40 protein-coding genes, 2 tRNA genes and 1 rRNA gene (1 of these 43 running past the window's edge) are annotated in these 57,671 nt (G+C 71.0%); 36 read left to right on the forward strand and 7 right to left on the reverse strand.

What is annotated here, in order from left to right; translation table 11 throughout:
• The 8 genes from rrf to FREUN1FDRAFT_RS15270 form a co-directional block, all read left to right on the forward strand.
• A 5S ribosomal RNA gene (gene rrf / locus FREUN1FDRAFT_RS39835) occupies positions 1 to 85 on the forward strand; the annotation flags it as partial.
• Positions 86 to 591: 506 nt separating this feature from the next.
• A complete protein-coding gene (gene icmF / locus FREUN1FDRAFT_RS15240) occupies positions 592 to 3,951 on the forward strand; it encodes a fused isobutyryl-CoA mutase/GTPase IcmF (protein WP_006540992.1) in 3,360 nt (1,119 codons plus the stop codon).
• A 280-nt stretch (positions 3,952 to 4,231) separates the two neighbouring features.
• Positions 4,232 to 4,738, forward strand: coding sequence for a MarR family winged helix-turn-helix transcriptional regulator (locus FREUN1FDRAFT_RS15245; RefSeq protein WP_035951728.1), 507 nt, complete (start codon positions 4,232 to 4,234; stop codon positions 4,736 to 4,738).
• 99 nt (positions 4,739 to 4,837) lie between these two features.
• Positions 4,838 to 6,028 (forward strand): cysteine desulfurase family protein, encoded by a 1,191-nt coding sequence (locus FREUN1FDRAFT_RS15250; RefSeq protein ID WP_006540994.1) that lies wholly within the window; start codon positions 4,838 to 4,840, stop codon positions 6,026 to 6,028.
• Positions 6,029 to 6,150: 122 nt separating this feature from the next.
• Positions 6,151 to 7,209 carry a tRNA 2-thiouridine(34) synthase MnmA gene (mnmA, locus tag FREUN1FDRAFT_RS15255; RefSeq protein ID WP_083828700.1) on the forward strand — a complete coding sequence of 353 codons (1,059 nt, stop codon included), beginning with the start codon at positions 6,151 to 6,153 and terminating at the stop codon, positions 7,207 to 7,209.
• Positions 7,210 to 7,421: 212 nt separating this feature from the next.
• Entirely contained in the window at positions 7,422 to 8,531 is a 1,110-nt protein-coding gene (locus FREUN1FDRAFT_RS15260) for a methionine synthase (protein ID WP_035951729.1), read from the forward strand.
• 134 nt (positions 8,532 to 8,665) lie between these two features.
• Entirely contained in the window at positions 8,666 to 10,813 is a 2,148-nt protein-coding gene (ligA, locus tag FREUN1FDRAFT_RS15265; protein WP_006540997.1) for an NAD-dependent DNA ligase LigA, read from the forward strand.
• 481 nt (positions 10,814 to 11,294) lie between these two features.
• Positions 11,295 to 13,373, forward strand: a complete 2,079-nt coding sequence (locus FREUN1FDRAFT_RS15270; RefSeq protein WP_157474803.1) for a bifunctional diguanylate cyclase/phosphodiesterase — start codon at positions 11,295 to 11,297, stop codon at positions 13,371 to 13,373.
• A gap of 47 nt (positions 13,374 to 13,420) precedes the next feature.
• Here the strand turns inward: FREUN1FDRAFT_RS15270 and FREUN1FDRAFT_RS15275 are convergent, their stop codons facing one another.
• Positions 13,421 to 14,137, reverse strand: coding sequence for an ACT domain-containing protein (locus FREUN1FDRAFT_RS15275; protein WP_006540999.1), 717 nt, complete (start codon positions 14,135 to 14,137; stop codon positions 13,421 to 13,423).
• A gap of 242 nt (positions 14,138 to 14,379) precedes the next feature.
• Between FREUN1FDRAFT_RS15275 and gatC the strand changes: the two genes are divergently transcribed.
• From gatC to leuA, 12 genes are all read left to right on the forward strand, one after another.
• The gene (gene gatC / locus FREUN1FDRAFT_RS15280) at positions 14,380 to 14,676 is read left to right on the forward strand and encodes an Asp-tRNA(Asn)/Glu-tRNA(Gln) amidotransferase subunit GatC (RefSeq protein WP_006541000.1); all 297 of its coding nucleotides are present in this window, start codon (positions 14,380 to 14,382) and stop codon (positions 14,674 to 14,676) included.
• A gap of 17 nt (positions 14,677 to 14,693) precedes the next feature.
• Entirely contained in the window at positions 14,694 to 16,226 is a 1,533-nt protein-coding gene (gene gatA, locus FREUN1FDRAFT_RS15285; protein ID WP_050795879.1) for an Asp-tRNA(Asn)/Glu-tRNA(Gln) amidotransferase subunit GatA, read from the forward strand.
• Positions 16,227 to 16,284: 58 nt separating this feature from the next.
• Positions 16,285 to 16,572: a hypothetical protein gene (locus tag FREUN1FDRAFT_RS15290; protein WP_006541002.1), complete on the forward strand. Its 288-nt coding sequence runs from the start codon at positions 16,285 to 16,287 to the stop codon at positions 16,570 to 16,572.
• Positions 16,569 to 18,086 (forward strand): Asp-tRNA(Asn)/Glu-tRNA(Gln) amidotransferase subunit GatB, encoded by a 1,518-nt coding sequence (gatB, locus tag FREUN1FDRAFT_RS15295; RefSeq protein ID WP_006541003.1) that lies wholly within the window; start codon positions 16,569 to 16,571, stop codon positions 18,084 to 18,086. The genes FREUN1FDRAFT_RS15290 and gatB overlap by 4 nt, the downstream gene beginning before the upstream one ends.
• A 37-nt stretch (positions 18,087 to 18,123) precedes the next feature.
• Positions 18,124 to 19,035: a metallophosphoesterase gene (locus FREUN1FDRAFT_RS15300; RefSeq protein WP_006541004.1), complete on the forward strand. Its 912-nt coding sequence runs from the start codon at positions 18,124 to 18,126 to the stop codon at positions 19,033 to 19,035.
• 196 nt (positions 19,036 to 19,231) lie between these two features.
• The gene (locus FREUN1FDRAFT_RS15305) at positions 19,232 to 21,094 is read left to right on the forward strand and encodes a penicillin-binding transpeptidase domain-containing protein (protein ID WP_006541005.1); all 1,863 of its coding nucleotides are present in this window, start codon (positions 19,232 to 19,234) and stop codon (positions 21,092 to 21,094) included.
• Positions 21,095 to 21,321: 227 nt separating this feature from the next.
• Positions 21,322 to 23,268, forward strand: a complete 1,947-nt coding sequence (locus FREUN1FDRAFT_RS15310; protein WP_369809798.1) for an acetolactate synthase large subunit — start codon at positions 21,322 to 21,324, stop codon at positions 23,266 to 23,268.
• A complete protein-coding gene (gene ilvN / locus FREUN1FDRAFT_RS15315) occupies positions 23,265 to 23,789 on the forward strand; it encodes an acetolactate synthase small subunit (protein WP_006541007.1) in 525 nt (174 codons plus the stop codon). Before FREUN1FDRAFT_RS15310 ends, ilvN begins: the two co-directional genes overlap by 4 nt.
• A gap of 96 nt (positions 23,790 to 23,885) precedes the next feature.
• On the forward strand, positions 23,886 to 24,881 hold the full coding sequence (gene ilvC / locus FREUN1FDRAFT_RS15320; RefSeq protein ID WP_006541008.1) for a ketol-acid reductoisomerase: 996 nt from the start codon (positions 23,886 to 23,888) through the stop codon (positions 24,879 to 24,881).
• 278 nt (positions 24,882 to 25,159) lie between these two features.
• Entirely contained in the window at positions 25,160 to 26,749 is a 1,590-nt protein-coding gene (gene serA / locus FREUN1FDRAFT_RS15325) for a phosphoglycerate dehydrogenase (RefSeq protein WP_006541009.1), read from the forward strand.
• Positions 26,750 to 26,859: 110 nt separating this feature from the next.
• Positions 26,860 to 27,729: a septum formation family protein gene (locus tag FREUN1FDRAFT_RS15330; RefSeq protein ID WP_035951733.1), complete on the forward strand. Its 870-nt coding sequence runs from the start codon at positions 26,860 to 26,862 to the stop codon at positions 27,727 to 27,729.
• A 368-nt stretch (positions 27,730 to 28,097) separates the two neighbouring features.
• Positions 28,098 to 29,795 (forward strand): 2-isopropylmalate synthase, encoded by a 1,698-nt coding sequence (gene leuA, locus FREUN1FDRAFT_RS15335; RefSeq protein WP_050795880.1) that lies wholly within the window; start codon positions 28,098 to 28,100, stop codon positions 29,793 to 29,795.
• Positions 29,796 to 29,868: 73 nt separating this feature from the next.
• On the opposite strand, the gene FREUN1FDRAFT_RS15340 is transcribed toward leuA, so the two are convergent.
• Together FREUN1FDRAFT_RS15340 and FREUN1FDRAFT_RS15345 are read right to left on the reverse strand one after the other, a co-directional pair.
• On the reverse strand, positions 29,869 to 30,177 hold the full coding sequence (locus FREUN1FDRAFT_RS15340) for a DUF1059 domain-containing protein (RefSeq protein ID WP_006541012.1): 309 nt from the start codon (positions 30,175 to 30,177) through the stop codon (positions 29,869 to 29,871).
• Positions 30,174 to 31,583 carry an EAL domain-containing protein gene (locus FREUN1FDRAFT_RS15345; RefSeq protein WP_035951723.1) on the reverse strand — a complete coding sequence of 470 codons (1,410 nt, stop codon included), beginning with the start codon at positions 31,581 to 31,583 and terminating at the stop codon, positions 30,174 to 30,176. The genes FREUN1FDRAFT_RS15340 and FREUN1FDRAFT_RS15345 overlap by 4 nt, the downstream gene beginning before the upstream one ends.
• A 412-nt stretch (positions 31,584 to 31,995) precedes the next feature.
• Here FREUN1FDRAFT_RS15345 and FREUN1FDRAFT_RS15350 point away from each other — a divergent pair, with 412 nt between their 5' ends.
• The 7 genes from FREUN1FDRAFT_RS15350 to FREUN1FDRAFT_RS15380 all read left to right on the forward strand — a co-directional run bounded on the left by FREUN1FDRAFT_RS15350 (position 31,996) and on the right by FREUN1FDRAFT_RS15380 (position 40,964).
• The gene (locus FREUN1FDRAFT_RS15350) at positions 31,996 to 33,024 is read left to right on the forward strand and encodes a 3-isopropylmalate dehydrogenase (protein WP_006541014.1); all 1,029 of its coding nucleotides are present in this window, start codon (positions 31,996 to 31,998) and stop codon (positions 33,022 to 33,024) included.
• A 242-nt stretch (positions 33,025 to 33,266) separates the two neighbouring features.
• Positions 33,267 to 34,190 carry a branched-chain amino acid transaminase gene (locus FREUN1FDRAFT_RS15355; RefSeq protein WP_006541015.1) on the forward strand — a complete coding sequence of 308 codons (924 nt, stop codon included), beginning with the start codon at positions 33,267 to 33,269 and terminating at the stop codon, positions 34,188 to 34,190.
• Between the two features lie 239 nt (positions 34,191 to 34,429).
• Complete coding sequence (locus FREUN1FDRAFT_RS15360) at positions 34,430 to 34,816, forward strand: cyclic nucleotide-binding/CBS domain-containing protein (RefSeq protein ID WP_006541016.1); 387 nt, start codon at positions 34,430 to 34,432, stop codon at positions 34,814 to 34,816.
• Between the two features lie 108 nt (positions 34,817 to 34,924).
• The gene (locus FREUN1FDRAFT_RS15365; RefSeq protein WP_006541017.1) at positions 34,925 to 35,602 is read left to right on the forward strand and encodes a Crp/Fnr family transcriptional regulator; all 678 of its coding nucleotides are present in this window, start codon (positions 34,925 to 34,927) and stop codon (positions 35,600 to 35,602) included.
• 465 nt (positions 35,603 to 36,067) lie between these two features.
• Complete coding sequence (cimA, locus tag FREUN1FDRAFT_RS15370) at positions 36,068 to 37,666, forward strand: citramalate synthase (RefSeq protein ID WP_157474807.1); 1,599 nt, start codon at positions 36,068 to 36,070, stop codon at positions 37,664 to 37,666.
• A gap of 497 nt (positions 37,667 to 38,163) precedes the next feature.
• Positions 38,164 to 40,026: a lytic transglycosylase domain-containing protein gene (locus FREUN1FDRAFT_RS15375; RefSeq protein WP_006541019.1), complete on the forward strand. Its 1,863-nt coding sequence runs from the start codon at positions 38,164 to 38,166 to the stop codon at positions 40,024 to 40,026.
• Between the two features lie 89 nt (positions 40,027 to 40,115).
• A complete protein-coding gene (locus FREUN1FDRAFT_RS15380) occupies positions 40,116 to 40,964 on the forward strand; it encodes a hypothetical protein (protein ID WP_006541020.1) in 849 nt (282 codons plus the stop codon).
• Here the strand turns inward: FREUN1FDRAFT_RS15380 and FREUN1FDRAFT_RS15385 are convergent.
• Complete coding sequence (locus FREUN1FDRAFT_RS15385; RefSeq protein WP_006541021.1) at positions 40,876 to 41,142, reverse strand: hypothetical protein; 267 nt, start codon at positions 41,140 to 41,142, stop codon at positions 40,876 to 40,878. The genes FREUN1FDRAFT_RS15380 and FREUN1FDRAFT_RS15385 overlap by 89 nt on opposite strands.
• Before the next feature lie 308 nt (positions 41,143 to 41,450).
• Between FREUN1FDRAFT_RS15385 and FREUN1FDRAFT_RS15390 the strand changes: the two genes are divergently transcribed.
• From FREUN1FDRAFT_RS15390 to FREUN1FDRAFT_RS15405, 4 genes are all read left to right on the forward strand, one after another.
• Positions 41,451 to 42,227: a fumarylacetoacetate hydrolase family protein gene (locus FREUN1FDRAFT_RS15390; RefSeq protein ID WP_006541022.1), complete on the forward strand. Its 777-nt coding sequence runs from the start codon at positions 41,451 to 41,453 to the stop codon at positions 42,225 to 42,227.
• Positions 42,228 to 42,371: 144 nt separating this feature from the next.
• Positions 42,372 to 42,443 (forward strand) — tRNA-Gln (locus FREUN1FDRAFT_RS15395).
• Between the two features lie 45 nt (positions 42,444 to 42,488).
• Positions 42,489 to 42,561 (forward strand) — tRNA-Glu (locus FREUN1FDRAFT_RS15400).
• Between the two features lie 906 nt (positions 42,562 to 43,467).
• Positions 43,468 to 45,201, forward strand: a complete 1,734-nt coding sequence (locus FREUN1FDRAFT_RS15405) for a sensor histidine kinase KdpD (protein WP_006541024.1) — start codon at positions 43,468 to 43,470, stop codon at positions 45,199 to 45,201.
• A gap of 314 nt (positions 45,202 to 45,515) precedes the next feature.
• On the opposite strand, the gene FREUN1FDRAFT_RS15410 is transcribed toward FREUN1FDRAFT_RS15405, so the two are convergent.
• Positions 45,516 to 47,843, reverse strand: coding sequence for a serine/threonine-protein kinase (locus FREUN1FDRAFT_RS15410; protein WP_006541025.1), 2,328 nt, complete (start codon positions 47,841 to 47,843; stop codon positions 45,516 to 45,518).
• 439 nt (positions 47,844 to 48,282) lie between these two features.
• Entirely contained in the window at positions 48,283 to 49,059 is a 777-nt protein-coding gene (locus FREUN1FDRAFT_RS15415; protein WP_006541026.1) for an IclR family transcriptional regulator, read from the reverse strand.
• Between the two features lie 220 nt (positions 49,060 to 49,279).
• Here FREUN1FDRAFT_RS15415 and leuC point away from each other — a divergent pair, with 220 nt between their 5' ends.
• The 3 genes from leuC (at position 49,280) to FREUN1FDRAFT_RS15430 (ending at position 52,204) form a co-directional block, all read left to right on the forward strand.
• Entirely contained in the window at positions 49,280 to 50,677 is a 1,398-nt protein-coding gene (leuC, locus tag FREUN1FDRAFT_RS15420; RefSeq protein WP_006541027.1) for a 3-isopropylmalate dehydratase large subunit, read from the forward strand.
• A gap of 84 nt (positions 50,678 to 50,761) precedes the next feature.
• Positions 50,762 to 51,349 carry a 3-isopropylmalate dehydratase small subunit gene (gene leuD, locus FREUN1FDRAFT_RS15425; protein WP_006541028.1) on the forward strand — a complete coding sequence of 196 codons (588 nt, stop codon included), beginning with the start codon at positions 50,762 to 50,764 and terminating at the stop codon, positions 51,347 to 51,349.
• A gap of 570 nt (positions 51,350 to 51,919) precedes the next feature.
• Entirely contained in the window at positions 51,920 to 52,204 is a 285-nt protein-coding gene (locus FREUN1FDRAFT_RS15430) for an HU family DNA-binding protein (protein ID WP_006541029.1), read from the forward strand.
• Between the two features lie 167 nt (positions 52,205 to 52,371).
• On the opposite strand, the gene FREUN1FDRAFT_RS15435 is transcribed toward FREUN1FDRAFT_RS15430, so the two are convergent.
• Complete coding sequence (locus tag FREUN1FDRAFT_RS15435; protein ID WP_006541030.1) at positions 52,372 to 54,567, reverse strand: RNA degradosome polyphosphate kinase; 2,196 nt, start codon at positions 54,565 to 54,567, stop codon at positions 52,372 to 52,374.
• Between the two features lie 249 nt (positions 54,568 to 54,816).
• On the opposite strand from FREUN1FDRAFT_RS15435, the gene FREUN1FDRAFT_RS15440 reads away from it, so the two are divergent.
• Both FREUN1FDRAFT_RS15440 and FREUN1FDRAFT_RS15445 read left to right on the forward strand, forming a co-directional pair.
• On the forward strand, positions 54,817 to 55,800 hold the full coding sequence (locus FREUN1FDRAFT_RS15440; RefSeq protein ID WP_006541031.1) for a transglutaminase family protein: 984 nt from the start codon (positions 54,817 to 54,819) through the stop codon (positions 55,798 to 55,800).
• Between the two features lie 426 nt (positions 55,801 to 56,226).
• On the forward strand, positions 56,227 to 57,671 hold the 5' portion of the coding sequence (locus tag FREUN1FDRAFT_RS15445; RefSeq protein ID WP_006541032.1) for a bifunctional diguanylate cyclase/phosphodiesterase. The gene runs 1,054 nt beyond the window's last position; 1,445 of the gene's 2,499 nt are visible here — the first part of the coding sequence; the start codon lies at positions 56,227 to 56,229; its stop codon lies beyond the right edge, outside the window.

Below are 57,671 nucleotides of genomic sequence, written 5' to 3' on the forward strand. Positions count from 1 at the left end.
TTCCATTCCGAACCCGGTAGCTAAGCCCTTCAGCGCCGATGGTACTGCGCGGGGGACCGCGTGGGAGAGTAGGACGCCGCCGGACTTCTTTCCGATGGGGTTGTTTCTGGCTTTAGGGCCGGGGGCAGCCCCATCGGTATTTCTGCGTTCACCACAGGACCCGCTCGCTCGGTGCTCGACGGGTCCGCCGGGGATGCTGCGGCGCCGCCCGGCACCGGCGATCCATGCCTATAGGTGTATATGGGACAGGGTGCCACTTGGTGATCCGCAAGATCTGAGGATTTCGGCTGTTGCAGCAGCCGAAGTTTTCTGTTCTTGCTCGGAAGCGGCGGCGGCGGCGTCGGAAGCGGCGGCATCGCCGGATCTGCCGTCGCCCTGGGTCTCGCTGCCGACTCCCTGGTAGCCGCGATCATCGGATCCTCGCCCTGCGGCAACGGGATGCCGGCACATCGTGCGGTCGGCTACTCCTGAGATGCGGCCCCTGAGACGCGGTCGTCAGTCGCACAGTTGGCCCCAACTTCATGGACGTCCTACTATCGGACGTGCCAGCGAGATTCGGTGGCAGCCGAGCGTCGTCCAGGGAGCGTGGCCATGAGCGCAGTTACCGCGGCGGAGCAGGAGATCCCCACGTTGCACGTGCCCACCCGGCCGGTGCGGGTTGTCACCGCGGCAGCTCTCTTCGATGGTCATGACGCCGCGATCAACATCATGCGGCGCATCCTCCAGGCACAGGGTGCGGAGGTGATCCACCTCGGGCACGACCGTGGGGTCGATGAGGTCGTGACGGCCGCCATCCAGGAGGACGCGCAGGCGGTCGCGATCTCCTCATACCAGGGCGGCCACGTCGAGTACTTCACCTATCTCGTCGAGCGGCTGCGTGAGCGCGGCGCTGGGCACGTGCGGGTCTACGGCGGCGGTGGCGGTGTCATCGTCCCGGAGGAGATCGATCTGCTGCACTCGCGCGGCGTGGCACGGATCTTCTCTCCGGAGGACGGCCGGCGACTCGGGCTGGCTCTCATGGTCAACAGGATCGTCCGGGAAAGCGATGTGGACCTGGCCGCGGTCGCGCCGGCGCTGGGGGATCTGCGTGCCGGTGGCGATGCCGCGCTGGCCCGGGCGATCACCGTGCTCGAGGATTCTCGGGATGCCGCCTTTGCCGCTGCCGTCCGGGAAGCGGCGGCGGCCGCAGACCGGCCGCCGGTGCCGGTCCTCGGCATCACAGGCACGGGCGGATCAGGCAAGTCCTCGCTCACCGACGAGGTGCTGCGACGCTTTCGGCTTGATCAGAGCGATTCGCTGCGCATCGCGGTGTTGGCCGTCGACCCGACACGGCGGCGCGGCGGCGGAGCGCTGCTCGGCGACCGGATCAGGATGAACGCGCTGGCGATGCGGCCGGATGCCGGCCTCGAGCCAGCGGGGCCGAGGTCGGGCGGCGACGTGGCGTTGACCTTCTTCCGGTCGCTGGCAACGCGAAGGGCCGGGCGGGAGCTGCCCGAGCAGTTCGCCGACATCGTGGCGGCCTGCAAGGTAGCGGGTTATGACCTGGTGATTGTCGAGACCCCCGGAATCGGCCAGGGCGACGCCGCCATTGTGCCTTTCTGTGACGTCTCCCTGTATGTCATGACGCCCGAGTACGGGGCGTCGTCCCAGCTCGAAAAGATCGACATGCTCGACTTCGCGGACGCGGTGGCCGTCAACAAGTTCGAGCGCCGTGGTGCCGAGGACGCGCGGCGCGATGTCGCGCGTCAGATGGTCCGCAATCGGGAGGAGTTCGGCGCAGAGTGGGAGGAGATGCCGGTCTTCGGCACGTCCGCGGCCCGCTTCAACGACGACGGCGTCACGGCGCTGTACTTCTGCCTGCGCGATCTCCTCGGTGAGCGTGGCCTGGAGCTGAAGCAGGGCGCGCTCGAACCCGTGGAGGTGCGGGTATCCAGTGGTCTGACCACGGTCGTTCCGCCGGCCCGGATCCGCTATCTCGCGGAGATCGCGGATGCTGTCCGGGGCTACCACGCCCACACGGAGGCACAGGCGGTGCTGGCACGTCGTCGCGAGCACCTGGCCACCGCCATCGCCGAGCTCGAAGCGCATCAGCAGGGCACGGGGCAGGAGCAGGCCGGGCAGGCCGAGCAGTCGGACCTGCGGTTGCTGCGAAGCCTGCGGGATGCCGCCGAGTCGCGCCTTGATGCCGAGACGCGTGACCTGATCGAGTCCTGGCCCGCGGTGCGCGCGGAGCGTTCCGGCGACGAGATGGTCTACACCGTGCGCGGCCGGGAGATCCGCACTCCGCTGGTACGCACCACCCTCTCCGGAACCTCGCTGCCCCGGGTGGCGGTTCCGGAGATAGACGACGATGCCCGGCTTGTCCGGTTCCGCCGGCGGGAGAACCTGCCGGGGCTGTTTCCGTTCACCGCCGGGGTCTTTCCCTTCAAGCGGGCTGGTGAGGCCCCGGCGCGCATGTTCGCCGGGGAAGGCGATCCGTTCCGGACCAATCGGCGCTTCCATCTCCTCTCGGCGGATTCACCGGCGACTCGGCTCAGCACGGCCTTTGATTCGGTCACCCTTTATGGACGTGACCCGGGTGCCCGGCCCGACGTCTATGGGAAGATCGGTACCTCAGGTGTGTCCGTCGCCACGCTGGATGACATGAAGGCGCTGTTCGCCGGCTTCGATCTGTGCGCGCCGACGACCAGTGTCTCGATGACGATCAACGGGCCGGCGCCGGCCGTTCTGGCGATGTTCCTGACCACGGCGGTCGACCAGAGGCTCGACCTCTTCCGGGTGGAGCATGGCCGTGAGCCCCGGGCGGCCGAGGCCGCCGAGGTCGCCGCGTGGGCGTTGGCGAACGTGCGTGGCACGGTCCAGGCGGACATCCTCAAGGAGGACCAGGGCCAGAACACCTGCATCTTCTCGACCGAGTTCGCGCTGCGGTGCATGGCCGACATGCAGGAATGGTTCATCGCCAACCAGGTGCGCAACTTCTACTCGGTGTCGATCTCCGGCTACCACATCGCGGAGGCCGGGGCGAACCCGATCAGCCAACTGGCGTTCACGCTCGCGAACGGTTTCACCTACGTCGAGGCGTACCTGGCGCGCGGCATGAACATCGACGACTTCGCCCCGAATCTTTCCTTCTTCTTCTCCAACGGCATGGACGCCGAGTACAGCGTGATCGGCCGGGTCGCCAGGCGCATCTGGGCGGTGGCCATGCGCGAGCGCTACGGTGCGTCGGAGCGCTCGCAGAAGCTCAAGTACCACGTGCAGACCTCGGGCCGTTCGCTGCACGCGCGCGAGATGAACTTCAACGACATCCGGACGACCCTGCAGGCCCTGTGTGCGATCTATGACAACTGCAACAGTCTGCACACCAATGCCTATGACGAGGCGGTCACCACGCCCACCGAGCAGTCGGTCCGGCGCGCACTGGCGATCCAGATGATCATTGACCGGGAATGGGGGCTCGCCGGGAACGAGAACCCCCTGCAGGGCTCGTTCGTGATCGATGAGCTCACCGATCTCGTCGAGGAGGCCGTCCTCGCCGAGTTCGAGCGGATCTCGGAGCGTGGTGGCGTTCTCGGGGCGATGGAGACCGGATACCAGCGTGGTCGCATCCAGGACGAGTCGATGCTCTACGAACGGCGCAAGCACGACGGTTCGCTGCCGATCATCGGTGTCAACACCTTCCTCGGCCCGGACGACGACGAGGAGGACGCACACCACCTCGAGCTGGCCCGGGCCACCGAGGAGGAGAAGCAGTCGCAGCTGCGCCGGCTCGAGGAGTTCACCTCAGGCAACGCGGCCGAGGCCGCCCTGGCGCTCGACCATCTGCGGAAGGTCGCGACAGCGGGCGGCAATACCTTTGCCGCCTTGATGGACGCGGTGCGGGTGTGTTCGCTCGGTCAGATCAGTGCGGCGTTCTTCGAAGTCGGCGGGCAGTATCGCCGAAACATCTAGCCACGTCGGTGGCGTTGACGTGCTGCGGCAGCGCGGTCGCGCAGCCGTGACCGTCATCCGCCACATCGGTCATCGGCTACATCGGTCATCGTCGCGTGAAGATGTTGTACGCCCGGCGGCGGCGGCTCGGCACGTCGTTGTGGACGAGCCGAGCCGCCGGCACACTGCGCCGGCGGGCCTCGCCTGTTGCCAAGGTCCGCGAATGGCACGTGGGAATGGCATAGTGGACAGCGCCATTCATCCGCCCATCCGTCCCGCGATCTTTTGGAGTACCGCCGTCGTGTCGCCGCCGAAGCCGCTTCCGACCGACCCGATCGCGGAGGCACACCGGCAGTGGACGGCGCACGGGTGGGGCGGCGTGGCGGACGGGATGGCCGCGGTCACCTCGTTGATGCGTGCACAGCAGATCCTGCTCGCCCGCGTCGACGAGATCCTGCGTCCGCTTGATCTGACGTTCGCCCGTTACGAGCTGTTGATGCTGCTGCTGTTCAGCCGCCGGGGCTCTTTGCCGCTCAGCCGCATCGGCAGCCTGCTCCAGGTCCACCCGACCAGCGTCACCAGTGCCGTCGACCGACTGGAGGCCCGGGGCCAGGTTCGCCGCCAGCCACACCCGACCGACCGGCGGGCCATCCTCGCCGAAATCACCGACGACGGTCGCGCGACGGCGCTCGCGGCCACCGAGAAGCTCAACGAGAGCGTGTTCGCCGATCCCGGTCTGCCCGAGAACGGGGTCCGCGAGCTCGTGGACCTGCTCACCGACCTTCGCAGCCGGGCCGGCGACTTCTGAGGGCCACGCTGTGCCGATCCTCCCGGTCTTCCCTGGTGGGACCGCTCGGCCCCGGCGAGCCCAGCTGAGGCGTCCAGGCTGCGGCTACCCTCTACAGACGTGACCTACCTCGACCACGCGGCGACCACGCCTATGCGTCCCGAGGCCGTCGAGGCGTTCACCGCAGCCCTGACCGGCGCGCGCAACGCCTCATCACTGCATGCCGGCGGTCGGCGCGCACGCCGGCTCGTCGAGGAGTCGCGGGAGTCGCTGGCCGAGGTGCTGGGCGCGCGGCCGTCCGACGTCATCTTCACGGGTGGCGGCACGGAAAGTGACAATCTCGCGGTGAAGGGCCTGTTCTGGTCCCGCCGGGCGGCCGACCCGCAGCGGCGGCGTGTGCTGGTCAGCGCGGTCGAGCATCCCGCCGTGCTGGACACGGCGTCGTGGCTGGCCGGGCAGCAGGGCGCGGTGCTGGAGAAGATTCCGGTGGATGGCACCGGTCTGGTGCACCCGGAGGCACTGCGTGCGGCCGTGCAGGCCGATCCGTCGTCCGTCGCGCTGATCTCGGTCATGTGGGCGAACAGCGAGGTGGGCACGATCCAGCCGGTCGCGGAGCTGGCGAGTATCGCGCACAACTACGGCATTCCATTCCATACCGACGCGGTGCAGGCATTCGGCCAGGTGGAGACGTCCTTCGCCGCAAGCGCGGCGGACGCACTCACGATCAGCGCACACAAGATCGGTGGTCCGGTCGGAGTCGGGGCGCTGCTCCTGCGGCGCGGCCTCGAGCTTGAGCCGCACCTGCACGGCGGTGGCCAGGAGCGCGACGTCCGTTCCGGCACCCTCAACACGCCCGGTGTCGCCGCCTTCGCGGCGGCCGCGCGCGTCGCCACGGCGGAGCTGCCCGCGGAGCGGCTCCGGCTTACCGACCTGCGTGATGACCTGGTGCGTCGGGTGCTCGCGGAGGTTCCCGGGGCCGTCCTCAACGGCGCGCCCTCCGGCGCCGGCCGGCTGCCCGGCAACGCCCATCTGACCTTTCCCGGCTGTGAGGGCGACTCGCTGCTCATGCTGCTCGACGCGCACGGAGTGGAATGCTCGACCGGTTCCGCCTGCTCCGCGGGAATCGCGCGGCCCTCTCATGTGCTGTTGGCTATGGGAGTCGAGGAGGCGCACGCTCGGGGTTCGCTGCGTTTCTCGCTCGGGCACGGTTCGGTCGCCGCGGACGTCGACGCGCTGGTGGCGGTGATCGGGCAGGTGGTCGAACGGGCGGGCCGGGCTGGTGAGCTCGCGGGCCTGACCTCGCGGATCTGATCTCGCGCGGGTCTGGTCGTGCGGGTCTGCCTCGCGGATCCTGGCAGCTGGTCGGAGGGCCGTCTGGCCGGACGGGAGTAGCGGGAGAGCGGGAGTAGCGGGAGATGGGGATCGTGAGCGGGATGAAGGTGCTCGCGGCAATGTCGGGCGGCGTCGATTCGGCGGTCGCCGCGGCCAGGGCCGTGGACGCCGGTCATGACGTGACCGGCGTCCATCTCGCCCTGTCCCGGTCGCCGGCCTCCGACCGGGGCGGTTCTCGAGGCTGCTGCACTCTGGAGGACGCGCGGGACGCCCGTCGTGCCGCCGACGTGCTCGGTATCCCCTTCTACGTGTGGGATCTCGCGGACCGCTTCGAGGCGGAGGTCATCGACCAGTTCGTCGCCGACTACGCTGCCGGACGAACCCCTAACCCGTGTGTTCAGTGCAATGAGCGCATCAAGTTCTCCGCCGTCCTGGACAAAGCGCTCGCGCTCGGCTTCGACGCTGTGGTCACCGGGCATCACGCGAGACTCGACCCGGACGGCACCCTGCGCCGCTCGGTGGACCTGGCCAAGGACCAGTCCTACGTGCTCGGCACGCTGCGCCCCGACCAGCTCGCCGCGGCTCGATTCCCGCTCGGCGACTCGACGAAGGCCCAGGTCCGTGAGGAGGCGGCGCGCCGTGGGCTGGGCGTCGCCGACAAGCCGGACAGCCACGACATCTGCTTCGTCGCCGCCGGGGACACCGGGGCCTGGCTCCGAGACCGGCTGGGTCCGCGGCCCGGTCCCATCGTCGACTCCGAGACCGGCGAGACCCTTGGCGAGCACGACGGCGCCTACGCCTTCACGGTGGGGCAGCGCCGGGGCCTGCGGCTGGGCCACCCCGCGCCGGACGGCCGTCCCCGCTACGTGCTCGAGGTGTCCCCGGTGACGTCCACGGTGACCGTCGGGCCGGCGCGGGCGCTGGACATGCGCAGCCTGGTCGCGGAGCGGATCGTCTGGCCGCACGAGGGCCCGGTGTCGTGTGTGGCGCAGGTGCGGGCACACGGTGGTGTGGTCCCCGCGGTGGTCCGTGCCCGTGGCGAGGAGCTCGACGTGCAGCTGGTCGAGCCTGTGCGCGGGACGGCGGCCGGTCAGGCCGTGGTGTTCTACGACGGCGACCGTGTGCTCGGCGGCGGCCGCATTCGCTCGCTGGCCGCCTGACATCCTTTTCCGGATCCGGTCCCTGACGGCGGAAGCCACGTTGGGGCCCGCGGCGTGGGCCAGCCCCGGGACCGGCCCGATGGCATCGGCACGACGGCACCTGGCACGAGGGCACCTGGCGACGGCACCTGGCCGGCCGCGGGCGTGGGATGCGTCCGGAGATCCGGGATGCGTCCGGAGACTGTTCCGGAGATTGAGGAGTCGATGTGGCGATGATGTGGTCCGCGACGGAGCGCGAGCCGGGGCCGCCGGAGGAGGGGGACAGCGCGTCACCGGCTGGCCGGACCCCTGCCGCGTCCGAAGGCCTGCCGTGGTCGGCGGGGTGCGCGTCGGGTGTCGGGTCACTGCCCGACCTCGACCCGGTCGAAGCGGCGCGCTACGTGCTGGGGGAGGTCCCGGACCTGCCCTTCCTGCCGGAGCTGCCCGCCCGCGGGGTGGGTGCGGACATGATCGGTCGGACCTGCGCGATGCTGGCGGACCTGCCGGTTGATCTGCAGCCATCCGGTTGGCGGCTGGTGCCGCGTCCGGGGCTCGACCTCCGCCGGGCCCGCGACCTGCTTGAACGGGACCTCGACGCGTTCACCGAAGCGGCCGCCGGCTACACCGGCCCGCTCAAGGTGGCCGTCGGTGGTCCCTGGACGCTGGCGAGCACGGTTGAGCTGCCACGCGGGCACAAGGCGCTCGCGGACGCCGGGGCCACCCGTGATCTCGCGGAGGGGCTCGCGGAGGGGCTCAGCGGCCACCTGACCGACCTCGCTCGCCGGATGCCGGGAGCCCGCCTGGTGGTTCAGCTGGACGAGCCGGTGCTGCCGGCGGTGCTCGCCGGACGCATCCGCACCCCCAGTGGCTTCTCGGTGTTGCGTGCGGTCGAGGAAGGGTCGGCGACGGAGCGGCTGGCCACCGTCCTCACCACGGCGACCGCGGTCGGGGCGGTGATCGCGGCCGGCGTGCACTGCTGTGCGCGAGACGTCCCGATCGGGCTGCTGCGCCGGGCCGGGGCCCGTTTCGTCGGTCTGGACGCGACACTGCTCACCCGGGACCAGGACGACGCCGTCGGCGAGGCGGTCGAGGCGGGGATGGGGCTGATGCTCGGCCTGGTGCCGACCTCCGCCGGCGCCGGCCAGGAACTGTCGGACCCTCGTCGTACCGTCGCGGTGGCGGTCGACCTGTGGCGTCGGCTGGGTTTCCGTCCGGAGCTGCTGGGAGAGGTGGTCGCGGTGACACCAACGTGTGGTCTGGCTCATGCCACGGTGGCCGATGCGCGTGCCGTGCTGCGGCATTGCCGCCTGGCGGCGCGTGTCCTGGTGGAATCACCGCAGTGATTTCCACACAGTGAGCCTTTCCATCTCACGCTCGTCGGGCGTGTCGCGGCAGGTCGGAGCCGACGATGGAAAAGGCTCAGTGACATCCGGCCGGTGAGTTCCGCTGTAGCTGTGGCGTGGGGAGTTCGGTGAGCATGGCGGAGGAAGGCGTCGAGCCGATGGCCGACAACCAGGCGGCGACGGTGCCCGCGGCGGTGGCGGTGCCCGACGCGGGGGTGCCCGAGGCCGAGGCGCCTGACGCGGCTGTGCGCGCGCGTGCCGCGGAGCTGGCACGTGATCTGGAGGAACATGCCCACCGCTACTACGTGCTCGACGCGCCGACCATCGCCGACGCCGAGTACGACGCGCTGCTGCGTGAGCTCGACCAGATCGAGCAGCAGTACCCGGAGCTGCGAACCGCGGACTCGCCGACCCAGAAGGTAGCCGGCTCCTACTCGACGCTGTTCACGCCGGTCACCCACCTGGAACGGCTGCTGTCGCTGGACAACGTCTTCGACGAGGACGGGTTCCACGCCTGGGCCGCGCGTGCCGCGCGGGAGCAGCCGGTGGAGGCCTGGCTGTGCGAGCTGAAGATCGACGGGCTCGCGGTCGACCTCGTCTACGAGGCCGGCGCTCTCGTGAGCGCGGCCACCCGTGGCGACGGCCGTACCGGTGAGGACATCACGCTGAACGTGCGCACCCTGCGCAGCGTGCCGGCGCGGCTGCGTGGCCCGGGCGTGCCGGAGTTGCTGGAGGTCCGTGGGGAGGTGTACTTCCCGACCGCGGGGTTCGCCGAGCTCAACGCGTCACTGGTCGAGGCGGGAAAGGCGCCGTTCGCCAACCCGCGTAACGCGGCTGCCGGGTCGCTGCGGCAGAAAGACCCACGGGTCACGGCCGGCCGCCCGCTGGCCATGATCGTGCACGGGCTCGGCGCGAACCGGGGGTTCGAGGTGGAGTCACAGTCGGCTGCTTACGAGCGGCTGGCTGAGCTGGGCCTGCCGGTCTCCACGCGCTATCAGGTGTGCGCGGGGGTCGATGAGGTACTCGCCTTCGTGCGGGCGTGGGGTGAGCAGCGGCACGATGTCGAGCACGAGATCGACGGCGTCGTCATCAAGGTCGACGGTTTCGCCCAGCAGCGCCGGCTTGGCGCCACCTCGAAGGCACCCCGCTGGGCGGTCGCGTTCAAGTACCCGCCCGAGGAGGTCACCACCCGGCTGCGGGATATCCAGGTCAACGTCGGCCGAACGGGGCGGGTGACACCGTTCGGGGTTCTCGAGCCGGTGAAGGTGGCGGGGTCGACGGTCGGTATGGCCACCCTGCACAACATCGACGAGGTGGGCCGCAAGGGAGTGCTCATCGGGGACGTGGTCGTGCTCCGCAAGGCCGGCGACGTCATTCCGGAGATCGTCAGCCCGGTCGTCGACCTGCGGGATGGTTCGGAGCGTGCGTTCGTCATGCCCACGCACTGCCCGGAGTGCGGTACCGAGCTGGTCCGTCCCGAAGGCGAGGTGGACATCCGCTGCCCGAACACGGTGTCGTGTCCGGCGCAGCTGCGGGAGTCGGTGTTCCACCTGGCGTCGCGCGGTGCGCTCGATATCGACGGGCTGGGCTATGAGACCGCGACGGTGCTACTCGCCGAGGGCCGCATCCGTGACATAGGCGACATTTTTCATCTCGCGCCGGAGTCCTTCGAAGGCCTGCGTGGCTTTGCGAGCAAGAAGGTCGACCAGATTCTGCGCGGGATCGAGGCGGCTCGGGACCGGCCGCTGTGGCGGTTGCTCGTCGGGTTGTCGATCCGGCATGTGGGGCCGACCGCCGCCCGCGCGTTGGCCCGGGAGCTGCGCTCCCTCGACGCGATCGCCGCCGCGCCGGCCGAGCGGCTCGCCGCCGTCGACGGGGTCGGGCCGAAGATCGCCGAAGCGGTGGTCGACTGGTTCGCCGATCCCCGGCATCGCGATGTCGTGGCCCGTATCGCAGCCGGTGGGGCCCGTCTGGCGGATGAGGGCGCGGGAGAGGGCCCCGGGCTGCTGGACGGTGTCGTCGTCGTCATCACCGGAACACTGCAGGGGTGGAGCCGGGACACCGCTACCGAGGCGGTGCAGGCGCGTGGCGGAAAGGTCACCGGCTCGGTGAGCAAGAAGACCACTTTCGTGGTCGCCGGAGTGGATCCAGGCGCCTCGAAGTACCAGAAGGCGCTGAGTCTTCGGATTCCGTTGCTCGACGAGACGGGCTTCGCGGCGCTGCTCGGTGACGGAGCGGATGCGGCCAGGGTGCTTGCCGTGCGCGAAGAGGGGGAGGGGTAGCCTTCGAATCCTGGCAGCGAAAGGTTCATCACGGTGAGCACTCATATGTTCTGTCATGTACCTGGCCGCGTGACGGGCCGCGCTTACGAGCATCTGAAACACGTCGACGGATGGGCTCCGGGCGGACCTGGACTTTGCTGATGGGGGGCCCTCGGCCGAGCGGCGGGCCGTCGGGGCTGTCCGAGGCGTCTGGGCTGTCCAGATCGCCCGCATCGTTGTCCGCCGTCTGGGCGATTGTGGGCGGGGCGCTGGGATGCCTGTCCGCACTCGCGATCATTGCGGTCGCGGCCAGCCATGGCGGGTTCGACGATCTCGGGGTGGCATTCGCGCTTCTCGCCGGGCTCACCGTCGTCGTCGGCCCGCAGCCGCATCCGTCGCTGATGCCGTCCGCATCGGCGCAGATCACCGGGCCACTGCCAGGGTCTGGGGCGGGGTCTGGGCTGCTGTCGGGGCCGGGGCCGGGTCCGCGGCGACCCAGGTGGTGGGTGGCGGCACGGACCTCACGGGCACCTTCCTGTTCGCGATTCTGCTCGGCTGGGGTGCGGCGCCGGCGCTGGCGGTCCACCTCGTCGTGGGTGTTCTGCTGGAGCTGCCGCGACGGAGTTCGCTGGGGCGTGTGGTGGCCCGGGTGGGGCGTCGCGCGCTTGGGCTCGCCGCGGCCGGGGCCGTCGTCGCGGCGTTCGGTCTCGACCACACCCTCGGTACCGCCGAGCTGCCCGCTGTCGCCCTCGCCGCGCTGGTGCTGTTCGTTGTCGATGACCTGGCCGGCGCCCCAATCGGGCCGCTTCGGTCGCGCGGGCCGGTTCGGCCTGCTCGGCCGAACCGGCTGGGCCGTCCGGGCGCGCGTGTCGGCGGAGCTGCCCGTGGCCGGCGGAACGACATCCGCGGGGGCGGTAACGGTGGGAGCGGTAGCCGTGGCGATGCATCGTTCCGTCTGCTGTACAACGAGCTGCATCGGCGGCTGGCGGTCGCCGCGGCCCTGCTGTCCCTGGCGCCGTTGATCGTGATCGCCGCCGGGCGTGGTCCTTGGCTGGCGCTGCTGCTCCTGCCCGCGCTGCGGGTGGTGACGAGGGTCGGTGAGGGTGCGCGGCAGAAGGAGCATGAGGCCCGTCACGACGGGCTGACCGGCCTGCCGAACCGGACCGCGCTCGCCGAGCGTGCGGCGCTCAGCATCGCGGCGGCGGAACGGACCGGTACTCGTGTCGGGTTGTTGTTGCTCGATCTCGACCGGTTCAAGGAGGTCAACGACCGGCTCGGGCACGATGTCGGCGACCGTCTGCTGGTTGTCGCCGCGGCTCGTCTCGCCGCTGCCCTGCGCCCCGGGGACGTTGTCGCGAGGCTCGGTGGTGACGAGTTCGCGGTGCTGCTTCCGTGGCTTCCACCCGGCGCCGACGGCCGTGCTGTCGCCACCGAGGTCGCCGGGCGGGTGCGCGGTGTCGTGCGCGCGCCGTACGAGATCGACGGTCAGTTCTGCGACATCGATGTGAGTGTCGGCGTGGCGCTCTACCCCGATCACGGCGCCGATCTGCCAGCGCTGTCGCAGTCCGCCGACATCGCGATGTACGCGGCGAAGGAGCATGGGCTCGGGGTCCAGGCCTACGGCCCCCGTGACGCCCGCCGGGCCCGGCTGCGTACGCGGACCACGGCGGAGCTGGGCTACGCCCTCGACCACGGGCAGCTCGAACTGCACTACCAGCCTCAGGCGGAGATCGTCGACGGAAGGGTGCGCCGAACCGAGGCGCTGCTGCGTTGGCGGCACCCGAGCCGCGGTCTGCTGCTGCCGGGAGTCTTCGTTCCGCTCGCCGAGTCCGCCGGTCTGATCCGTCCAATCACCTCCTGGGCGATGGACACGGCGCTGACCCAGACCGCCCGGTGGCACGCGGCCGGGATCCCTGCCGCCGTCGCGCTGAACGTTTCCCCGCGTGATCTGCGCGACCCCGGATTCGTCGGGTCCGTCGCGAGCGCGCTTGCCGCCAACAACCTGCCACCGGGCGCACTCACCTTCGAGGTGACCGAACGGGCGCTGACCGCTGACGGCGACGGGGCCGCCCGCGCGCTACGGGATCTGGTCGACCTCGGCGTGACCGTGAGCCTGGATGACTTCGGTACCGGACTGATCTCCCTGGACGCCCTGCGTCGCCTGCCGATCGGCGAGATCAAGATCGATCGGACGGTGATCGGCCGGCTGGGCGCCGATCCCCGAGACGCCGTCACGATGGGCCTGGCCGATGGGGAAACCGTGGCCTGGGAGGCGGCTACCCGGGAGGTCGCCTTCATTCGTGCCGTGGTGCGGATGGCGTCCGACCTCGGGATGCGCGTCGTGGCGGAAGGCGTCGAGACACCGACGGAGTGGTGCCAACTCGCCGGGTTCGGCGCGGACGCCGCGCAGGGCTGGCATGTGGCGCCGGCACTGCCCGCGGCGTTGGTCACCCGGTGGCTGGTCGAGCCCGGCCAGGCCCGCGAGCGTCTCACCGGACATCGTCCCGGTGATGCCCGCCGGGTGGACTCCCGGCACGGCGTGTCACAGAACGCAGTGGTGAGCCTGAGCCGCGACGGCTGACGGGACTGCACCGGGTCCCGGTCAGGTCGGGCTGTCCGCCGAAGGCGCTAGCGCCGGGGGCCGTTGGTACGCGCGAGGCTCGCAGCGATGCCGGCCAGATGCGCCAGACGGGCGATCTCGGAGCCGCGAAACGCTGGGCCGCCTGGTCTGCCGACGAGCAGGACCAGTTGGTCGTGGCCGACAGGCGCGGCGGCGAGCTCCATGCTGACCGCCTCCCAGCGGGCCGGGAACTCGCCGTCGTTGGGCGCGATTCGCCTGGCCTTCTCCAACGGCAGCCACGGCAGGGAGATGCGGACCCGTTCCGGCACGCCCAGGTCGTCCCCGCCGAGGTTGGGAGCGCCCACCGACGCCTCGCGGACGCGGACGTCACCCGGAGCCAGGTGTTCGAGCAACAGGGCCCAGTCGGCGTTGAAGACTCCCGAGACCAGCTCGGTCAACACGGCCGCGGCTTCGGAGGGACGTTCGGTCAGCGCGTCCACGAGCTCCAGGTCGTCGCCGATGCCGGCACCGTCGGCGAGGAAGGGGCGCAGGGCCTCGACGGTCACCCCGGGAACGGACTGGGCGGCCGTGAACACGCGGTCGGCCAGACCGCCGGGCGGCAGCAGCACGATCATGTCGTCGACCGCGCCGGCGGGTGTGTGTTCAACGACCGAGAGGCTCACGATGTCGATCCCCGCCGCGCCGAGGGCCGTCGCCACCGCGCCCAGCGCGCCAGGATGGTCGGGCAGAAGAAGCCGGAGCAGGTACGACATGCGGCTGAGCATGCGCAAGATGTGTGACGCTGTCATGGCGATCACGTCACGGGCAGATGTCGATGCAGGTCACCCGCCTGTAGGTAAACGGTTTTCGGGAACGGGTGCGCGGCGCGCCGGCTCCGCGACGCGGACCCGTACGATGAGTACACGCTGACGCCGCGCTTCGCCAGGTACGCCGCTGCCCGCGCGGCGCGCGCCACGACCTAGCCGATGTAGGGCCTGTGCCCACCGCCCACGAGGGGTCCACCGGAATGGCGATCACCCGGGACGAGGTCGCGAACCTTGCCCGCCTGTCGCGGATGTCCCTGTCCTCCGCTGAGCTCGACGCGCTGGCACCGCAGCTGGAGGCGATTCTCGGCGCCGTGGCCAGGGTCGCAGAGGTGGCGGCGGCGGACATTCCGCCGACCTCGCACGCCGTACCGCTCACCAATGTCTTCCGCGCGGACGTGACTCGCCCGTCACTGCCGGTCGCCGACGTCCTCGCCGGCGCGCCCGCTGCCGAGGAGGGCCGGTTCCGGGTGCCGCGCATTCTCGATCCGGAAGAGTGAAGGGCACCAGGCTGCACATGACCGACGTTTCAGGCATCTCGACGCCCGTGGAGTCCGCCCGGACGGACGACGTCGTCCGGCTGACGGCTGCCGCGACGGCTGCCGCGATCGCCGCAGGTGAGCTTTCCGCAGAGGAGGCCACTCTCGCCGCCCTGGACCGCATCGCGAAGGTCGACGACGCGGTGCACGCGTTCCTACACGTCGACGCGGAAGGCGCGCTTGCCACCGCCCGCGCGGTGGACGCCCGGCGTGCCGCGGGGGAGCGGCTGGGTCCACTGGCCGGTGTGCCGCTCGCGCTCAAGGACGTGTTCACCGCTCGCGGCATGCCGACCACCTGCGGCAGCAGGATTCTCGAAGGCTGGCGGCCGCCCTACGACGCGACTGTGGTCTCCCGGTTGCGTGCTGCCGACGTCGTCATTCTCGGCAAGGTCAACATGGACGAGTTCGCGATGGGCTCCTCCACCGAGAACTCGGCGTACGGCCCGACCCGTAACCCATGGGATCTCACCCGGATTCCGGGTGGCAGCAGCGGTGGCAGCGCGGCCGCGGTGGCCGCTTTCGAAGCGCCGCTGTCCATCGGCACCGACACCGGTGGCTCGATCCGTCAGCCGGCCGCCGTCTGCGGTCTGGTCGGGGTCAAGCCGACCTATGGCGGGGTCAGCCGGTACGGCCTCGTCGCCTTCTCCAGCTCCCTGGACCAGGCGGGCCCGATCACCCGCACCGTCGCCGACGCCGCCCTGCTGCACGCGGCCATCGCCGGGCACGACCCGCTGGACAGCACCAGCGTCGAGCTGCCGGTACCTCCGGTGGTGGAGGCCGCGGCCCGTCGGGACATCCGCGGGATGCGGGTGGGCGTGGTGCGCGAACTCGCCGGTGAGGGCTACGACCCGGGCGTGCAGGCCGCGTTCGACGCCGCCGTCGCGGAGCTGGCCGGGCTCGGCGCCGAGGTGGTCGAGGTGAGCTGCCCGCACTTCACCTATGCGATGGCGGCGTACTACCTGATCGCACCGAGCGAGTGCTCGTCCAACCTGGCCCGCTTCGACGCGATGCGCTTCGGCCTGCGGGCCGGGGACGACGGTCGCGCCGGCGCGGAGGAGGTCATGAGCCGTACCCGGGACGTCGGGTTCGGTGCCGAGGTGAAGCGGCGGGTCATGCTCGGCACGTACGCGCTGTCCTCGGGGTACTACGACGCCTACTACGGGCAGGCACAGAAGGTCCGGACGCTGATCAGCCGGGACTTCGCCGCCGCGTACGAACAGGCTGACGTGCTGGTCTCACCGACCACGCCGACGCCGGCCTTCCCGATCGGGGACAAGGTCGACGACCCGGTGGCGATGTACCTGTCGGACCTGTGCACGATTCCGTCCAACCTCGCCGGTGGGCCGGCGATGAGCCTGCCGTCCGGGCTCGTGGCCGGGCTGCCCGTGGGCATCCAGATCATGGCGCCGGCGTTCGCCGATGACCGGCTCTACCTGGTCGGCGGGGCGCTGGAGGCCGCGCTGGACGCCCGGCGCGGGCACGCCCTGCTCGACGAAGCACCGACGCTGTAGACAAACCGACGCTGTAGACAACAGGCCAGCGCACCAGGAGAGGAGGGACGAGAAAGAGATGGTCGAGCTGCGCAGCGGTCGTCAGGACCGCGCACTTCTGCTGATTGTCTGGGGACTCACGCTCGTGGTGCTCGTCCTCGGCGTCCTGACGTTGAGCCCGATCCTGCTCGTCTGGGGGATCATCGGCCTGCCCGCGGCGGTCGCGCTGGGCTACGTCCATATCCGTGACACGCGGCGTCGGGCCGGCAGCCCGGGGACGACACCTGGGCGTCCGGCGGCCGGCGGTCACGAAGACGGCCTTGAAGACGGCCTAGAAGACGGCATCGAAGAGGAGTCATCCCGGTGAGCACATCGGCTCCCGTCATCGCCACTCCCTCCTATGAGGACGCCACCGCGCGCTACGAGGCGGTGATCGGGCTGGAGACCCACGTCGAGCTCGGCACCGCCTCCAAGATGTTCTGCGGGTGCGCGACGGTGTTCGGCGCGGAGCCGAACACCCAGGTATGCCCGGTCTGCCTGGGCCTGCCCGGGGCGCTGCCGGTGGTGAACGAGGCCGCGGTGCGGTTCGCGACGCTCATCGGGCTCGCGCTGAACTGCACGATCGCCTCCTGGTGCCGGTTCGCCCGGAAGAACTACTTCTATCCGGACATGCCGAAGAACTTCCAGATCAGTCAGTACGACGAGCCGCTGTGCTCGAACGGCTGGCTTGACGTCGAGGTCGAGGGGGAGATCCACCGAGTCGGGATCACCCGGGTCCACCTGGAGGAGGACACCGGCAAGTCGCTGCACGTCGGCGGGGCGACCGGGCGGATCCACGGAGCCACCCACTCCCTGGTCGACTACAACCGGGCCGGCATCCCCTTGGTGGAGATCGTCACCGAGCCCGACATCCGGCATCCCGAGGTCGCTCGGGCCTACGTTGACGAGCTGCGGGAGCTGTGCCGGGCGCTGGCGGTCTCGGACGTGCGGATGGACCAGGGCTCGCTGCGCTGTGACGCGAACGTGTCGCTGCGGCCCCGGCCCGCGGCAGGGCAGCCGGACGCGCCGTTCGGCACCCGTTCGGAGACGAAGAACCTCAACTCGCTGCGTTCGGTCGAGCGGGCTGTCCGCTTCGAGATCGTGCGCCAGGCGGCGCTGCTGGACGCCGGCGAGCGGGTCATCCAGGAGACCCGGCACTTCGACGAGGCGTCGGGCCGCACCTCCTCTGGCCGGTCGAAGGAGGAGGCGACCGACTACCGCTACTTCCCGGAGCCGGACCTGACGCCGCTCGCGCTCACCTCGGAGTACGTCGAGGCGCTGCGCGCAGTCCTGCCGGAGCTGCCGGCGCAGCGGCGGGCCCGGCTCGTCGCGGAGCTCGGCTACACCGCCCGTGAGCTGCAGGAGATGCGCAACGCCGGGGTGCTGGAGCTGGTCGAGGCGACGGTGGCCGCAGGCGCGAGCCCGGCCGGGGCGCGCAAGTGGTGGCTCAACGAGCTGGCGAGGCGCGCCTCGGATGCCGGTGTCGAGCCGCGTGAACTGGCGATCAGCCCGGCCCAGGTGGCCCGGATCTGCGAGCTCGTCGCTGAGGGGAAGCTGACCGACGCGCTCGGGCGCAAGGTCGTCGACGGCGTGCTCGCGGGTGACGGCTCGCCCGACGAGGTCGTCGCCGCGCGGGGGCTGGCCGTGGTCTCCGACGACTCGGCGCTGCGCGACGCGGTTGACGCCGCGATCGCGGGCGCGCCCGACATCGCGGACAAGGTCCGGGGCGGCAAGCTGAACGCGGTGGGGCCGCTCGTCGGCACGGTGATGAAGACGATGCGTGGCCAGGCGGACGCCGCGGCCGTCCGCAGGTTGCTGCTGGAGCGGCTGGAAGTCTCCTGACCCCTGCGGATCCGGCAGTGTGCGACGATCGTCGGTGATGTCTGGAACCACGCGGGGGCGCCTGCTCGCCACCAGCGATATCCATGTTCGCCATCCGGAGAACCGGGCGATCGTCGAGGCGATGCGGCCGGGCCATGACGATGACTGGTTGCTCGTGGTCGGCGACGTCGGCGAGCGTCTCGACGACGTCGAATGGGCGCTGCGGTTGCTCGCGGGCCGGTTCGCCCAGGTCGTGTGGGTGCCCGGCAATCATGAGCTGTGGACGTTGAGCCGGGACACCCTGCTCCTGCGCGGTGAGGCCCGTTACCGCCATCTGGTCGACCTGTGCGCGGGCCTGGGAGTTCTCACCCCCGAGGACCCCTACCCGATCTGGACGGGGCTGGGTGGTCCCGTGCGCATCGTGCCGATGTTCCTGCTCTACGACTACACGTTCCGTCCCGAGGGCACCTCGAACAAGGAGGAGGCGCTCGCCGCGGCGTACGCGGCGGGCGTGGTGTGCTCCGACGAGTCGGTGCTGCACTCCGACCCCTATCCGACCAGGGACGACTGGTGCCGGGCTCGGGTCGCGCAGACGCGCGTCCGGCTGGACGAATGCCCCCGGGACGTCCCCCTCGTACTCGTGAACCATTTCCCGCTGGTGCGTGAGCCCACCAGGATCCTGCGCTACCCGGTGTTCGCGCAGTGGTGCGGAACCGAGCTCACCGCGGACTGGCACACCCGCTACAACGTCGCCGCCGTGGTCTACGGTCACCTGCACATTCCTCGGACGACCTGGTATGACGGCGTCCGGTTCGAGGAGGTCTCGGTGGGCTACCCGCGTGAGTGGCGCAGCTGGCGGACCCGACGACCGGTGTTGCGCCAGATCCTGCCCGCGCCGATCGGTGAGCGCGTCCCGCCCTGGGGCGCGACCCGGGACGAGTCGGAGTCCGCGGTGGTCCCGCCGGGCTGACCGGCTGGCCGGTTGCCCGGCTGCTCCGACAAAGGTGTGGTCCTCCGTGTTGCCACCATCGGTGCATCCGCGTGTCGGCTTGCCGACGTCGCGCGGCGCGTCGGATGCGGAGTCGCGAAGCCGTTCGTAGTGTGTGGACGGGCCTTGCGGGCCCCACCGGATGGTTCTGCGAGGCAATGGGGGGAGGCGAGTCGTCGTGCCCCTCACACCTACGGGGTTCGGTCCGTCCCGGTCGCGACGCAGGGGGCGGGGGCGCCGGGGCCTGCTGGCCGCTGGTCTGGTGCTCGTGCTGGTGGCGGTTGGTGGCGGTCTCACCTACTGGCTGAAGGAACGGTCGGACGCACGCGCGGCTGACCGCGCGGTGGTCTCGGTGGCCGCGGCCTATCTGGAGGCCTGGAAGGCGCTGACGATCGCGCCGTCCGCGGCCGAGGAGTCCGACACGGCTGCCGGCGGGACCGGAGCCGCTGCCGGCGGGACCGCAGCCGGCGGGACCGCAGCCGGCGGGACCGCAGCCGCTGCCGGCGGAACCGCTGCCGGCGGAACCGCTGCCGCTGCCGGTGGGACCGGCGGTGGCGATGCCGCGGCCGGTCAGGCCCGCGCTCGGGCCGGTGCCGCGGTCAGCGCGGTCAGCGTCGACGGCGACGTCCCGGTCGCGACACTGGTCGGGCTGATGTCCGACGTTCACGATCGGCTCTCGGTCACCAGGGCGGAGTTCGTCGCGGGGAAGGCGGCTCGCTCGGGGGCGAGCGCCACCGTCCCCTACACCGCGACCCTGACGCTCGCCGGATTCACCGAGCCACTGACGTACTCCGGTTCGCTAGGCCTGACCCGGGCCGGCGGCGACACCTGGAAGGTGCGGGCGGCGCCGTCCTCGGTGCACCCCGACCTCAAGCCGGGCCTGCACCTGGACCGCACCGACTCCACCGGTAAGCGGGGGGCGCTGCTGGACGTGAACGGGCGTCCCATGGACACCAACCCCGAGCTCGCCGGGAACCTCATCGGCCGGATCGATCCGGCGTCCGGCCTGCAGCGGGTCTACGACTCGCGGCTGCGGCCCCAGGGCGGCTCGGTGGTGGTCCGCACCGATGGCAACGAGACGGTCAAGACCCTCAAGGCCTACCCGAGCAGCGACGGCGAGGCGATCCGCACCACCATCAACCTGGACGTCCAGCGTGCGGCCGAGGCGGCCCTCGGCACCGCCGCCCAGCCGAACGGGGCGCTGGTCGCCATCGACACCCGGACCGGCGGGGTGCTCGCGGTCGTGAACCGCCCGATCAACGGATACGGGCGGGCGGTTCGCGGGTCCTATCCGCCCGGTTCGACGTTCAAGATCGTGACGGCGACGGCAGCGCTGATGAACGGCAAGACGGCGGACACCCCGCTCGACTGCACCGAGAAGGTGAGCATCGGCGGGCGGGAGTTCCAGAACGCCGAGGCGGAGCAGTTCGGGATGATCCCGTTCCGCACGGCCTTCGCCAAGAGCTGCAACACCGCGTTCATCCGGCTGGAGCAGTCGCTGCCCGACGGCGCGCTTGAGCAGGCCGCCAAGCTGTACGGCTTCGACGATGTCGAGCCGCTGCCCATCGCCAGCGTCGGCGGCTCCTTCCCGACCCCGCGCGACGACGTCGAGGCTGCGGCCGCGTCGATCGGGCAGGGCCGGGTCGCCGCGTCGCCGTTGCAGATGGCGAGCGTCGCCGCCGCCGTGGCCAGCGGTACCTGGCGCCAGCCGTTCGTCGTGGGGGAGGCGCCGCGCAGCAACGCTCTGCCGGCGCAGGCCCTGGGGCCGCTGCGCGACTTCATGCGGGCCGTGGTCACCGAGGGGACGGCGGCGGGGGTCCCGATGCCGGGTGAGGTCGGCGGCAAGACCGGTACGGCCGAGTACGGGAACGGGAACCCCCCGCCGACGCACGGCTGGTTCGTCGGATACCGCGGTGACATCGCGGTCGCGACGGTCATCGAGGACGGTGGTTTCGGTGCCGAGTCCGCCGCGCCTGTGGTCTCCAAGTTCTTCACCGCTCTCGACGGTGGCCAGATCACGGCGCCCGCCGCGGCGGGCTGAGACCGGGCTGGATGCCCCGCGCCGGCCGCCGGGCCTGGGTCGACGCGGGGTCTCGCCGGCGCCGGGATCCGGCCGGCGCGGTGTGGTCTGGCTCTCCGGTCACCACCCCCCGCTTGACGTGGTGGCCGATGTCGGGGATGGTTTAGCGCGTGCTGCTTGGCATCCTCGTACGCTCGGAGCGCGTGTAGTCGGACCGACTGGTCACCGACCACCCGCGCCGCCCCTCAGTGCCTCCGGCACGAGGGGCTTTTTCATGTCCGGCCCGGCGCGTGCACCACCACGTTCCGACCAGCTCTGCCGTTCCGACCAGCTCTGCCGTTTCGACCAGCTCTGCCGTTTCGACCAGCTCTGCCGGCCCCGTCAAGGAAGACGACCAGATGACCAGAGAGACTCCACAGATCACCGGCGCGCAATCGCTCGTCCACTCGCTTGAGGCGGTCGGTGCCGAGGTGGTCTTCGGTATTCCGGGCGGGGCGATCCTGCCCGCCTATGACCCGCTGTTCGACTCCACCCGGGTCCGTCACGTGCTGGTCCGGCACGAGCAGGGTGCCGGGCACGCCGCCGAGGGCTACGCGCAGGCCACGGGGCGTGTCGGGGTCTGCATGGCGACGTCCGGGCCGGGCGCGACGAACCTGGTGACCCCCATCGCGGACGCCTACATGGACTCGGTGCCCATCGTCGCGATCACCGGCCAGGTGCCCAGCGCGGCGATCGGCACCGACGCCTTCCAGGAAGCCGACATCTGCGGCATCACGCTGCCGGTCACCAAGCACAACTTCCTGGTCCACTCGGCGGACGACATTCCGCGCACGATCGCCGAGGCGTTCCACATCGCCTCGACCGGCCGGCCGGGCCCGGTGCTCGTCGACCTGCCGAAGGACATCCTGCAGGGGCTCACCTCGGTGCTGCCGCACGAGGTCTGGCCGCCGGCGCTGGAGCTGCCCGGATACCGTCCGGTCACCCGGCCGCATGCCAAGCAGGTCCGTGAGGCGGCGAAGATGATCAGCGCCGCCCGCCGCCCGGTGCTCTATGTCGGCGGTGGAGTGCTCAAGGCCCGGGCGGCCGCCGAGCTGCGGGTCCTCGCCGAGCTCACCGGCATCCCGGTGGTCACCACGCTGATGGCTCGTGGCGCGTTCCCCGACTCGCACCCGCAGCATCTGGGCATGCCCGGCATGCACGGGTCGGTCGCGGCGGTCACGGCGATGCAGAAGTCGGACCTGTTGATCACCCTCGGGGCCCGCTTCGATGACCGGGTGACCGGGCGGCTGGCGTCGTTCGCGCCGGGGGCCGCGATCATCCACGCCGACATCGACCCGGCCGAGATCGGCAAGAACCGGGTCGCCGACGTGCCGATCGTGGGCGACTGCCGGGAGGTGATCGCCGACCTCACCGTCGCTCTGCAGGCCGAGCCGCGCCCCGACCTGGAAGCGTGGTGGCACGCGCTGAACCGCTGGCGGGAGACCTACCCGGTTGGTTACGACCTGCCGGCGGACGGCTCCGTCGCCCCGCAGCAGGTCATCGAGCGGATCGGTCAGATCGCCGGCCCGCAGACGGTCTTCGCGGCCGGCGTCGGGCAGCACCAGATGTGGGCGGCCCAGTTCATCTCCTACGAGCACCCGTACACCTGGCTCAACTCCGGCGGCGCCGGGACGATGGGGTACGCGGTGCCGGCGGCGATGGGCGCGAAGGTCGGCCGGCCGGACGCGACCGTGTGGGCGATCGACGGTGACGGCTGCTTCCAGATGACCAACCAGGAGCTGGCGACCTGCGCCCTGGAAGGCATCCCGATCAAGGTCGCCGTCATCAACAACGGCTCGCTGGGCATGGTGCGCCAGTGGCAGACGCTGTTCTACGACCAGCGGTACTCCAACACCGACCTGGGCACCCACCCGGCCTCGGCGCGGACCGGGGTGACCCGCGTTCCGGACTTCGTGCGCCTGGCGGAGGCGCTCGGCTGCGTCGGCCTGCGCTGCGAGTCCCCGGAGGACATCGACGCGACCATCGAGAAGGCGATGAGCATCAACGATGCTCCCGTTGTGGTCGACTTCGTGGTCCATCCGGACGCCATGGTGTGGCCGATGGTGGCCGCGGGCGCCAGCAACGACGAGATCCAGGTCGCCCGCGACCTGGCTCCCGACTTCGACTACTCCGGCGACGCGGAGGTCAACCTGTGACCCGGCACACCCTTTCGGTTCTCGTCGAGAACAAGCCTGGCGTCCTCGCCCGGGTGTCGGGCCTGTTCTCCCGGCGGGGCTTCAACATCGAGTCGCTCGCCGTCGGGCCCACCGAGCACCCGGACGTCTCCCGGATGACGATCGTCGTCGCGGTCGAGGACCTGCCGCTGGAGCAGGTGACCAAGCAGCTCAACAAGCTGGTCAACGTGCTGAAGATCGTCGAGATGGACACGAGCGTCTCGGTCCAGCGCGAGCTGATGCTGGTCAAGGTGCGGGCCGACCTCACGGTCCGTTCCCAGGTGCTGGAGACCGTCCAGCTCTTCCGGGCGAAGGTCGTGGACGTCGCCCAGGACGCGGTGACGATCGAGGCCACCGGCACCCGTGACAAGCTGGACGCGCTCATCCGCATGCTCGAACCCTTCGGGATCCGCGAGCTGGTCCAGTCCGGCATGGTCGCTCTCGGCCGCGGCTCACGGTCGATCACCGACCGCAGCCTGCGTGCGGTCGAGCGCTCGGCCTGACGAGCATCCCCTTTGTTTCCACCAGCAGTGCCAGCAGTGCCAGCAGTGCCCACCAGCAGTGCCCACCAGTAATTCCCACTAGGAGATTCACCAACGATGGTCGAGATCTACTACGACGACGACGCGAACCTCGCGAACCTGGCTGACCGCAAGGTCGCCGTGATCGGTTACGGCAGCCAGGGGCACGCGCACGCGCTGAACCTGCGCGACAGCGGGGTCGACGTCCGCGTCGGCCTGCCGGAGACGAGCACCAGCCGGGCCAAGGCCGAGGAGCAGGGCCTGCGGGTGGTGACCCCGGCGGAGGCCTCCGCCGAGGCCGACATCATCATGATCCTGACGCCCGACACGACGCACCGCAAGATCTACGCCGAGTCGATCGCGCCGAATCTGACGCCGGGCAAGGCGCTCGCCTTCGGGCACGGCTTCAACATCCGCTACGGCCTCATCGAGCCGCCGGCCGGCGTGGACGTCTTCATGGTGGCGCCCAAGGGCCCGGGCCACCTGGTCCGTCGGGTGTTCACCGAGGGCAAGGGCGTGCCGTGCCTCGTCGCCGTCGAGTCGGACGCCTCCGGCAAGGCGCTCGACATCGCGCTCGCCTACGCCAAGGGCATCGGTGGCACCCGGGCCGGCGCGCTGCGCACGACGTTCACCGAGGAGACCGAGACCGACCTGTTCGGCGAGCAGGCGGTGCTGTGCGGCGGTGCCAGCGCGCTGGTGCAGGCCGGCTTCGAGACGCTGGTCGAGGCCGGGTACACCCCCGAGGTCGCCTACTTCGAGTGCCTGCACGAGCTCAAGCTGATCGTCGACCTCATGTACGAGGGCGGCATCACCCAGATGCGCTACTCGATCTCCGACACCGCCGAGTACGGCGACGTCACCCGTGGCCCGCGTGTGGTCACTCCGGCGGTCAAGGCGGAGATGCGCAAGATCCTCGGCGAGATCCAGGACGGGACGTTCGCCCGCGAGTGGGTCGCGGAGGACGACGCGGGTCGCCCGACCTTCACCAAACTGGTCGAGGAGGGCAAGCAGCACCCGATCGAGCAGGTCGGCGGCAAGCTGCGGCCGATGATGTCCTGGATCGCGAAGGACTGACGCGGTGGGCCGGGCCGGGTGGCACTGCCGCCCGGCCGTGCCCGGCGTGTCAGGTCGTGCCCGGCTGTGCCCGGCTGTGATCCCTCGGTGGTGAGAGCGGGCACACCGCCGTGGGCAACCGATCGCGCTGAGCGTCCTCTGTAGGCTGTAGGCGCACCGTAAAGCCCACCTGATTCGACACCGTCGTCGTCCGCCCGGGCAGCGGCGCAGCACGGCCTGGTGCCGCTGCGTCCTTCTCACTGGTGGCCGGCGACGAGCTGCGCTACTAGGAGCAGACCGTGCCCGTCGTACTCGTCGCCGAGGAGCTCTCACCGGCCGGGCTGGAGGTCCTCTCTGGGGACTTCGAGATCCGCCACGTGGACGGGGCCGACCGATCCGCGCTGTTGCCGGCGCTGGCGGACGTGGACGCGGTCCTCATCCGTTCGGCAACGAAGATCGACGCGGAGGCGCTCGCCGCCGCGCCGCGGCTGAAGGTCGTGGCCCGGGCCGGGATCGGGCTCGACAACGTCGACGTGCCGGCCGCCACCAGCCGGGGCGTCATGGTGGTGAACGCACCGCAGTCGAACATCGTCAGCGCCGCCGAGCACGCGGTCGCCCTGCTGTTGTCCGTGGCCCGTCGGGTGCCGGCCGCGCATGGCGCGCTCGTCGGCGGCGAGTGGAAGCGGTCGAAGTACGTCGGCGTGGAGCTGACCGAGAAGACCGCCGGCGTCGTGGGGCTCGGCCGCATCGGCGTCCTGGTCGCGCAGCGCCTCGCCGCGTTCGGGATGGACATCGTCGCCTACGACCCCTACGTGTCGGTGGCCCGGGCCTCCCAGCTGGGCGTCCGCCTGGTCGACCTGGACGAGCTCCTCGCCGTCAGTGATGTGATCACCATTCACCTCCCCAAGACGCCCGAGACGCTGGGGCTGATCGGCGCCGAGCAGCTCGCGCGGGTCAAGCCCGGTGTGATCATCGTGAACGCCGCGCGTGGTGGCCTGGTCGACGAGGCCGCGCTGGCCGAGGCCGTCAGTTCCGGCCGGGTCGGTGGCGCCGGGCTCGACGTGTACGTCAAGGAGCCGACCACCTCCTCGCCGCTGTTCGGCCTGGAGAACGTGGTCGTCACCCCGCATCTCGGCGCCTCGACCCAGGAGGCGCAGGACAAGGCGGGCCTCGCGGTGGCGAAGTCGGTGCGCCTGGCGCTGAGCGGCGAGTTCGTTCCCGACGCGGTCAACGTGCAGGCCGGCGGGGTCGTCGCCGAGGACGTGCGGCCCGGCCTGCCGCTCGCCGAGAAGCTGGGCCAGCTCTTCTCCGGCCTGGCCGGGGGTGTCGCCGCGGCGATCACGGTCGAGGTGCGGGGCGAGGTCGCCGTGCATGACGTCTCGGTGCTGCAGCTGGCCGTCCTCAAGGGTGTCTTCACCGACATCGTCGAGGAGCAGGTCACCTATGTGAACGCGCCACTGATCGCCAAGGAGCGCGGGGTCGAGGTCGGGCTGGAGACCTCCGAGGAGAGCCCGGACTACCGCAACCTCGTGACGGTGCGCGGAGCGCTGCCCGACGGCACCGCCGTCTCGGTCAGCGGCACCCTGGTCGGGTCGCGGCAGGTCGAGAAGATCACCGCGATCGACGGGTTCGAGGTGGACCTCCGGCCCGAGAACCACCTGGCCTTCTTCCGTTACGAGGATCGCCCGGGGATTGTCGGTGCCGTCGGCGCACTGCTCGGCGAGGCCCATATCAACATTGCCAACGCGCAGGTCAGCCGTCTGAGCGCCGGCGGTGAGGCGCTCATGTCCCTGTCCCTGGACGACGCGGTGGCGCCGGACATCCTGACCGAGATCGCGAAGATCATCGGCGCGTCCTACGCGCGGGCGGTCAGCATCTCCACCGACTGACCCAGGTCAAAGGGGTTTTTTCGCGACGCCTCGGTGTGACTCGACCTGATCCGGCTGATCGTTAGGCAGAAGTGACGCCCGAGGCGCTTGCCGGCGTTACCGTGACACACATGGCGCCACGGCACCCGGATCCGTTCGAGGGCGTGCGGCTTGACGAGCGCTTTGTGCGGTCCGCACGCTTCCTGGAACCCTCGGCGATGGAGCGTGCGGGCCGGTTTCCACCTGCCGGCGGGGCGCGGTGCACGGTCGTGCCGGCGCCCCGCGGCCTGCACGGGCTGGTCTTCCGGCTCTTTGTCGCCCCGCCGCGTCCGGCGCCGCGGGCGAGGCGCCTCACCTGGGTACTGGCCGTGCTCACCCTCGCGCTCGGGATGATCAGCCTCACCTTCATAGCGCTGCGCCAGACGGCGCGCAGCGTTCCGGTCGCGACCTTGCCGCAGCCAGCCTCGGGGATCAGCGCCACCAGCAGCACGCTTGCCTCGCGAGGGGCCGGCGGTGAGGTCGCCACCACCGCGACCAGGTTCACGACCGGCCCGTCATCGCTGGCAGGGAACGGGGCGGCGGCGGGCCTGGCTGCCGCCGCTTCACAGGGCTTCGACCTCACGCCGGCCCTGTTCGCCGGGCTGCGGGCGGGGGACTGCCTGGCCTGGCCGGCCGCGCCGGCGACCAGGCTGGCCCCGGTGCCGGTGGACTGTTCCCAACCTCACATCGACGAGATCACGAAGGTCGTGGACCGGGCTGGAGGCTACGCCTCCTGGCCCGGCACGGACGTGCTCAGCGCATCCGCGACGGACCTCTGCGGCGGTTCCCTGCTGGCGTCCGCGGGTGCCTTCGACGTGGCTTCGAGCGGGGTCGTCGCGACGGTGTGGCCGGACCAGGCCAGCTGGGAAGGCGGCGTGCACGGGCTCGCCTGCACGATCCGCTCGCAGGACCTGACTCCCCGGTCCGGGCGCCTGGTGATCCCTGCACCCGTTCAGGGCTGACAGCTATCCAGGGCTGACAGCCGTCCGGAGCCGACGGCCGGCCGTCCGGAGCTGACATTCGGATCTGACATTCGATGTTCTGGGTGGTGGCGTGGGCGACGGTGTGCGGCGGGTCGGGTTCGCCGGCCGTCGGGTAGGCTGACTAGGCGATGCGTGCGCTGCTTCTTCTTAGGTGCCGCGGCGGGGCCTGATCCGGGCTGTCTGATCCGGAATATTGGCTGGCTTCCCCGTCGCGGAGTTCTCGTGCGTCAGCACCGGTACCCCTGCCGCTGATCTCAGTCAGCGCTGAGTTTCAGGCAGGCGCTGAGGAACCGGCCCGCATACCCGAGGAAGCAGGAACAGTGATCACACCTCAGCAACCATCTGGCATGCCCATCGAGAAGTACCGCCCGTTCCAGGCGGTCACGCTGCCGGACCGTACCTGGCCGGGCGCCACGATCACCCGGGCACCCCGCTGGTGCAGCGTGGACCTGCGCGACGGCAACCAGGCGCTGATCGACCCGATGACTCCGTCCCGCAAGATGCAGCTGTTCGAGCTGCTGGTGGCGATGGGCTACAAGGAGATCGAGGTCGGCTTTCCCGCGGCGAGCCAGACCGACTTCGACTTCGTCCGTCAGCTGATCGAGGGCGATCGGATCCCTGACGATGTGACGATCCAGGTCCTCACCCAGGCGCGTGAGGAGCTGATCGAGCGCACCGCCGCGGCGGTGGCCGGGTCCGACCGTGCTCTGATCCACCTGTACAACTCCACGTCGACGCTGCAGCGCCGGGTCGTGTTCGGTCTCGACCGCGCCGGCATCACCGACATCGCCGTGCAGGGCGCGCGCTGGTGCGTCCAGTACGCGGAGAAGCTGCTGGACGGGACGGACGTCCGCTGGCAGTACAGCCCCGAGTCGTTCACCGGGACGGAGCTCGACTACGCGGTCGAGGTCTGCGAGGCGGTGATGGATGTCTGGGAGCCCACGGCGGAGAACCCCGTGGTCCTGAACCTGCCCGCCACCGTCGAGATGTCGACGCCGAACATCTACGCCGACCAGATCGAGTGGGTCAGCCGGAACCTGACCAGGCGCGACGCGGTGGTGCTGTCGCTGCACCCGCACAACGACCGGGGCTGCGCGGTCGCGGCAGCCGAGCTCGGCGTCATGGCCGGTGCGGACCGGGTGGAGGGCTGCCTGTTCGGCAACGGCGAGCGCACCGGCAACGTGTGCCTGGTCACCCTCGGGCTGAACCTGTTCTCGCAGGGCGTCGACCCGGAGATCGACTTCTCCGACATCGACGGTGTGCGCCGCACGGTGGAGTACTGCAACCAGCTGCCGGTGCACCCCCGTCACCCCTACGGCGGCGACCTCGTCTACACGGCCTTCTCCGGCTCCCACCAGGACGCCATCAAGAAGGGCTTCGAGGCGATGGAGCGCACCGGCCAGACCCTGTGGGAGGTGCCCTACCTGCCGATCGACCCCAAGGACGTCGGCCGCAGCTACGAGGCCGTCATCAGGGTGAACAGCCAGTCGGGCAAGGGTGGCGTGGCCTACCTGATGAAGTCGGAGTACGCGCTGGACCTGCCGCGGCGGCTGCAGATCGAGTTCTCCGGCGTGGTGCAGAAGCACACCGACGACGCCGGCGGCGAGGTCACCGCCGACCAGCTCTGGGAGATCTTCACCCGGGAGTACCGCCCGCAGGGTGGCGACCCGGAGGCGCCGCTGGAGCTGCTGGGGTCGCGGACGACCGCGGCGAGCGGCGAGCGGGACGAGGTGACCGTCTCGGTGCGCCTGCACGGGGTCGAGAACGTGATCACCGGCACCGGTAACGGCCCGATCGACGCGTTCGTCGCGGCGCTGTCCGACCGCGGGGTGCAGATCCGGGTCCTCGACTACAACGAGCATGCCCTGGGCTCCGGGGCGGACGCCCGTGCCGCCGCCTACCTGGAGGTCGCGGTCGGGGACGCGGTGTTCTGGGGGGTCGGGATCGACCCGAACATCGTCACGGCGTCGATGCGCGCGGTCATCAGCGCGGTCAACCGGGCAGCGGCCCAGGCCCGGGTGGCGCCGCCGGTGCCGGCGCAGTGAGGTGGCGTGGGCCCGGTGGCGCGGCCTGCCACCGGGCCCACGCCCGCTCCAGGCGTGCCGTCAGTGCGTGCCGTCAGTCGTTGTGCGCGTTGAGCGCGGTGGGCTCGACGTCGCGGATGCCGCGCCGGACCAGCTCGGTGAGCTGCAGCGGCACGTCGGTCATCCCGTGGTCGACCCGGGCGTGCGTGTCGACGGAGGCGATGATCTCGTCCTCGCTGGGCGCGACCAGGCGGGTCTCACAGTCGTGGATGATCGCCCCGCAGTAGAACTCCTTCATCACCGGGGGGCGCCCCAGTGTGATCTCTCGGACCCGGGTGCCGGGATCACCCACGGGGCGCGGGGCGATCAGGGCCTGCGCGGTCCAGAACCGGTTCCGCCTCATACCGCCGACAGCTCCGCGAGACGCAACATCAGGCGCTCCATCCGTACCAGGCCGAGGGGTCGTCCCATTTCGGTCACGATTATCACCGGGTCGAACCGACGCCCCTTCGGGCGGGTCATGGCTCGGCGCGCCACCTCGGTCACGGGCTCGTCCGGCCGGGCGAACAGCGAGGTGGGAATCCTGCGGGGTGCCTGAGCTCCAGCGCCTCCAGCTGCGCCGGCGCCTCCGGCGGCCCCGGCGCCTCCGGCAAGTTGCAGCGCAACGGGCCGGCACCGGTTGCTGACGATGATGGTCGTCTCCCCGGCCCCGTCGCGGTCGCCGTTGCTGTCGCCGTCACGGTCGCTGTCGCCGGAGGGCTGCCGCGCGGCGCCGGTTTCCGTAGCCGAAGCCGGGGACTCCGGCGCGTCCGCCAGGTCGAGCATGCAGGGCGGGCACGCCGCGTCGCGGGCGCACTGCCCGTGATCACCGGTGGACACCCGGGCCGGCTCCATCAGGCTGACGATGTGCGCGGAACGGTCGGTATGCGCGGCCATGGTCTGGATCCGTCTGGCCACCGAGGGGTCGAGGAACTGCCAGTGGGCTGACGGACGTCCGAGGAGAAAGCCCTGTGCCAGCGGGACGCCCAGGGCGACGAGCATGGTGAGCTCCTCCACCCGTTCGATGCCTTCGGCGATCACCCAGCCGTTGAGGCGGCTGGCGAACCCGCCGACCAGCTCGGTCAGCGCGATCTTCACCTGGTCGTCATCTATGTGGGTTACGAGCGATCTGTCCAGTTTTACGAAATCCGGGCGGATGTAGGTGAGCTGGCGCAGCCCCGCGTAACCCGAGCCGACATCGTCCATCGCAATGAAGGCACCTCTGTCGCGGAGCTCCTGTGATGTCGCGGCCAGGGCCGAGGAGCAGTCGATGGCCACCGCCTCGTTCAGCTCGAGAACCAGCCGGGAAAGATCGGCTGTCCGCCAGACGGACTCGACCTCCGGGCTGGAAAGGAGATGCGGGAAGACGTTGACGGCGAGAAAACAACGATCCGGAAGGTGATCCCGTGCGGCGATCGCCTTGCGCAGCACCCGCGCCTCCACCTCGGCGGCGACACCGAGACGATCAGCCTCGGCGAAGACGAGGTCCGGGGCGTTGCGTGGGTCGTCGCCGAAGCGGGCCAGTGCTTCGTAGCCGGCTGTCAGGCCCAGCCGGAGGTCCACAATTGGCTGGAAGACAAGGCTCGGTGCGTCCGGGTCGGCCAGGATCCGGTCGATGTCGGGACGGGCCGGTGGTCCCACGGCGGGCTGGAGCTTTGCCACCGCCGAGACCTCTCCCACCCCGCCGTGGCCTCCTCGACTCGCGGATCCGCGGCCCGTCGGCCGGCCGGTGTCCGCCGAACGCCCGCTGGTCAGGCGCTGAGGAACCATGCGTCGTGCACCCCCTCGTATCCCCGCACGTCGCATCAGCAAAGTTGTTTATTTCGTACCACTTTTACGGCGGGATCGGCATGCTGTCTACGTGGAGTTGTGGTGCTGTGCGTGGGTGTGGTCCGAACTTTGTCCGTTGTGCATTTTTCGAAGTCAACGCGATTGTGTTCCGGTTGATATGCGCAGGGTCGGCCGGTGCTTCGTTTGGATCGACTGATCGGCACGCGAATGCAGCGCACTCGTTGAACGGAATGCCGGGCTGACCCGACTGCCACCACGGGCCGTGGTCGGCGAGCACGATCGGCCGGTGGAGCGGCCCGCCGAAGCGCTGCATGCAGGTCCTCTCACGGAGGGTGGCGGAGGGGTCGGTCCAGCCGAGTGGGTCCGTGGGGGCCGACTACAGTCAGGCCTCATGAGGCTTGCGGTCATAGGTGGCGACGGGATTGGTCCGGAAGTGGTGGCGGAGGGGCTGCGTGTACTGCGCGCGGTCTACCCCAAGGTCGAGACGACCGACTACGAGCTGGGTGCCCAGCGGTGGCACCGGACCGGCGAGACCCTGCCCGACAGCGTGCTCGCCGAGCTGCGCGGCCATGACGCGATCCTGCTGGGCGCCGTAGGGGACCCGGGCGTGCCGAGTGGTGTTCTCGAGCGTGGGCTGCTGCTGCGCCTGCGGTTCGAGCTCGATCACCACGTCAACCTTCGTCCGGTGCGGCTCTACCCGGGCGTGACCACGCCGCTCGCCGGTGACCCCACCATCGACATGATCGTGGTCCGGGAGGGGACGGAGGGGCCCTACGCCGGTGCCGGTGGAACGCTGCGTCGCGGCACGCCGCACGAGGTGGCGACCGAGGAAAGCCTGAACACGAGGTTCGGCGTCGAGCGGGTCGTCCGGGACGCCTTCGCGCGGGCGAGCCGGCGGCCGCGCGCGCATCTGACCCTGGTGCACAAGACCAACGTCCTCACCAAGTCCGGTGATCTCTGGGCCCGCACGGTGGCCGACGTCGGCGCGGAGTTCCCCGGCGTCACCGTCGATTACCAGCATGTCGACGCGGCGTCGATGTTCTTCGTGACCAACCCCGGGCGGTTCGACGTCGTGGTCACCGACAACATGTTCGGCGACATCCTGACCGACATCGGCGCCGCGATCACGGGCGGCATCGGGCTGGCCGCGAGCGGGAACCTGGACCCGTCGGGTGCGAACCCGAGCATGTTCGAGCCGGTGCACGGCAGTGCGCCGGACATCGCCGGCCAGGGCCTGGCCGACCCGACCGCGACCGTGGCCTCGGTCGCCATGCTGCTCGACCACCTCGGGCACACCGGCGAGGCGGCACGGGTGGAGGCGGCGGTCGCCGCGTCACTCGCGGCGCGTGCCGCGTCCGACGGGGGGCGACGGTCCACCCGTGAGATCGGGGATGACCTGGCGGCGCGCGCCGCCGGCTGAGCGGCGCCGGCACCGCGCGATGGCGGTGGCGGTGGCATCGTCGCGGGCGGTGCCCGCGCCGGCGGTCGTTTTCCGTTCGGTCATCCGGGGGCTATTCTCGGAAGGGAGCCGTAGATCCGGTACGACGGCAGCCGACAGGGCCTGACCACGGCGACGATCGGCAGTTTCGTCATCTCTGACTGTTCGTCACAGTGTTCGCCTGCGCCCTCGTGCGCCCTGAAGTCTTTCGTACTGGAGTTGCCATGCCCATTACCCCCACTTCAAAGATCTGGATGAACGGCGAGCTCGTCAACTGGGACGACGCCCAGGTCCACGTGCTCAACCCGAGCCTCCACTACGGCTGGGGTGTGTTCGAGGGCATCCGCGCCTACGCCACCTCGAGTGGCAGTGCGGTCTTCCGGCTGACCGACCACATCGCGCGTCTCTACCGCAGCGCCAAGATCTACATGATGGAGCCGGCCTTCTCGCCGGAGGAGATCATCCAGGCGACGAAGGACCTCATCGTCGAGAACGACGTCCAGGCCTGCTACATCCGCCCGCTGATCTACCTCGGCTACGGCGAGATCGGTCTCAACCCGCTGCCGTCCTCGATCGAGGTGATGATCGCGGTCTGGCCCTGGGGCTCCTACCTGGGGGAAGAGGCCGAGCGTAACGGCGCGCGCGCCACCATCTCGACCTGGCGCCGCAACGACGCGAACATCATCCCGCCGGCGGCGAAGGCCACCGGGCAGTACATCAACTCGTCGCTGGCCAAGGTGGCCGCCATCAAGGCCGGCTACGACGAGGCGATCATGACGAGCCCGAACGGCCACATCGCGGACGGCTCCGGGGAGAACGTCTTCATCGTCTCCGGGCGGAAGGTCATCACCCCGCCGCTCAGCGATGGTCCGCTCGGCGGCATCACCCGGGCGTCGGTGATGCAGATCGCGGCGGACCAGGGCTACGAGGTGCTGGAGCAGCACATCGTGCGGACGGACCTGTACCTCGCCGACGAGGCCTTCTTCACCGGCACCGCGGCCGAGATCGTTCCGATCGCGTCGGTGGACGACCGGCCGGTCGGTGCCGGCCGGCCCGGCCCAATCACCCGGGAGATCCTCGACATCTTCCACCAGGCGACCCGCGGCGAGCTCGACCGCTACAAGGACTGGAACGAGTCCGTGCGCTGAGGCTCACCGCGGCCGCGTAATGCCTACGGCCCCCGCCCGGGTAACTCGCCGGGCCGGGGGCCGTTGTCGTTTCGGGACGTTTTATGGCGCAGTGACCGCTGTGTGCTGTCCCTTTTCTGACACCATCGACAGCCGTTCTGGCGTGTGCTCTGGCCAACTCGACCTTGGCCGCCTACCGTCTCCCTTAGTCGTTTCACGAACGCACAAGCGTCAGGAGCGAGCCGGTTCAGGAGGGCGCCATGCGGGTTTCGGACGGAATGAGTGTTCTGGTCCTCGTGATCGGGCCGAACCACACGCTGCGGCAGGCGGCCCGGCTGATGGCCGCCCGGCAGGTCGGTGCTGCGGTGGTCCTCGACAGCGAGAGTCAGGGGTTCGGAATCCTGACCGAGCGCGATGTTCTCCGCTCGGTCGCCCTCGGCCAGGATCCTGACGTCGAGCTTGTCGGCGATCACGTGACGAGGGACGTCGTGGTGGCCGGCCCTGACTGGTCCCTGGACGAGGCCGCCGCGGCCATGCTGCGGGGTGGCTTCCGGCACCTGATCGTGACCTCGGGAGCCGAGGTCGAGGGTGTGCTCTCGATGCGAGACGTCGTCCGGTGCTGGAGTCGCCGGCGGGTCGCTGCCTGACATGATCCGGATCGCCAAGTGTGGTCGTCGAGTGACGTTGTGACGATGAATTCACCGAGTCGGGCATCCGTGGCGCATCACATGCCCCGACAACGCTACGTTCACGGAATGCACGACACTGAGGCGGTCACCCTGCTGCGGGCGACCACGCTGCTGAAGGAACTTGACGAGGAGGACCTGCTCCGGCTGGCCAGCAGGTCGGTGACCCGGCGGTTCCGCCGGGGGCAGGTGGTCTTCACGGAAGGCGAGCCCGCGGACACACTGCTCGTGGTCGCCTCGGGCCGGCTGAAGGTGCTCACCAAGGCGGACGACGGCCGTGATCACGTTCTGAACATCGCGGGCCCGAAGGAGACGCTGGGCGAGCTCAACATCGTCGAGGCCGGGACACGTTCCGCAAGCGTCGAGGCGCTGGAACCGAGCACCGCGCTGGTGCTGGACCGCAGTGCCGTGTGGGAGCTCGTCCGGGAACGCCCGGCCGTCGCCGAGCAGCTCATCCGGGCTCTGGTCGCGCATGTGCGCCGACTGACCGGCGCGAACGCCGACCTGGTGTTCCTCGACCTGCCGCGCCGCGTCGCCAAGCTGCTGCTGATGCGGATGCGCGAGGCCGGCCGCCCGGTCATCGAGCTCGGGCTCACCCAGACCGAGATCGCCTCGCTGCTGGGTGGCTCACGCCAGTCGGTCAACCAGGCGCTGCGTGAGTTCGAGCGGCGCGCCTGGATCCTGTCCGAGGGGCAGACGATCACCATCCTGCAGGTCGACCGGCTTCGGCGCTTCGCCGGCGACTGAGCCGGCTCGCCGCTTTTCCGGGCTCCCTCGCCGATTCCCGCTCCGTGGCTCCGTGGCGGCGGGCCCCGCCCGGCAGCCGCGAAGCCGGCCCGCCGGCCGCCACGCCACGAGCGGTGCGTAGCGTGGGGGGCAGGAACGGGTCGCATCGAGTACGGCAGGGGCCCGCCGGCGCCGGCCTTCCGGGCCGCCGGCCCGGCCCCGGGCGAGAGAACCCCAGGTAGATCAGGTGGGCCAGCACGATGGCGCTCGCCACACTTGCTACGTGTCCAGCGTGTTACGACATAAGGTGGGACGCTGGCGGCGAACCCGTCCCCGTCGCGCGTACCGGTCACTGACCACGGAGACCGGGGCGCGTGACGGCCAGACAAGGTTCCGGCGAGAGGTCCAGCTGTGCACCACGACGTCCCAACCACCACCCGAACCGCTTCCGCCGATGCCCGTGCCGAGGGCGCCCCGGCGGAACCCGTGTTCGACCGTGAGTCGCTGCACATCTACGACACGACCCTGCGGGACGGAACCCAGCAGGAAGGGCTCTCGCTTTCGGTCGCCGACAAGCTCGTCGTCGCTCGTCATCTCGACGATCTGGGCGTCGGGTTCATCGAGGGCGGCTGGCCCGGATCGAATCCCAAGGACGCCGAGTTCTTCCGCCGTGCCCCCACCGAGCTGAACCTGCGCGGCGCGCTGCTGACCGCCTTCGGTTCCACCCGGCGGGCGAGCAAGGCCGTGGCCGACGATCCGCAGGTCGCGGCGCTGCGTGACGCGGGTACCGCGGTCGTGTGCCTGGTGGCCAAGGCCGACCGTCGGCACGTCGAGCGCGCGCTGCGCACCACACCCGCCGAGAACCTGGCGATGATCCGCGACACCGTCCGGCATCTGACCGCCGAGGGCAAGCGGGTGTTCGTCGACGCGGAGCACTTCTTCGACGGTCACCGGGCCCACGCCGACTACGCCCTGGAAATGGTGCGCACGGCGGCCGAGGCCGGTGCCGAGGTCGTCGTGCTGTGCGACACCAACGGCGGGATGCTTCCGACCAGGATCGGCGAGGTCGTCGCCGAGACGCTGGCGCTCACCGGTGCGCGGCTCGGCATCCACTGCCACGACGACGCGGCCTGCGCCGTCGCGAACAGCCTGGTCGCGATCGAGGCCGGGGCGACCCATGTGCAGGGCACCGCGAACGGCTACGGCGAGCGCTGCGGAAACGCCAACCTGTTCAGCGTGATCGCCGGCCTGGAGACCAAGCTGGGGCGCCAGGTGCTGCCCGCCGGGCGGCTGCGCGACCTCGTCCGGGTGTCTCACGCCATCGACGAGGTCACCAACTCGGTACCGGACAACAGCCGGCCGTATGTCGGGGCGAGCGCTTTCGCGCACAAGGCCGGCCTGCACGCGAGCGCGGTCAAGGTCGACCCGGACATGTACCAGCACATCGACCCGGCCGTGGTCGGCAACGACATGCGGATGCTCGTCTCGGAGCTGGCGGGCCGGGCGACGCTGGAGCTCAAGGGCCGGGAGATGGGCCTGGACCTGTCCGGCGAGCGTGAGGCCCTCGGCCGGGTGCTGGAGATCGTCAAGGACCGTGAGGCCGCGGGCTACTCGTACGAGGCCGCGGAGGCCTCCTTCGAGCTTCTGCTGATCGACGAGGTGTCCGGGCGGGAACGCTACTTCACCCTGGAATCCTGGCGGGTCATCGTCGAGCAGCGGGCCGGTGGCGAGGTCGTCAGCGAAGCGACGGTCAAGCTCACCTCCCACGGCGAACGGCACGTTTCGACCGCCGAGGGCAACGGCCCGGTGAACGCGCTCGACACCGCGCTGCGGGCCGCGCTGGAGAAGGCCTACCCGGGCCTCGTGGACCTCGACCTCGTCGACTTCAAGGTCCGGATTCTCGACGGGAGCCAGGGCTCCGGAGCGGTCACCCGGGTGCTGGTCGAGACCAGTGACGGCCGCGGCCGTTGGGACACCATCGGGGTCGACGAGAACATCATCGCGGCCTCCTGGGTGGCGTTGCAGGATGCAGTCATCTACGGGCTGCGTCGCCAGGGCGAGCGTCCCGACCCCGACGCGGTCTAGTCCGGTCGCCTGGCGGTCCCCCATCGCCAGATCAACATCGTCAACGCCGCCTATGCGGCGTCCGCCCGTCCTGCCAAAGATTTCTCCGCTCGTGCCAACGCGGCGCGGCCATCCTTTGGTGCCCGTTACGCTGACCGCGACGCTTCCGGCGATCCGGCTAATCCACCGCATATCGGTGTCCTGGATGTCCGAGGCGATGGTGAGACGCGAGCTCGGTCACCAAGCCGGGGAGAGGGGACGGCGGTGTCGCGGTGTCCGGCTATGGCGCGGTGTCCGGCTATGGAGTGCCAGACCATAAGCGGCCGCCTGTGGGGGCGGCTGTGAGCCGCCGGGCCGTCCGTGGCGCGGCAGGTAACGGTGCTGCGGGTCATGGCGCTGCGGGTCATGGCACGGCGGGCCGCCGGGCCGGTGCGCACCGGTCGTCGCGGGCCGCGGCCGAGGCGGCGTGGGTCGATCCTCCGTCGAGGCGCCGCAGGCCGGCGACAGCACGCGGCCAGGTGACGGCCCGCCGGCCGACGTCGTCAGCCGCCGCCGGTGGGCGACGCCGACGCAACGCCGGCCAGGCGGCACGTGTCTCCTGGGGTGCGCTGCTGAAGCTCCCGCTGGCGGTGGCCGTGCTCACTCTCGCGGTGACCGCGGTGGCCACGCCCGCGCCCGCCGCCGAACCGATCAGCCTGCGCGGGCCGGTCAACGGCCGGATCGACCAGGTCGAGGTGCTGCCCGACAACGGGGCCGACTTCGGTGGAGCGACCGTGGAGGACCTGGCCGGTGTGGTCGGCGCGTCCGGGCAGATCCGGCTGCCGGTGCGTGACGGGCTCACGGTGTCCGCCGGTACCGGGCGCGGGACCGCGACCCGCTCCGGGTCCGACGTCGCCGCCGACGACAACGACGAGGCGGACGACGGTTCGGCGCCGGATTCGACGGTCCGTAACGAATCGCTGACCACGCCGCCCGGTTCGAGTGCCGAGGCCTCCACGATCCCGTCCCGGGCGTTGGCCGCCTACACGAGCGCGGCCGACCGGGTGAACGCCGAGCGGCCGGACTGCTTCCTGCACTGGTCGCTGCTGGCAGGCATCGGCGCGATCGAGTCAGGCCACGGAAAGGGCGCGGCGATCGACCCGGCCACCGGCCGGGTCACACCCACGGTGGTCGGCCCGCGGCTCGACGGCTCGGCCGGCATGTTCCACATCCGCGACACCGACGACGGCTGGCTCGACGGTGACCGCGAGCTCGACCGGGCGGTCGGACCGATGCAGTTCACCCCGGCGATGTGGCGCTGGGCCGGCCGGGACGCCGACGCGGACGGACGTGCTGACCCCAACGACCTCGACGACGCCACGCTCGCCGCGGCGGAGCTGCTCTGTGCCTCCGGTGACCTGCGGATCCCGAAGAACGTGCTCACCGCGGTGCGCTCGTACAACCCGTCGGAGGCGTACACCCGCTCCGTCCTCGGCTGGGCGGCCTGGTACGCCGTCGGCGCGACGGTCGTGAGCGGCCTGGGCACCGAACCGGCCGACGCGACCGGTGGTGACACCTCGGATGATCAGGGGGCGCAGGGCCTGCCGATCGACCAGCCGTTCGAGGTCACGGCGCTGACGCCGCTGGCAGGCGCGGAGGGGCAGGGCTGCCTGACGCCGGTGATCGACCAGGGATCGATCAGTGTCGACGGGGTCGGCGGCGATGTGCTGACCGGCTCGGACCATGAGTCGTTGGAGGTACGCGGCCGGGTCGGGGGCACCGAGGGCCGGACGGTGACCATCGAGCTGGTGGTGCTCGACAGCACGGGCGCGACGGTGGCCACGGGGACGAGTGCCCGGACCGTGTCGAGCGGTGACGAGGTCGTCTCGTTGGGACGGGTGGACGGGCTGGCGATCGGCCGGGCGACGGGCCGCGGCCCCTTCGACGTCGTGGTCCGGGTCCTGCCCGGCGGAGCTGACTGCCCGGCCGCCGAGACGCGGACCCGGGCTGCCGACCTCGATCCCGCGGACTTCACCGGTGCTCCGCCCACGCTCGCCGGGTTGCGGCGCCATCTGGAGACCTACCGCGACACCGGACGCATCACCCGGACGGCCGTGGACGACCTGCTCGCCACCCTGCCGGACGGCGATGGCGGTCTGCAGGCCGCTGTCGAGCTGTCCCGTTTCCTGGACCGGCTCGCGGCCGCGATCCAGGTGGGAGAGATCGCCGCCGATGCGCGGATCGGTCTCGGCGAGGTGATCACGGCCCTGTGCGCCCAGGTGGATCCGGGCTCTGCCGCCGCGGGTTCGGCCGCCGCGGGTTCGGCCGCCGCTCCGGGAGCTGCCGGAAGCGGTGGCGACGGGAGCACGCTGCCCTTCCCGGTCGTGTCGTTGGCCCCGTAATCCCCAACCGCGACAGGCGTGCGTCCCGCTGTCTCCCGGTGGCTATGGGTAACCGAGCGCCGTAGCCTCACCGTCACGGGGAGGTGGCGATGGTGCTGCGGGCGATCCGGGGCCGAGTGCGGGACAGGCGCGCTCTGCGCGATGCGCTGGAGCGGGGGGCAAGCGGTTCGAGTGCGCCGGGCGGTTCAGGTGCGCCGGGCGGTTCAGGTGCATCGGGCGGCGGCCCAGCTGGCGCCGGGCTGGCCGCCTGGACCACCGGGACGTCACGGGACGGTGTCTTCGTCGGCCTGTTCGACCTCGATGACCCCGGCGATGTGGATGGCACCGAGTTCTGGCAGGGCAGGACCTGGGAGTCCTTCGGAGGGTTGCTGCGCCCCGTGGCCGTGATCGACCATCCCCACGTGCAACTCGTCGGCGAGACGAGCCCGGCGGGGGAGGGAGGCTGCCCCGAGCTGGGGCGGGCGCGGTTCGTGCGGATCACCTGGGGGCGGACCGCCGACTGGGCGGCACTGTGGGAGCTGCGGAGGCGGCTCGCCCGCCGGCTGCCTGACGCCCGCCCGGACCTGCTGGGCCTGCTGTCGGCCTGCACGGCGAGCGGATGGCTGGTTGAGGCGGCCTACCACGAGTCCGAGGAGCTGACGCACGCGGCGGACCGTGGCTGGCAGGAACCGGAGGTCGCGGAGCTGCTCGCCGAGGCGAGCAGCTTGGTCGCGGTCGCCGCCGTGGACGTCCTGCCGGCTCCCTGGCTGGCCGGTCGCCGGCCTGCGACCGGCGACAGCGACGACATCGGGGGCGACAGTGGGGGCGTCGGGGCGGCCCGGCACCCCCGGGGCGTCGCGTCCCGGAAGGTCAGTCCTCTTCCGGGATCTCCTCCCACCACTGGCACCACCAGTCGCCGCCGACCAGGATCCGCAGCTTCGGGTGCCAGCAGTAGGTGATGTCCTTGTCGGTGTCGAGGTAGTACAGGCAGTTGTCGCAGCGCTCGTCGCCGTTGGGCTTGCCGCGAAGGATTGCGTCCTCCGCGAGGTGGCCAAGCTGGACGCTGAGCTCCTCGTCGATCGGCTTGGGCTCGGGTGCGCCAACGTCGTAGACGGGAGTGGTGTCAGTCTCGGTCATCGTGCTCCTTCCAGATCGAGGCCGGTCCGTGATGGGGCACCGCTGTCCCGACCCGGGGCGCGGACCCGTACGGGGCAATCCTGCCTGATTCTCGGTCCCCTTTCGCCGCCCCGGCGAATCGGATGCCTCGGCGAGGCTGGTGCGGTGCGGTGCGAGCGGGCCAGCCATGGTCAGACATGGTCAGTGGCGGCCGGACCTGGCCGGATGTGGCCGGATGGTGGTCCGGCGGGCTCAGGGCTGCGCAGCGTCGGTGGTTGGGTGCGCCGCACCACGCCCCCGACGCGTAGCTGGGTCGGTACGGTCGCCCAGTGCGCATCGCGAGGTTTACAGACGGATCGGAACCGGCGTTCGGAGTGGTCGAGGGGTCACCGGAGGAAGGAACCGCGGTTGTAGCCGGGATCACACCGCATCCGTTCGCTCCGTTCACCTTCACCGGGGTGCGGCGTCCGCTGGCGGAGGTCCGGCTGCTCGCTCCGGTGCTGCCGAGCAAGATCCTGTGCATCGGCAAGAACTACGCGGACCATGCGCGGGAGATGGGCGGTGAGCCACCGGCGAGCCCGGTGCTGTTCCTGAAGCCGTCGACCAGCGTGGCCGGCCCGGGGGACCCGGTCATGCTGCCGGCCGAAAGTCGGCGGGTGGACTACGAGGGTGAGCTGGCCGTCGTGATCGGCCGGCTCTGCCGGGACGTCCCGGTGGAGCGGGCGATGTCCGTGGTGCTCGGCTTCACCTGCGCCAACGACGTGACGGCCAGGGATGAGCAGGCGACGGACGGCCAGTGGACACGGGCCAAGGGGCATGACACGTTCTGCCCGCTCGGGCCCTGGATCGAGACCGAGCTCGATCCGTCCGACGTGGCCCTGCGGACGACGCTGGACGGCGAGGTCCGGCAGAACTCCCGGACCAGTCACCTGCTGCATGACGTGCCGGCCCTGGTCGCCTTCATGTCGCGTGCGATGACGTTGCTCCCGGGAGATGTCCTGCTTACGGGCACTCCCGCCGGAGTGGGGCCGATGGAAGCCGGGCAGACCGTCGCCGTCACCGTGGACGGCATCGGAACCCTGACGAACCCGGTGACCGCCAGGTAGCTCCTCGGGTGCCGCGGGGTCGACCGTCCTGGACCCGCCCGACCCCCGGACCTCGATCTCTGGAACTGGCCGGCCGTGTCCTGGCCCCACTCGCGGATCAGGGCCGTGCATGGGGTACAGTAGGCAACGCCCGCAAGGGCCCCTTGGGGTATGGGGTAATTGGCAGCCCAACGGATTCTGGCTCCGTTAGTCTAGGTTCGAGTCCTGGTACCCCAGCTGCACCAAAAGCACGAAAATGCTGTATATTGCAGGAACGGTTCTGGCCCCGTCGTCTAGCGGCCTAGGACGCCGCCCTCTCAAGGCGGTAGCGCCGGTTCGAATCCGGTCGGGGCTACATTTGAAGTACATCAGACGCCAACCTTCGGGTTGGCGTCTTTCTTTTTCTCCGTCGACGCCAGGCGCCGCTGTCGGCGCCGGCCGCGGGCGAGTGACGTACGTCTCCTTGTCTCCGCGTCGCGTTGTCGTGGAACGCGTCGAGGGCTCCGAGTAGGCCTCGGAGCCCTCGACGAGCGCCCGACGGACGCGGAGGTCTGCTGAGCGTGGCGGGGCGTTCCCGGGCCGGCAGGGCGGCAGGGCGGCGGCGCGGTGGCGGCGGGCAGGCCTGGCCGCGGTGACCTTGCCGGCGTGCGCCGGCCGCGACGCATGCCGCGGGTGGTCCGGGGTGGTCCGGGTGCTCTGGTTGTCGGTGCTGGGTCCGGTCGGGCTCCGGTCGCCGCGACGGACGACCTACCGGAAGGTGGCGGTGGAGGACTAGTTCTTGGGCGTGGCCCTAGTCAACGACACGGAGACGAGGCATGGACGCTGGGTGACGGGCCATCGCGCACGGCCGGCAGTTGCACGTGACCGGCCCACCCCAGCCGTGGACGACCTCCGCGGGCCCTTCGGACCCGTCGACCTGCTCCGAGCCGACGAGACGCAACAGGGGCCGGGGCGCCAACACCCCGCGGACACCGCTCTGGGCGCCATTTACCGCAGGTTGCGGCGCTGTCTGGGTGATGAGGGCGGTCGCGGTCGCGGTAGTCAGGGCAACTGGGGGCACGTGTCCTCCTTCACGGGCGGCCGTCGGCGAGGCCACCTCGCGGACCACAGCCTGTCGGGAATGCCGGCATCTGCGCCATGCCCTTTTGAGCCCCTTACCGGGTGGTGCGGATGGCCTAGTCAAAGCTGGGCATAGTCGTCATACGACACCACCCGTGCCAGCCATGGCGCTCCGGGACCGGAACGGGGGAAACTTGCTCGGATGTCCTCCGCCAGCCCCTCCATGCCCGCACGGGCGCGCCGCCGTCACGGCAGTGCCCATGTAGGGCGCGCCGCCCGGCGGCCCGAGAAGCCTCGGCCGTCCCGGAACCACGCGGCGGATTCCGGGCTGGCCGCGTCGGGTGTCGACACCACGTCCCGTGGGCCGGTCTCCTGGTTCCCCCGGGGCCGGGGCCTGCCCACGGAGGACTGGGCCGCCCGCCACTCCCTGATGTGCTGGGTGCTCGCCCTCCACCTGCCGGCGATCGTCGTGTACGGCCTGTGGCGTGACCACAGCCTGCCACACGGTGTCCTGGCCGCCAGCCCGCCCGCGCTGCTGTTCGGTGCGGCGCTGGTGCCCGGCATGCGCCGGGTGCGGGCCCTCGCGGCGAGCCTGGGGCTGCTGTGCTGCTCCGTCGTCTTCGTGCATCTCTCCGACGGCCAGACCGCGATGTACTTCCACTTCTTCGTCGTGGTGGCGCTCATCGCCCTCTACGAGGACTGGACCGTCTACCTGCTGGCGATCGCGTTCGTGTTCCTGGCCAGCCTGGAGATCGGCGACATCGTCACCGCCGAGGCCGCGGGGCGGATGGAGGACAACGCCCTGGTGCTGGCCGGCCTGCACGCCGGCTTCATCTGCGCCCTCGCCGGCGCCCAGATGGTCTTCTGGCACTACAACGAGCAGTCCCGCCGGCGGGAGGAGGACTACCGCCAGCAGCTCTACGAGGGCCAGCAGAGCCTCATGGCCCGGCTGGAGGAGACCGACCGTATCCGCAGCGACCTGGTCGCGACGGTCTCCCACGAGTTCCGGACGCCGCTGACGGGAATCCGCGGCACCCTGCTGACCATCCGGCGCCGCCGCGACCGCCTCTCCGACGCCCAGCTCGACGGGATGCTCGACTCCGCCGTCACCTACTCCGACCGCCTGTCCAGGCTGCTGGAGAACATGCTGACGGCGGCGACCGCCACCGGAACCGACGACAACACCGTCGCCGACCTACCCGAGGTGGTCCGGGACGTCATCGCCGGCCTGACCTATGCCGGCAACAGCGTCACCGTGGACCTGCCGCCCCAGCTCTCCGTGCGGATGGCCCGCCAGGCCCTCCACCAGGTCGTCGCGAACCTGGTGGACAACGCGCTCGTGCACTCCTGGCCGGGCGCGCCGGTGCGGCTCATCGCGGGCCGGGTCGGCGACGAGGTGGTGCTCCGGGTGCGCAACCCCGGGCCGGACCTCGATCCGGCGACCATCCGCCAGCTCTTCGAGCCGTTCACCCAACGGGACGGGACGGCTACCCGCCAGACCGACGGTGCCGGGATGGGGCTCTACGTCGTGCGGCGCCTGGTCGAGGTGCACGGTGGCCGTCTTCGGATGTCCTCGGAGAACGGCGAGATCATCGTCGAGGTCGACCTGTGGGCAGCCTCGCCGGCCGCCGCCACGGGTGCCGCGGAGCCAGCTCCCATGCCGGTTCCGATGCCTCTCCCGCGCAGTCTGCGCACCCGGGGCGACCTGCCCGACCCGCCGGCTCTGCCCGCGGGCTCCGGAGCTCTGCTCCGGCCCCGGGGTGGCCCTTCCGGCAGCGGCGCGGGCTCACAGGTGCCGACCCCGACGCCGGCGAACTTCCCCAAGCCGTCCTCCGCCCGGCTGCCCGCCGTACCCCCGGCTCCGCCGGGCCCGCGGGCAGCAGCCGAGCCGGCGCAGGGGTGGCCGTCATCGCTGCCCGCCGACTGGGTTGGCTGACTCTGCCGTCTGTCAGCCCGGCCGTCTGTCAGCCCGGCCGCCTGTCAGCCCGGCCGCCTGTCAGCCCGGCCGTCTGTCAGCCCGGCCGTCTGTCAGCCCGGCCGTCTGTCAGCCCGGCCGTCTGTCAGCCCGGCCGTCTGTCAGCCCGCGGAGCGGCGCCGGGCTGGTGCCGCCCCGCCGGTGTGACAGGGGTCGGGCGATCTACTCGGCTACGGCGATCTACTCGGCCACGATGCCCCACGCACGAGCGCGATCCTTGCTACCGGAGAAAACCTGAGGATTTTGGTCTCTGGAACGACCAAGATCCTCAACACTCAGAGTCGAAGCCTCGAGTTGCCGCAGTGGCTGGCGTTGCTACCGGACAAGATCTGAGGATCCCGGTTGCCAGAACGACCAAAATCCTCAGATCTTCGAGCCGGCGCGGCCGGCGTCACGGGCGGGCGCAGGAGGACGGCGCCCGTCAGGTTCGGATGCCCGTCAGGTTCTGGGGCCGTCGTCACCGGGGCGCTTGTCACCGGGGCCGGGGCCGGTGACGCGAGACACTTCGGCTCCAGCCAGACGTTCTCGCCCTTGTGCTTCATGGTGCCGGCCGAGGGGGTGGTACCGGCCGCGGTGGTGCCGGTTCCCCACTGGCAGCCGCCCCCGCCGTCCAGAACGCCAAGCCCCGCGCCGGTCAGCGTGCTGCGGGCCGCGCTGAGCGAGCTGCCGGCGACGGACGGGACCTCGACGCAGTCCGTGGCCTGCACGGTCAGTGTGACCTTCGTGGAGACCGGGACGACGCTGCCGGCGTTGGGGCTCTGACCGAGCACGATCCCGCCGCTCTTGCCCTTCTGGCAGGTCTCGCTGGTCGCGACGTTCGTGAAGCCCTTGCCGCTCAGTGCGCTCGTCGCGGCTGACTTGCTCTGGCCCGTCACGTCGGGGACGGTCCCGTCCTTGGCCGTCGGCGAGGCGGAGGCGCTCGCGGTCGCGCTCGGGGAGGCCGTCCCGGACTGGGTGGCGCTGGCGCCGGGCGAGGTGCTCTGGCCGGGACGGCTGGATGCGGTGCCGCGCGCCGCGCCGGTGGAGCGCCCGTCCGTGCCGGCGGCCGGCGGGGCCATGCCCGGCGGCATCGGGCTGCCGCCGGGAAGGGTCGCGACCGCGGACGGGTCGGTGAGTATCTGCTGGTTGCCGTCCGCGGTCAGGGCGGTGTCGTTGCCTCCGGCGGCGGCCAGCGCCCAGCCACCGGCTCCGGCGACGAGGGCCACGACCAGTCCGGCACCGGCCGCGATGCGGCTGCGGCGGCGGCGGTCGGCCGCCGAACGGCCGCTGGGTGCGCCCGCTCCCGGCGGTCCCGCGGGTGCGGAATCCTTGCTCTTCGAGATCACCGTGTTGCGGTCGGAGGCCGAGCCCGCCGAACGCGCGGGAACCCGGACCGCGGGCTGGGCCCCGGTGGCGGCGTCGGACCAGTCGGCGCCGGCGCCCGGGCCGGTCCCGGCACCAGCGCGGTCCGGCCGCACGGGCGGCATCCCGGCGATCTGCGTGTGCGCCGCGGCATCCCAGTCGGCGCGGGCCGGTGGAATGCCGGCGACCTGGGTGTGCGCGGCGTCGTTCCAACCGGTGTGGGCGCCGGTCGCGTCCCCACCGGCGGCGAGCAGGCTGGTCGCGGCGACGGGGGCGATCCCACCGACCTGGGTGAGCGCGGCGTCGAAGGCGGCGTCGCGTCCCGCGGCCGTGCCGTGCCGACGTCCGGCTGCGCCCGATCGGCTGGCAGCGCCGGGTCGCTCGGCCCGGTCGATCCGGGTGGTGTGGTTGTTGTTGCCGGAGTCCTGGTCGAAGTCGTGGTCGCGGTCGTCGTCCTCGAGGGCGTCGAGCAGGTCCTCCGCCGCGTCCGCCGCGGTGGCCGGGCGTTGCTTCGGCGACTTCGCGAGCATCGAGGCCAGGACGTCCCAGACCGCCGCCGGCACACCCTGGATGGGCAGCGGCTGCTCCTCGCGGTGCGCCCGCATCAGGTCGGCGGGATGCGCGTGGTCGAACGGGGGACTGCCGGCGATGAGCTCGTAGAGCACGACTCCGGCGGCGTAGATGTCCACCGAAGGTGTCGGTGGGACGTCGTCCGCCAGCTCGGGTGCCATGTAGAGCGGGGTCCCGATCGGGCCGGTCAGTGATGCCCGGCCCGGGGTGTGGATCATGCGGGCCACGCCGAAGTCGGTGAGCCGCACGTAGGGACGACGCGGATCCGAGGTGTCGATGAGCACGTTCTCGGGCTTGACGTCGCGGTGGATGATGCCCGCGTCGTGCACGCTGTCGAGCGCCCACAGCAGGCCGATGACGAGGCGGGCGGCCTCGGTCACCGGGCGTGGGCCGCTCTGGTCGAGGTGCGCGCGCAGGTCGATGCCCTCGACGAGGTCCATCACGATTGCCAGCGTGCCGGGCTCCTTGATCAGGTCCCGCACCCGCACCAGTTCGGGGCTGTCAAGCTGCACCAGGAGGTCGCATTCGCGGAGGAACCGGTCGACGACCTCCGGATCATGCGCGAGTTCCGGCCGGAGAACCTTGATAGCCACCGGCTCCCCGTCGGGGACGTGGGCCCCGCGCCAGACCTGGCCGGCAGTGCCCTGCCCGATCAACTCGTGCAGGACGTACCGCGAACCCAGTTTGCGCACTGCGCCTTTCCCCCTTTGACTGCCGTGGGGAGCCTGACCGGTGTGAGCCTGCGCCCCGTCGTGACGGGGACCCGGCAACCGCAGCGCGCCGACGTGCCTGCCGTCGCTGGGATTGCGCATGGCCACTGGCGCCGCGTCCGACCGGAGCGATCGGCCTGGAAGCACATCGGGCCGGGCACTCGCAGCCCCGGCCGGAAACCGCGGAGCCACGGTCAGGCCGAACCGTGCGACATCCATGTCCGTGGGTGGACAACCGCTCGGAAACATCGATCCTGACTGTTGACCACCAAAGGCTACGACGTCGCATCTCACCCGGTTGCGTCGGGGTCCCGCTGACGCTTGCCGCTGTGGCTGGATTGCGCTCCGCCATGCCCGCAGGTGGTGTTCACGGCGAGAATCCAGTGATTTTCCTGTGTGTTCGCGGACCGGCATTCTCCGGCTATCCATCGTGACTTCGGGTACTTTCCCGGGGGGTCGCGTTCTGATCGTCGGGATGCGGCGGGCGCGGCGCAACCGGCGCGCGCGGCGCTGACAGCTGCCGGGCCGCGGCGACGACGACCGGGCCGTGGCGCCGTCCCGGCGACCGGGTGAGCCGTTCGACCGGTCCGGAAAGCGACACCGCGGCGACCAGGCCCGATCCGTCGAAGACCGGGGCTGACACCGAGGCCAGGCCGGGCTCGCGCTCACCGACGCTCTCCGCCCAGCCGCGCCGGCGCACCCTGGCCAGGATGTCCGGGGCGAACGTGGCGCGGGCCAGCAGATCGGGCTCGGCGGCGTCGGTGAAGGCGAGGAGGACCTGCGCGCCCGATCCGGCGGTCATCGGCAGGGTCGCGCCGACCGGCACGGTGTCGCGAAGGCCGGCGGAGCGTTCCGCCGCGGCGACGCACACCCGGACCGGGCCGCGCCGAACGTAGAGCTGGGTACTCTCGCCGGTCTCGTCGCGCAGGGCGGTCAGAATCTTGCCGGCCGCGTCCAGCATCTCCCAGGGCAGCGCGGCGGGGCTGCCGGCGGCGAGCCGAGGTCCGGGAACAAAACGCCCGGCCGCGTCGCGTGCCAGCAGCCGGTGGACCTCCAGAGCGCTGGCGAGCCGGTGGGCGGTGGCTCGGCTCAACCCGGTCTGGGCGACGAGGTCGCGCAGGTCGGCCGGGCCATGCTCCACAGCGGTCAGAACCAGGGCGGCCTTGTCCAGCACGCCGACGCCGCTACTATGTTCCATAGTCTGATACTGCCATCCCAAAGTATGAGATGTCGCAGGAGTGAGATGTCTCGGGAGCGGGATGTCTCAGGGGCGGGATGGCGTAGGCAAGGCGCGTGGGAAACCACGAAGCGGAAAACCAGCCGAGCGGGAGACCAGGCGACCGCCTCCCGCGGCGCAGTCATGACACCGGGATTCGAGCAGCGTGGGCCCGGCTCACGCGAGAGAGGGAGTGGGGCCAATGGGGCGCACACTCGCGGAGAAGGTCTGGGACGCACACGTCGTCCGCCGCGCCGACGGAGAGCCGGACCTGCTCTACATCGACCTGCACCTCGTCCACGAGGTCACGTCGCCGCAGGCGTTCGAAGCCCTGCGGCTGGCCGGCCGGCCGGTCCGGCGGCCCGACCTGACGATCGCCACCGAGGACCACAACGTCCCTACGACCGACACCCTGCTCCCGATCGCGGACCCGGTGTCGCGAGCGCAGGTGGAGGCGCTGCGCAAGAACTGCGCCGACTTCGGTGTCCGCCTGTTCCCGATGAATGACCCGGGGCAGGGAATCGTTCACGTGGTCGGCCCGCAGCTGGGCCTGTCCGAGCCCGGGATGACGATCGTCTGTGGTGACAGCCACACCTCGACCCACGGCGCCTTCGGCGCGCTGGCGTTCGGCATCGGCACGAGCCAGGTCGAGCACGTGCTGGCAACCCAGACCCTGCCGCAGCGCCGGCCGAAGACGATGGCCGTCACCGTGCAGGGCGAGCTGCCGGCCGGGGTCACCGCCAAGGACCTGATCCTCGCGGTGATCGCCAGGATCGGCACGGGCGGCGGCGCCGGCTATGTCATCGAGTACCGCGGCGAGGCCGTGCGCGCGCTGTCGATGGAAGGCCGGATGACGGTCTGCAACATGTCCATCGAGGCCGGTGCGCGGGCCGGCATGATCGCCCCGGACGAGACGACCTTCGAGTATCTGAAGGGGCGTCCGAACGCGCCGCAGGGGGCCGACTGGGACGCCGCCGTCGCCTACTGGCGGACCCTGGCGACCGACGACGACGCGACCTTCGACCACGAGGTGGTCATCGACGCGCCGAGCCTGAGCCCCTACGTCACCTGGGGAACGAACCCCGGCCAGGCGGCGCCGCTGAACACCGCCATCCCGGACCCGGCCGACTACGGCGACGCGGCGGCGAAGGCCTCGGTGGAGCGGGCCCTGGCCTACATGGGTCTCACACCCGGCGCGCCGCTGAGCGACGTCGCCGTCGACACCGTCTTCATCGGCTCCTGCACCAACGGCCGGCTCTCCGACCTGCGTGCCGCCGCCGAGGTGCTGCGCGGGCGGCAGGTGGCCGACGGGCTGCGCGTCCTGATCGTCCCCGGTTCGATGGAGGTCAAGGCACAGGCCGAGGCCGAGGGCCTGGACGAGGTGTTCCGCGCGGCGGGCGCCGACTGGCGCAGCGCGGGCTGCTCGATGTGCCTGGGCATGAACCCGGACACCCTGTCGCCGGGGGAGCGCAGCGCGTCGACGTCGAACCGCAACTTCGAAGGCCGCCAGGGCCCCGGGGGGCGCACCCACCTGGTGTCGCCGGAGGTTGCCGCCGCCACCGCGGTGACCGGCCGCCTGACCGCTCCCGCCGACCTGTAGCCGTCCGCACCGACCTGTAGCCGCCTGCACACAGCGACTTTCGAACGAAGCCGTTCGAACGATTTCGAAGGGGACGTGCCTGTCATGGAGGCGTTCACCATCCACACCGGTCGGGCGGTGCCGCTGCGGCGCAGCGACGTCGACACCGACCAGATCATCCCGAGCGAGTGGCTCAAGCGCATCGAGCGCACGGGCTTCGGCGCCGGTCTGTTCTCCGAGTGGCGGGCCGACCCGTCGTTCGTCCTGAACAACCCGGCGTACGCCGGGGCGTCGATCCTGCTCGCCGGGCCCGACTTCGGCACCGGCTCGTCCCGGGAGCACGCGGTCTGGGCCCTGCAGGACTACGGGTTCCGCGCCGTGCTCTCGCCTCGCTTCGCCGACATCTTCCGGGGCAACGCGCTGGGCAACGGCCTGCTCCCGGTGGTGGTACCGGTCGACGTCGTCGAGGCGCTGACGGCCGCCGTGGAGGCCGATCCGACGACGGAGATCACCGTCGACCTGGTGGCCCGCGAGGTCCGCGGCGCCGGCCGGACGGTCGGCTTCGAGCTCGACGACTTCACCCGGTGGCGGCTCATGGAGGGCCTGGACGACGTCGGATTGACGCTGCGTCACGAGGAGCAGATCACCGCCTTCGAGGCGGGTCGGCCGGCCTGGCTGCCGACCACGGCCTGAGACCGAGCCCTGCGCCGGTCCGGTCCGGGCCGCCACAGCCGCCGGGCCGGCCGGTTCCGGGGCTTCACCGGACGCTCTGACCCGGCCCGGCACAGGGCTTTTCGGGCCATCGGGCGGCCTGTCGGGGCCGCTGCGGGGATGTTGCTTTGATCACATCCAGAGCCATCGGGCCACCGCATCGGAGGGCGGCCGTGTCACCTCGGGGGCATCCCCGCTCGAGTGCTCGTTGTGGTGCTGAGTGTGATCTCACATCCGCTTGGGGTAGTGCGCCGGTGCGTTGCGGTAAGCGCACCCGTCTCGTTGCGTCTGGGGGCTATCAATTCGTGACGTTCGGCATGAATTGCCGCTGGCAAAAAGTGACTCAAGGTGACGAAACTGCAGGATGCCGCGGCCTCGTTGAACAGTGCGCAAGCGGTAGTCACCTGGCGCGAACCCGCTGACGTGCGGGTTTGTGTGACGCGACACGCTCATGGGAATTGCCCTCGACAGTGGAGATGCCTACGGTGCAGCGCAGTGTGATGCCCGATCTGCTCCCCACCCCGTCAAGCGCGGGGGCGTCCGGAGGTTGTTGTGAACAAGTCCCAGTTGGTTGACCGCATCGCTCAGCAGATCGAGGGCGGGCGGTCGAACGCCACCAAGGCGGTCGACGCCGTGTTCGACGCGATCCAGGAGGCCGTGGCCGGCGGCGAGAAGGTCACGATCACCGGCTTCGGTGTGTTCGAGCGGGTGGAGCGTGCCGCCCGCACCGGCCGCAACCCCGCGACCGGTGAGCCCGTGCACGTCGCCGCGTCCGTGGTGCCGAAGTTTCGGCCCGGCTCCGAGTTCAAGGCCAGCGTTTCCGCCAGCAGCGACTGAAGCGCACGGCGGCCGCGCCGCCGCCCACGGCCGCCTTCCGGCGCGGCCGTGACCGGCGGCACGGCCGCGGCCGGCCCGGTGATGTGTCCCGCCCGGCGATCCGCCCGGCCCGGCGATGTGTCTGCCACGGTGGGGTGCCGTGCCGGGGCGGCGGTGATGCGCCAGCCTCAGCGGCGCCCGCGCTCGAACGCACGAGCCATCAGGTCGTGCTGGTAGTCCGACAGCGCCACGTCGTCGGCACTGGTGGTGTGCCGCTCCCAGCGGCCGTCCGGGGCGAGGACCCAGGCGGAGACCTGGTCGGAGAAGGCGTGGTCGAGCATCCCGCGCACGGTGGCCTGGCCTTCGGCGTGTGGAACCCGAACCAGCGCCTCGATCCGGCGGTCGAGGTTGCGGTGCATCATGTCGGCGCTGCCGATCCAGTACTCGCCCGCCGACACGAACTCCAGCACCCTGCTGTGCTCCAGGAACCGCCCGAGGATCGACCGGACGTGCACCGTCTCGGAGAGCCCGGGAACTCCCGGTCGCAAGGCACAGATTCCGCGGACAAGGCACTGGATCGGCACCCCGGCGATCGACGCCCGGTAGAGCGCGTCGATGAGCTGCTCGTCGACCAGGCTGTTGACCTTGATGCGGATGCCGCACTCCCGGCCCTCGCGGGCGGCGGCGATCTCGGCTTCCACGCGCTCGATGATTCCGTCCCGCATGTGCTGCGGGGCGACCAGCAGTGAGCGGTACTCGGTCTGCCGGCTGTAGCCCGTCAGCACGTTGAACAGGTCGGTCAGGTCGGCTCCGACGTCCGGGTTCGCGGTGAGCAGGCCGATGTCCTCGTAGAGCCGCGCGGTCTTCGGGTTGTAGTTCCCGGTGCCGACGTGGCAGTAGCGGCGCAGGCCTCCGCGCTCCTGCCGCACGACGAGGCAGATCTTGCAGTGCGTCTTGAGCCCGATCAGGCCGTACACGACATGGCAGCCGGCTCGTTCCAGTTCCCGGGCCCAGCGGATGTTGGCACTCTCGTCGAACCGGGCCTTGATCTCCACCAGGACGACGACCTGCTTGCCCGCCTCCGCTGCGGCGACGAGCGCGTCGACGATCGGGGAGTCGCCGGAGGTCCGGTACAGGGTCTGCTTGATGGCGAGCACGTTCGGGTCCGCGGCGGCCTGCTCCAGGAAGCGCTGCACCGACGTGGTGAACGAGTCGTACGGGTGATGAACCAGGACGTCGACCTCGCGCAGCACGCTGAAGAAGTCCGTCGGCTCACCCTCGTCGTTGAGTAGCCGGGGGTGGGTCACGGGCACCCGCGGCGCATCCTTCAGCTCGGGGCGGTCGAGGTCGTACAGAGCCCACAGGACGGACATGTCCAGCGGGCCGCGTACCCGGTGCACCTCGCGCTCGGTGATCTCCAGCTCGCGCATCAGCAGGTTCAACAGGTCGTCGTCGATGTCGGCGTCCACCTCGAGCCGCACCGCGGGGCCGAAGCGGCGGCGCGCGAGCTCGCGCTCCAGCGCCTGCAGCAGATCCTCCGCCTCGTCCTCCTCGACCTCGAGGTCCGCGTTGCGGGTGACCCTGAACAGGTGTGAGTCGACGACCTCCATGCCGGGAAAGAGCTGCCCGAGATGAGCCGCGATGACCTCTTCGAGCGGCACGAAGCACGCGGTGGAGTCATCCCGCGCACCGGCCAGGCCTTCGGTGCTCTCGTCGACATCCACTCTGATCAGTCGGGGGACGTTCGGCGGAACCTTGACCCGGGCGAACCGTTCGGATTCGCCGCCCGGTTCACGCACGGCGACGGCGAGATTGAGCGACAGCCCGCTGATGTAGGGAAACGGGTGGGCGGGATCGACGGCGAGCGGAGTGAGAACCGGAAAGATCTGCTGGGCGAAGTAGTCCCGTAGCCGTTCCCGCTGTGGCGCTTCGAGCTGCTGCCAGAGTTTGATCGTGATTCCGGCGTGAGCGAGTGACGGCGCCACCTCGTCGGTGAAGCACCGGGAATGGCGGGCGGTGAGCTCGGCGGTCGTGCGGCTGATGAGATCGAGCTGCTCGCGTGCGGTCAGGCCGTCCGCCGAGCGGACCGCGAGGCGGGTGGCGTGGCGGCGCATCAGGCCGGCCACCCGCACCATGTAGAACTCGTCGAGGTTGCTGGCGAAGATCGCGAGGAACTTCGCCCGCTCCAGCAGGGGTGTCGAGACATCCTCAGCAAGCGCCAGGACGCGCGCGTTGAAGTCCAGCCAGGACTTCTCCCGGTTGATGAACCGACCCGGGGGAAGATCCGACGGGGCTGGCGCACGAGGCGCCTCCAGGGGTTCCAGCAGCGCGCTCCGAGCCTTTCGCTGCGGCTGTTCCGACCGGGTCGCGACCAGCTCGCTCATGTCTACCCATGCTGCCAGTTCCGCGTGAACTCGGCAGCTGCGAAGGATGACGATGTGAGGTCATCGTGTGGATTGGTTGTGTCGCGCAGGAAGCGATGATGGTCCGTGTTGACATTGTTCGGTAAAGGCTGGGCGGGGGTGTCCCCGCTGTTAACGGGCGGGAAACAGAAACGAGCGACGATCGACGGCGTGGCGCCAACTTCCGGGCCGATCAGGGACGGGTGCGCCCCGCATGATCCCCATCACGGCATGTCGGAGCCCGCGGGCGAGGTCGACCTGGCGGGAGCCGAGCGGGTCACCTATCGGGTGAGCCAGCGCTTCCGCTACACCTACGACGGAGCCGCGAAGGATCTGGACCACCGCCTCGTCGCTGTGCCGCCCGTCCGCCACGGCGGTCAGCTGCGGCGTTTCATGGATCTGCAGGTCTCCGCGCCCCAGGCGCGCACGACCTGGCAGCGTGGGCCGGACGGGCTGCAGGTGGCCAACATCAGGATCGACGTCGTCCCGCCGACGCTGGACTTCGACGTCACCGTGGTCGTGGAGCGGGTCGCCGACCTCGGCTGGCCGGAGCTTCCGGCGTCCGCGCTCAGCAGTCGCCGCCTGCTCGCCCCGACCCCGCTCACGACGCCGACCGCCGCGATGGTCGATGCGGCCCGCTCGTTGGCGAGCTCCGACCCGGTCGCCACGGCCCGTCGTGTCTGCGGCTGGGTGTACCAGCGCATCGCGTACGTCTCGGGCAGTACCGATGTGGGGACGACCGCCGCCCAGGCCCTCGCCGGCGGGTCCGGGGTCTGTCAGGACCAGGCCCACATCATGATCGCCATGTGTCGGGCGGTCGGGATCCCCGCGCGCTATGTGTCCGGGCACCTGGTGGGCGAGGGGGCTTCGCATGCCTGGGTCGAGGTGGTCGTGCCGAGTGGGGCGCTGTCGTCCGGCGGTGCGCTGTCGTCCGGCGGTGCGCTGTCGCCGGGTGGGGCGGGTGCGGTGGCGGTGCCGTTCGACCCCTGTCACGACCGGACCGCGGATCTGCGTTATGTGACGGTCGGGGTCGGGCGTGACTACCAGGATGTGGCGCCGACATCCGGCCGTTACGTCGGCGTGGGGCGTGGGGCGCTGGTCGCCACCCAGCGGGTCGACGTGGTCAGCGTGGTCCCTCCCTCCGCGACCTCCGCCGCCTCCGCGACCCCCGCCGCCTCCGCGACCCCCGCTGTTGCCACCACGGTCACCGAGTGACCTTCGGGCGCTTCTTCTGGTTGTCCGAATCCGGCTGTTCGTGACGCCGCGATCTGGCGGGAATGGCTGCCGACGCGCCGCGCGCACCACAGGTGGACACTCTTTGTGTTTGCCCGATCACAAGATACGGTGACGCGAGGCGCTCTCCGACGAGCTGGTCACTCGGCGTCGAATGGTTGATCGGGCAGGAGATGCCCGGTTCGCGGGAGCGCCCGACGAGTGCGCCGCGGCCGCTCACCGCGCTCAGTGACCCTCGTGGGGCGCCGAACCGTCAGGTCACGGCCCAGCCGCGACGCGCCGTCATCCAGGAACAGCCGCCATGCCCCTGCTCGCAGCCGGCGCGGCCCGTCGAGGGCCAGCGTGCGGGGAATCCGGCCCACGGCCGGCGGGTGACCGGACCACCGGCCACAGGGGAGGAGGGTGGGCGTGCCGCTGTTGCTCGACGGCACCGCGATCGTGGCAGCACTTGCCGCCGCGACCGGCTGCGTCTGGAAGGGCCGCCGGCTTGGACGGGCACACGGCAGATGGCTGATCTGGGCCGCGGTGGCCCTCGTCGCCTGGACCGCGGGCCAGTCGGTCTGGCTGCTGCAGGCCGGGCCGGCTCATGGGGGGAACCGGCCATACCGACTGTCGCCAGCCGATGTCGGCTACCTGGCCATGCCGGTGCTCGCCCTGGCAGCCCTCGCCGCCGCGCCCACGGCCAGACCGCGCCGGCCGGTGAGCCAGCCGGACCTGCCGCCGCTTCCCCCCGGAGTGCCCACGGGCGGTGCCGGTGGTGCGGGTGGTGTGGGTGGTGTGGGCGGTGCCGGTGGCACGGTCGGGTTCGGTGGCACGGGCGCGTTCGGTGGTTCGGGCGGGTTCGGGAGCGGGATCGTGGGCGGCGGGTCCGCCGGCCTGGTCGACCGTCTTCTGCTCGCCTGCTCGGTGCTCCTCGTCGGCTGGGGGCTTGGCGTACGCCCAGCGCTCACCGCCGCGGACGACGGCTGGGGACGGTTCGTGGCGATCGTCCGCCCGGCCGAGGTCGTGGTGCTGGTGCTGGTGTCGCTGCACACCGCGGCGTTTCGTCGGCTCACCGATCGCGTCCGCGTCCTCGCGGTGGCGGCCGGGCTGGTTCTGCTGGCCGCCGCGACGTCGCTGGCGCGGTGCGCCAGCGGCCCGGACGGTGCCACCGGCCCGGACGCACCGGGGCTCCTCATCGGGATCATGTCGATCGCCGGCTGTGCCGTGGTGCTCACGGCCGCGTGGCACACGGCCGGCGCCGCGCCGCGGGGGCAGGCCGGCCTCGCGCTCGCCGACGGTGGCGACGGACCGGAGGGCCGGACGCTCCTTGTCGTGCCGACGCTGCTGGCCGGGGCCGCGACCGCGGTCGTGCTCACCGGGGTGGCCAGCGGGCATCGGCCCGACGGTGTCGAGATCGGGCTGGCAGCGGCCCTGGCGACCGGGATGGTCGCGGATCGCCTGGAGGCTGCCCGGGCGGGGCGTCGGCTCGTGCTGCGGGTCCGTGCCGCCGAACGGGAGCTGCACCACCGCGCGTTCCACGACCCGCTGACCGAGCTTCCCAACCGAGTCCTGTTCCAGCACCGGCTGCGCGGGCTGCTGTCCGACCGCCGACGGGCCGCCGGCCGGGGGGCGGGGGCCGGGTCGGGGTCCGCGTCCGGGTCCGCGTCCGGGTCCGCCTCCGGGGCCGGGCCCGGTGCCGATATCGCCATCCTGTACTGCGACCTGGACGACTTCAGCGTTCTCAACGACAGCCTCGGGCCCGCGGCCGGTGACCATCTGCTGCGCACGGTCGCGCAGCGGCTGCTGCACTGCGTCCGCGCGACCGATCTCGTCGCCCGCATCGGGTCGGACGAGTTCGCGGTGCTCATGGC

It is taken from the genome of Parafrankia sp. EUN1f (assembly GCF_000177675.1).
GTDB lineage: Bacteria > Actinomycetota > Actinomycetes > Frankiales > Frankiaceae > Parafrankia.

What these genes read in the sequence shown, in the direction of transcription:
- icmF (WP_006540992.1), top strand. Translation starts at nt 592, where the DNA reads ATGAGCGCAGTTACCGCGGCGGAGCAGGAGATCCCCACGTTGCACGTG.
- mnmA (WP_083828700.1), top strand. Translation starts at nt 6,151, where the DNA reads ATGAAGGTGCTCGCGGCAATGTCGGGCGGCGTCGATTCGGCGGTCGCC.
- FREUN1FDRAFT_RS15260 (WP_035951729.1), top strand. Translation starts at nt 7,422, where the DNA reads ATGATGTGGTCCGCGACGGAGCGCGAGCCGGGGCCGCCGGAGGAGGGG.
- ligA (WP_006540997.1), top strand. Translation starts at nt 8,666, where the DNA reads ATGGCGGAGGAAGGCGTCGAGCCGATGGCCGACAACCAGGCGGCGACG.
- FREUN1FDRAFT_RS15275 (WP_006540999.1), bottom strand. Translation starts at nt 14,137, where the DNA reads ATGCTCAGCCGCATGTCGTACCTGCTCCGGCTTCTTCTGCCCGACCAT.
- gatC (WP_006541000.1), top strand. Translation starts at nt 14,380, where the DNA reads ATGGCGATCACCCGGGACGAGGTCGCGAACCTTGCCCGCCTGTCGCGG.
- gatA (WP_050795879.1), top strand. Translation starts at nt 14,694, where the DNA reads ATGACCGACGTTTCAGGCATCTCGACGCCCGTGGAGTCCGCCCGGACG.
- FREUN1FDRAFT_RS15290 (WP_006541002.1), top strand. Translation starts at nt 16,285, where the DNA reads ATGGTCGAGCTGCGCAGCGGTCGTCAGGACCGCGCACTTCTGCTGATT.
- FREUN1FDRAFT_RS15300 (WP_006541004.1), top strand. Translation starts at nt 18,124, where the DNA reads ATGTCTGGAACCACGCGGGGGCGCCTGCTCGCCACCAGCGATATCCAT.
- ilvC (WP_006541008.1), top strand. Translation starts at nt 23,886, where the DNA reads ATGGTCGAGATCTACTACGACGACGACGCGAACCTCGCGAACCTGGCT.
- FREUN1FDRAFT_RS15330 (WP_035951733.1), top strand. Translation starts at nt 26,860, where the DNA reads ATGGCGCCACGGCACCCGGATCCGTTCGAGGGCGTGCGGCTTGACGAG.
- leuA (WP_050795880.1), top strand. Translation starts at nt 28,098, where the DNA reads ATGCCCATCGAGAAGTACCGCCCGTTCCAGGCGGTCACGCTGCCGGAC.
- FREUN1FDRAFT_RS15340 (WP_006541012.1), bottom strand. Translation starts at nt 30,177, where the DNA reads ATGAGGCGGAACCGGTTCTGGACCGCGCAGGCCCTGATCGCCCCGCGC.
- FREUN1FDRAFT_RS15345 (WP_035951723.1), bottom strand. Translation starts at nt 31,583, where the DNA reads ATGGTTCCTCAGCGCCTGACCAGCGGGCGTTCGGCGGACACCGGCCGG.
- FREUN1FDRAFT_RS15350 (WP_006541014.1), top strand. Translation starts at nt 31,996, where the DNA reads ATGAGGCTTGCGGTCATAGGTGGCGACGGGATTGGTCCGGAAGTGGTG.
- FREUN1FDRAFT_RS15355 (WP_006541015.1), top strand. Translation starts at nt 33,267, where the DNA reads ATGCCCATTACCCCCACTTCAAAGATCTGGATGAACGGCGAGCTCGTC.
- FREUN1FDRAFT_RS15360 (WP_006541016.1), top strand. Translation starts at nt 34,430, where the DNA reads ATGCGGGTTTCGGACGGAATGAGTGTTCTGGTCCTCGTGATCGGGCCG.
- FREUN1FDRAFT_RS15365 (WP_006541017.1), top strand. Translation starts at nt 34,925, where the DNA reads ATGCACGACACTGAGGCGGTCACCCTGCTGCGGGCGACCACGCTGCTG.
- FREUN1FDRAFT_RS15380 (WP_006541020.1), top strand. Translation starts at nt 40,116, where the DNA reads ATGGTGCTGCGGGCGATCCGGGGCCGAGTGCGGGACAGGCGCGCTCTG.
- FREUN1FDRAFT_RS15385 (WP_006541021.1), bottom strand. Translation starts at nt 41,142, where the DNA reads ATGACCGAGACTGACACCACTCCCGTCTACGACGTTGGCGCACCCGAG.
- FREUN1FDRAFT_RS15405 (WP_006541024.1), top strand. Translation starts at nt 43,468, where the DNA reads ATGTCCTCCGCCAGCCCCTCCATGCCCGCACGGGCGCGCCGCCGTCAC.
- FREUN1FDRAFT_RS15415 (WP_006541026.1), bottom strand. Translation starts at nt 49,059, where the DNA reads ATGGAACATAGTAGCGGCGTCGGCGTGCTGGACAAGGCCGCCCTGGTT.
- leuC (WP_006541027.1), top strand. Translation starts at nt 49,280, where the DNA reads ATGGGGCGCACACTCGCGGAGAAGGTCTGGGACGCACACGTCGTCCGC.
- leuD (WP_006541028.1), top strand. Translation starts at nt 50,762, where the DNA reads ATGGAGGCGTTCACCATCCACACCGGTCGGGCGGTGCCGCTGCGGCGC.
- FREUN1FDRAFT_RS15435 (WP_006541030.1), bottom strand. Translation starts at nt 54,567, where the DNA reads ATGAGCGAGCTGGTCGCGACCCGGTCGGAACAGCCGCAGCGAAAGGCT.
- FREUN1FDRAFT_RS15440 (WP_006541031.1), top strand. Translation starts at nt 54,817, where the DNA reads ATGTCGGAGCCCGCGGGCGAGGTCGACCTGGCGGGAGCCGAGCGGGTC.